43 protein-coding genes and 1 tRNA gene are annotated in these 57,550 nt (G+C 74.1%); 24 read left to right on the top strand and 20 right to left on the bottom strand.

Annotation, left to right across the window (positions count from 1 at the left end):
- Positions 1 to 337: 337 nt before the first annotated feature.
- From ACIRS1_RS30615 to ACIRS1_RS30595, 5 genes are read right to left on the bottom strand one after another with little or no spacing between them, the layout of a single operon-like run.
- Positions 338 to 466 (bottom strand): hypothetical protein, encoded by a 129-nt coding sequence (locus tag ACIRS1_RS30615; RefSeq protein ID WP_402845355.1) that lies wholly within the window; start codon positions 464 to 466, stop codon positions 338 to 340.
- A complete protein-coding gene (locus tag ACIRS1_RS30610) occupies positions 456 to 1,709 on the bottom strand; it encodes a TIGR02679 family protein (RefSeq protein ID WP_402845353.1) in 1,254 nt (417 codons plus the stop codon). Before ACIRS1_RS30610 ends, ACIRS1_RS30615 begins: the two co-directional genes overlap by 11 nt.
- Positions 1,710 to 1,720: 11 nt before the next feature.
- Positions 1,721 to 5,815 carry a TIGR02680 family protein gene (locus ACIRS1_RS30605; RefSeq protein WP_402845351.1) on the bottom strand — a complete coding sequence of 1,365 codons (4,095 nt, stop codon included), beginning with the start codon at positions 5,813 to 5,815 and terminating at the stop codon, positions 1,721 to 1,723.
- A complete protein-coding gene (locus ACIRS1_RS30600) occupies positions 5,812 to 6,987 on the bottom strand; it encodes a TIGR02678 family protein (protein WP_402845349.1) in 1,176 nt (391 codons plus the stop codon). Before ACIRS1_RS30600 ends, ACIRS1_RS30605 begins: the two co-directional genes overlap by 4 nt.
- Positions 6,984 to 8,573: a TIGR02677 family protein gene (locus tag ACIRS1_RS30595; protein WP_402845347.1), complete on the bottom strand. Its 1,590-nt coding sequence runs from the start codon at positions 8,571 to 8,573 to the stop codon at positions 6,984 to 6,986. Before ACIRS1_RS30595 ends, ACIRS1_RS30600 begins: the two co-directional genes overlap by 4 nt.
- A gap of 252 nt (positions 8,574 to 8,825) precedes the next feature.
- Between ACIRS1_RS30595 and ACIRS1_RS30590 the strand changes: the two genes are divergently transcribed.
- Positions 8,826 to 9,959: a Fic family protein gene (locus ACIRS1_RS30590; protein ID WP_402845346.1), complete on the top strand. Its 1,134-nt coding sequence runs from the start codon at positions 8,826 to 8,828 to the stop codon at positions 9,957 to 9,959.
- A 121-nt stretch (positions 9,960 to 10,080) separates the two neighbouring features.
- On the opposite strand, the gene ACIRS1_RS30585 is transcribed toward ACIRS1_RS30590, so the two are convergent.
- Complete coding sequence (locus ACIRS1_RS30585) at positions 10,081 to 12,021, bottom strand: hypothetical protein (protein ID WP_402845344.1); 1,941 nt, start codon at positions 12,019 to 12,021, stop codon at positions 10,081 to 10,083.
- Between the two features lie 307 nt (positions 12,022 to 12,328).
- On the opposite strand from ACIRS1_RS30585, the gene ACIRS1_RS30580 reads away from it, so the two are divergent.
- Both ACIRS1_RS30580 and ACIRS1_RS30575 read left to right on the top strand, forming a co-directional pair.
- Positions 12,329 to 13,786 (top strand): hypothetical protein, encoded by a 1,458-nt coding sequence (locus ACIRS1_RS30580; protein WP_402845343.1) that lies wholly within the window; start codon positions 12,329 to 12,331, stop codon positions 13,784 to 13,786.
- A 414-nt stretch (positions 13,787 to 14,200) separates the two neighbouring features.
- Positions 14,201 to 14,287 (top strand) — tRNA-Pro (locus ACIRS1_RS30575).
- Positions 14,288 to 14,372: 85 nt separating this feature from the next.
- On the opposite strand, the gene ACIRS1_RS30570 is transcribed toward ACIRS1_RS30575, so the two are convergent.
- Entirely contained in the window at positions 14,373 to 15,260 is an 888-nt protein-coding gene (locus ACIRS1_RS30570; protein ID WP_402845341.1) for an NAD(P)-dependent oxidoreductase, read from the bottom strand.
- A gap of 52 nt (positions 15,261 to 15,312) precedes the next feature.
- On the opposite strand from ACIRS1_RS30570, the gene ACIRS1_RS30565 reads away from it, so the two are divergent.
- Positions 15,313 to 15,708 (top strand): winged helix-turn-helix transcriptional regulator, encoded by a 396-nt coding sequence (locus tag ACIRS1_RS30565; protein ID WP_402845339.1) that lies wholly within the window; start codon positions 15,313 to 15,315, stop codon positions 15,706 to 15,708.
- Between the two features lie 373 nt (positions 15,709 to 16,081).
- Here the strand turns inward: ACIRS1_RS30565 and ACIRS1_RS30560 are convergent, their stop codons facing one another.
- Positions 16,082 to 17,323, bottom strand: coding sequence for an Ig-like domain-containing protein (locus ACIRS1_RS30560; RefSeq protein WP_402845337.1), 1,242 nt, complete (start codon positions 17,321 to 17,323; stop codon positions 16,082 to 16,084).
- Positions 17,324 to 17,765: 442 nt separating this feature from the next.
- Here ACIRS1_RS30560 and ACIRS1_RS30555 point away from each other — a divergent pair, with 442 nt between their 5' ends.
- Positions 17,766 to 18,584 (top strand): hypothetical protein, encoded by an 819-nt coding sequence (locus tag ACIRS1_RS30555; RefSeq protein ID WP_402845335.1) that lies wholly within the window; start codon positions 17,766 to 17,768, stop codon positions 18,582 to 18,584.
- A gap of 23 nt (positions 18,585 to 18,607) precedes the next feature.
- Here ACIRS1_RS30555 and ACIRS1_RS30550 read toward each other — a convergent pair whose 3' ends face one another.
- On the bottom strand, positions 18,608 to 19,099 hold the full coding sequence (locus tag ACIRS1_RS30550; protein ID WP_360209850.1) for a DUF1269 domain-containing protein: 492 nt from the start codon (positions 19,097 to 19,099) through the stop codon (positions 18,608 to 18,610).
- 244 nt (positions 19,100 to 19,343) lie between these two features.
- Between ACIRS1_RS30550 and ACIRS1_RS30545 the strand changes: the two genes are divergently transcribed.
- The 3 genes from ACIRS1_RS30545 (at position 19,344) to ACIRS1_RS30535 (ending at position 25,030) form a co-directional block, all read left to right on the top strand.
- On the top strand, positions 19,344 to 20,291 hold the full coding sequence (locus tag ACIRS1_RS30545) for a polyphosphate kinase 2 family protein (RefSeq protein WP_387906540.1): 948 nt from the start codon (positions 19,344 to 19,346) through the stop codon (positions 20,289 to 20,291).
- Positions 20,292 to 20,342: 51 nt separating this feature from the next.
- Positions 20,343 to 23,105: a cation-translocating P-type ATPase gene (locus ACIRS1_RS30540; protein ID WP_402845333.1), complete on the top strand. Its 2,763-nt coding sequence runs from the start codon at positions 20,343 to 20,345 to the stop codon at positions 23,103 to 23,105.
- 101 nt (positions 23,106 to 23,206) lie between these two features.
- The gene (locus ACIRS1_RS30535) at positions 23,207 to 25,030 is read left to right on the top strand and encodes a SulP family inorganic anion transporter (RefSeq protein ID WP_402845331.1); all 1,824 of its coding nucleotides are present in this window, start codon (positions 23,207 to 23,209) and stop codon (positions 25,028 to 25,030) included.
- A 7-nt stretch (positions 25,031 to 25,037) separates the two neighbouring features.
- Here the strand turns inward: ACIRS1_RS30535 and ACIRS1_RS30530 are convergent, their stop codons facing one another.
- On the bottom strand, positions 25,038 to 25,946 hold the full coding sequence (locus ACIRS1_RS30530) for an MBL fold metallo-hydrolase (protein ID WP_402845330.1): 909 nt from the start codon (positions 25,944 to 25,946) through the stop codon (positions 25,038 to 25,040).
- A 70-nt stretch (positions 25,947 to 26,016) separates the two neighbouring features.
- The gene (locus tag ACIRS1_RS30525; RefSeq protein ID WP_402845328.1) at positions 26,017 to 27,330 is read right to left on the bottom strand and encodes an MFS transporter; all 1,314 of its coding nucleotides are present in this window, start codon (positions 27,328 to 27,330) and stop codon (positions 26,017 to 26,019) included.
- A 220-nt stretch (positions 27,331 to 27,550) separates the two neighbouring features.
- Here ACIRS1_RS30525 and ACIRS1_RS30520 point away from each other — a divergent pair, with 220 nt between their 5' ends.
- The gene (locus ACIRS1_RS30520; protein WP_402845326.1) at positions 27,551 to 28,117 is read left to right on the top strand and encodes a TetR/AcrR family transcriptional regulator; all 567 of its coding nucleotides are present in this window, start codon (positions 27,551 to 27,553) and stop codon (positions 28,115 to 28,117) included.
- 419 nt (positions 28,118 to 28,536) lie between these two features.
- Here ACIRS1_RS30520 and ACIRS1_RS30515 read toward each other — a convergent pair whose 3' ends face one another.
- Complete coding sequence (locus ACIRS1_RS30515) at positions 28,537 to 29,715, bottom strand: agmatine/peptidylarginine deiminase (RefSeq protein WP_402845324.1); 1,179 nt, start codon at positions 29,713 to 29,715, stop codon at positions 28,537 to 28,539.
- Positions 29,716 to 29,954: 239 nt separating this feature from the next.
- Here ACIRS1_RS30515 and tatA point away from each other — a divergent pair, with 239 nt between their 5' ends.
- The gene (gene tatA, locus ACIRS1_RS30510; RefSeq protein WP_402845323.1) at positions 29,955 to 30,233 is read left to right on the top strand and encodes a Sec-independent protein translocase subunit TatA; all 279 of its coding nucleotides are present in this window, start codon (positions 29,955 to 29,957) and stop codon (positions 30,231 to 30,233) included.
- Positions 30,234 to 30,430: 197 nt separating this feature from the next.
- Here tatA and ACIRS1_RS30505 read toward each other — a convergent pair whose 3' ends face one another.
- Complete coding sequence (locus tag ACIRS1_RS30505) at positions 30,431 to 32,200, bottom strand: protein kinase (RefSeq protein WP_402845321.1); 1,770 nt, start codon at positions 32,198 to 32,200, stop codon at positions 30,431 to 30,433.
- 170 nt (positions 32,201 to 32,370) lie between these two features.
- Positions 32,371 to 32,943: a TetR/AcrR family transcriptional regulator gene (locus tag ACIRS1_RS30500; protein WP_402845320.1), complete on the bottom strand. Its 573-nt coding sequence runs from the start codon at positions 32,941 to 32,943 to the stop codon at positions 32,371 to 32,373.
- A gap of 261 nt (positions 32,944 to 33,204) precedes the next feature.
- Here ACIRS1_RS30500 and ACIRS1_RS30495 point away from each other — a divergent pair, with 261 nt between their 5' ends.
- The 8 genes from ACIRS1_RS30495 (at position 33,205) to ACIRS1_RS30460 (ending at position 42,336) form a co-directional block, all read left to right on the top strand.
- Positions 33,205 to 34,422: an agmatine deiminase family protein gene (locus ACIRS1_RS30495; protein WP_402845318.1), complete on the top strand. Its 1,218-nt coding sequence runs from the start codon at positions 33,205 to 33,207 to the stop codon at positions 34,420 to 34,422.
- Positions 34,423 to 34,626: 204 nt separating this feature from the next.
- Entirely contained in the window at positions 34,627 to 35,631 is a 1,005-nt protein-coding gene (locus ACIRS1_RS30490; RefSeq protein ID WP_402845316.1) for an agmatine/peptidylarginine deiminase, read from the top strand.
- 35 nt (positions 35,632 to 35,666) lie between these two features.
- Complete coding sequence (locus ACIRS1_RS30485) at positions 35,667 to 37,334, top strand: ABC transporter substrate-binding protein (RefSeq protein ID WP_402845314.1); 1,668 nt, start codon at positions 35,667 to 35,669, stop codon at positions 37,332 to 37,334.
- A complete protein-coding gene (locus ACIRS1_RS30480; protein ID WP_387906506.1) occupies positions 37,331 to 38,290 on the top strand; it encodes an ABC transporter permease in 960 nt (319 codons plus the stop codon). The genes ACIRS1_RS30485 and ACIRS1_RS30480 overlap by 4 nt, the downstream gene beginning before the upstream one ends.
- Positions 38,287 to 39,141, top strand: a complete 855-nt coding sequence (locus ACIRS1_RS30475) for an ABC transporter permease (RefSeq protein ID WP_402845312.1) — start codon at positions 38,287 to 38,289, stop codon at positions 39,139 to 39,141. The genes ACIRS1_RS30480 and ACIRS1_RS30475 overlap by 4 nt, the downstream gene beginning before the upstream one ends.
- Complete coding sequence (locus ACIRS1_RS30470) at positions 39,138 to 40,115, top strand: ABC transporter ATP-binding protein (RefSeq protein ID WP_402845310.1); 978 nt, start codon at positions 39,138 to 39,140, stop codon at positions 40,113 to 40,115. The genes ACIRS1_RS30475 and ACIRS1_RS30470 overlap by 4 nt, the downstream gene beginning before the upstream one ends.
- The gene (locus ACIRS1_RS30465; RefSeq protein WP_402845308.1) at positions 40,108 to 40,944 is read left to right on the top strand and encodes an ABC transporter ATP-binding protein; all 837 of its coding nucleotides are present in this window, start codon (positions 40,108 to 40,110) and stop codon (positions 40,942 to 40,944) included. Before ACIRS1_RS30470 ends, ACIRS1_RS30465 begins: the two co-directional genes overlap by 8 nt.
- A gap of 210 nt (positions 40,945 to 41,154) precedes the next feature.
- Positions 41,155 to 42,336, top strand: coding sequence for an agmatine deiminase family protein (locus tag ACIRS1_RS30460; RefSeq protein ID WP_402845306.1), 1,182 nt, complete (start codon positions 41,155 to 41,157; stop codon positions 42,334 to 42,336).
- A 36-nt stretch (positions 42,337 to 42,372) separates the two neighbouring features.
- On the opposite strand, the gene ACIRS1_RS30455 is transcribed toward ACIRS1_RS30460, so the two are convergent.
- Positions 42,373 to 43,011, bottom strand: a complete 639-nt coding sequence (locus ACIRS1_RS30455; RefSeq protein WP_360209808.1) for a TetR/AcrR family transcriptional regulator — start codon at positions 43,009 to 43,011, stop codon at positions 42,373 to 42,375.
- 240 nt (positions 43,012 to 43,251) lie between these two features.
- Between ACIRS1_RS30455 and ACIRS1_RS30450 the strand changes: the two genes are divergently transcribed.
- Positions 43,252 to 44,433, top strand: a complete 1,182-nt coding sequence (locus tag ACIRS1_RS30450; protein ID WP_360209806.1) for an agmatine deiminase family protein — start codon at positions 43,252 to 43,254, stop codon at positions 44,431 to 44,433.
- A gap of 85 nt (positions 44,434 to 44,518) precedes the next feature.
- Here ACIRS1_RS30450 and ACIRS1_RS30445 read toward each other — a convergent pair whose 3' ends face one another.
- From ACIRS1_RS30445 to ACIRS1_RS30435, 3 genes are all read right to left on the bottom strand, one after another.
- Positions 44,519 to 45,673, bottom strand: coding sequence for an agmatine/peptidylarginine deiminase (locus tag ACIRS1_RS30445; RefSeq protein ID WP_402845303.1), 1,155 nt, complete (start codon positions 45,671 to 45,673; stop codon positions 44,519 to 44,521).
- 146 nt (positions 45,674 to 45,819) lie between these two features.
- On the bottom strand, positions 45,820 to 46,857 hold the full coding sequence (locus ACIRS1_RS30440; RefSeq protein WP_402845301.1) for an agmatine/peptidylarginine deiminase: 1,038 nt from the start codon (positions 46,855 to 46,857) through the stop codon (positions 45,820 to 45,822).
- Between the two features lie 253 nt (positions 46,858 to 47,110).
- Positions 47,111 to 47,689: a TetR/AcrR family transcriptional regulator gene (locus ACIRS1_RS30435; RefSeq protein ID WP_396318125.1), complete on the bottom strand. Its 579-nt coding sequence runs from the start codon at positions 47,687 to 47,689 to the stop codon at positions 47,111 to 47,113.
- 340 nt (positions 47,690 to 48,029) lie between these two features.
- Here ACIRS1_RS30435 and cseB point away from each other — a divergent pair, with 340 nt between their 5' ends.
- From cseB to ACIRS1_RS30415, 4 genes are all read left to right on the top strand, one after another.
- On the top strand, positions 48,030 to 48,722 hold the full coding sequence (cseB, locus tag ACIRS1_RS30430) for a two-component system response regulator CseB (RefSeq protein WP_402845299.1): 693 nt from the start codon (positions 48,030 to 48,032) through the stop codon (positions 48,720 to 48,722).
- Between the two features lie 3 nt (positions 48,723 to 48,725).
- Entirely contained in the window at positions 48,726 to 50,069 is a 1,344-nt protein-coding gene (locus tag ACIRS1_RS30425) for a sensor histidine kinase (RefSeq protein ID WP_402845298.1), read from the top strand.
- A 217-nt stretch (positions 50,070 to 50,286) separates the two neighbouring features.
- A complete protein-coding gene (locus ACIRS1_RS30420; protein ID WP_387906610.1) occupies positions 50,287 to 51,039 on the top strand; it encodes an ABC transporter ATP-binding protein in 753 nt (250 codons plus the stop codon).
- A gap of 67 nt (positions 51,040 to 51,106) precedes the next feature.
- Positions 51,107 to 53,710 (top strand): FtsX-like permease family protein, encoded by a 2,604-nt coding sequence (locus ACIRS1_RS30415; protein WP_402845297.1) that lies wholly within the window; start codon positions 51,107 to 51,109, stop codon positions 53,708 to 53,710.
- Between the two features lie 201 nt (positions 53,711 to 53,911).
- Here the strand turns inward: ACIRS1_RS30415 and ACIRS1_RS30410 are convergent, their stop codons facing one another.
- Entirely contained in the window at positions 53,912 to 54,115 is a 204-nt protein-coding gene (locus ACIRS1_RS30410) for a hypothetical protein (RefSeq protein ID WP_402845295.1), read from the bottom strand.
- Positions 54,116 to 54,220: 105 nt separating this feature from the next.
- On the opposite strand from ACIRS1_RS30410, the gene ACIRS1_RS30405 reads away from it, so the two are divergent.
- Positions 54,221 to 54,763, top strand: a complete 543-nt coding sequence (locus ACIRS1_RS30405) for a TetR/AcrR family transcriptional regulator (RefSeq protein WP_402845293.1) — start codon at positions 54,221 to 54,223, stop codon at positions 54,761 to 54,763.
- 30 nt (positions 54,764 to 54,793) lie between these two features.
- On the opposite strand, the gene helR is transcribed toward ACIRS1_RS30405, so the two are convergent.
- Positions 54,794 to 56,959, bottom strand: a complete 2,166-nt coding sequence (gene helR / locus ACIRS1_RS30400) for an RNA polymerase recycling motor ATPase HelR (RefSeq protein ID WP_402845291.1) — start codon at positions 56,957 to 56,959, stop codon at positions 54,794 to 54,796.
- Positions 56,960 to 57,550: the final 591 nt, after the last annotated feature.

The raw sequence follows: 57,550 nt of genomic DNA, 5'->3' as shown, positions 1-57,550 counted from the left end.
TGCGGGAGCGTGCCGAGCTGCTGGTGGACCACGCGCTGCGCGGTCTGGAGGCGCGGTGAGCGCCACGTGTGTGGCCGCGCGGAGGCCGATGTCCACGTGCCAGGAAAGGGAGTGACGGTGGTGCGCCGTGAACTCCGATCGGACCCCCTGCGCGGAAACCCTGTGAGCCGCAAGTGCAGCCGGCAACGGTGTAACCCGCTGCTGGTGGCGAGAGTTCGAGGCTTCACCGCGGCTGCGGCGTGCTGTCCGGGCGGGCGAAGACGAGCCCTTCGAGGTGGTTGCCGGAGTGGGCATGGACGGCGCTCATCGCGGTGTCGACGTGGACCGGGACGGTCGGTCAGGCGGCAGTGCGGCCCGCAGCATCGTCGATCGCGTCGTAGAGGTGGGAGCCCTTGGCCCAGCTCATGAGGATCTGCCGGTTGACCAGGATGAGGTGGTGGCGGGCGGCGAAGCTGCTACCGACCACCGAGGTCGGTGAGGAGCAGGTCGATCAGGTGCTCTTCTTCGATGCGGACACCGTGGTGGGCGAGGGCATCGCTCAGAGCGGGGTCCCAGGGGGTGGGGGCCGGGGTGCCGGTGGTGAGGGGTGTGCCGAGGCCGCGTTCGACGGCGGCGAGGTAGGCGGGGGCGTCGTAGCGCCAGGGCGCGGCGCCGGGCAGGCGCAGGACGCCGGTGGCGATGCGGATGCCGCCCCAGTCGAAGTCGCCGTGGTAGGCGAGCGGGCTGCCCTGGTCGGCGAGCCGTGTGAGCAGGGCGCGGGCGGCGGCAGAGGGGTTGCCCTCGACGCAGACCAGCGGTGGGCAGGCGGGGCCGAGTTCGTCGGCTGCGGCGGCGAGGACGGCCGGGTTCTCGCAGGCCCGTACGGGAAGCCCGTTCACGCCCAGGTTGGGTTGCCGCGACAGTTGGCGGAGCGTCAGGACGCTGGGCTCTCCGCCTTCGTGCGCGGCGGCGAGGATGCGTCCGGTCGTGTCGCGGGTCGATCCGGGCAGGCCCAGGACCAGGACGCGGGAGGAGAGTTCGTCCAGCGCCACGCCGACCGCTGCCCAGGCGGCGCGGCGGCCTTCGGCGCCGGTGGCCGCCTCGGCTGGCAGCGCGGCGAGTGCGCGGACGGCGGACTGGACGAGTGCGGCCAGCGGTCGGCCCGCGTCCAGCGCGTGGGCGTCGCCGAGGGTGCGGGCGGCGAGGACGGGGAGGGTGAGGCCGTCTGCCGGGAGTGCGGAGAGGACCCGTACGGTGTCGGCGGCCAGTTGCCGAGCGGCGGTCGGCTCTCCGCCGGAGAGGCGTTTGAGCAGCCCGGTCGCGTCCAAGCCGGCGAGCCAGCCGATGAGTTCGGGCCGGTCGGTGAGGGACGGGTGGTCGAACTCGGCGCGTGCGCGCTGCCAAGCGGTCGCGAGGGTCGCTTCCTCGGCCCGCCGGTCGGTGACCGGGCCGGCGAGCGCGATCACCGCCGCCGCGAGACCGTCCGGGCAGGCCAGTGACTCGCGCAGCACGCGGTCGACCTCGGCCAGCGGCACGGTCAGGGAACTGCCGGAGCGCAGCCGGCGGCCGAGCAGCAGCTCGACCGCGCGGCGCTGTTCGGCGGTGGCGGCCTTGAGGGTGGCCGGGGTGTCCAGGGGACGCCCGTTGGCCAGCCGGTCGCGGGCGCGTTCCAGCAGCCAGGCGGTCCCGGGACCGCCGAGCAGGCGGCGAAGTCGCGGCAGGTCCGTCATCGGCCGCTCGCCTACTCCGCGTCGAGCAGGGACGGCTGGTCGGCGCTCGCCGCCTGGGCGGGGACGTGCGGGACGGGCCGCTGCTCGCGGCTGCGCGCGGTGCCGTCCCAGCGCCACGGGGTGACCAGGACGGCGTCGATGCCTTCGCGGCGGCTGAGCTGGGCGATGCCGATGCCGGGTACGGTGGGGTAGCAGGCCCATTCGCGTTCGCTGGTCATCACCACGTCCAGGTCGAACGAGGCGAGCAGGCCCAGGCACTTGGCCCGGGAGTCGTCGTCGACGCCGGCGAACGCCTCGTCCAGCGCGATCAGGCGCGGGGCGTGCGGGCTGCCGGAGGAGTAGTGCGAGGAGGCCGCGGCGAACAGCGGGACGGAGGCGGCGAGCACGCGTTCGCCGCCGGAGGCGGGGCCGGTGGCGGGCCGCCACTGTCCGTCCTGGCGGCGCTGGATGGTGAAGGCGTGCCAGGCGCGGTGGTCGAGGGCGCGGGTCAGCTGGTCGGCCCAGGAGTCGCCGGGGTTGTGCTCGCGGTCCTGGGCGATCCTGGCCTGGAGGAACTCGCCGACGGCGGCCCGGTCCGCGGGGGTCCAGGCGTCGGAGGACTGGCGCAGCAGGCGGGTGCGGACGGCCTCCAGCCCGGGCGGGGCGTCCTTGGCGGGCTGCCACTGCAGGCGCAGGGTCATGCCGGTGGAGGTGGGGCGGGCCGCCAGGTCCTCGTTCATCGCCTGCACCTGTTCCTCGGCGGCGGCGATCAGTTCTTGGAGGGCACCCGCGACCTCGCCGACGAGGTGGTTCTCCAGCAGCTCGCGCTCCTTGGCGGAGAGCAGCCGGGTGCGCTGCTCGACCTCCTCGCGCAGCGAGTCGGCAAGGGCGGGCACGTCGTGGGTGCGGCCCTGGAAGACCACGTCGACGATCATGATGCCGTCGTGCAGGGTCATGCCGACCGAGTGGCCGTGGCGGCCGAGGGCGTCGGTGAGCACCTTGTGCTCGGTGGAGATCCGCTGCTGGATCAGCTCCCAGCGGCGCTCGGAGTCGTCGGTGTCGTCGAGTTCCTGGTTGACCGTGCGGGCCAGGGCCACGGCCGGGGTGGGGGCCCAGGGCTCGTCGAGCGGCGGGACGGCGAGCTCGGGGAGCGCGGCGGTGAGCAGGCCGGTGGCGGCGAAGGAGCGCAGGGCGCTCACGGCGCGGTCGCGTTCGGCGGTGGCCTCCTCGATCCGGGTGCGGATCTCGCCGCACCGGCCCTCGGCGCGGGCGCGGGCGGTCATGGCCTCGTCCCGGGTGCGGCGGGTGGTCTTCTCCTCGGCGTCCCGCGCCGTGATCGCCGCGTCGGTCTCGGCCAGGCGGCGGAACAGCTCCTCGACGCCTGCTCCGACGGTCTCGGCGAGCACCCGGTGGTGTTCGGCGGCGGCTTCTGCGGTGCGGCGGGCTGCGGTTTCGGCCTCGGCGGCCTCGGCGAGCGCATCTGCTGCGGTCTCGGCCTCGGCGGCGGTCTCCGCGGCGAGGGCGGCCGAGCGGGCCCGGGCGGCGGCGGCCGGGAGGAGCGCGGCGAGGGCGGCGGCGTAGCCGGAGACGGCGTCGCGGACCTGGTCGAGTTCCTCGCGGGTGATGGGCAGGTTTGTGTCCTGGGCGTATTCGTGGACCTCCCGGTCGGCTCGCTCGGCGTCCTCCTGGCGGGTGGCGGCCTCCTGCTCGGCCTCCACGAGGCGGTCCGCCAGGCGGCGTACGTCCTCGGCCTCGTGGCCGGCGCGGGCGTGTGCCTCGCGCAGCGCGTGGTCGGAGGGCTGGGCCTGCTGCTCGGCGGACAGGGCGGCGGAGCGGGCCCGGACGTCGCCGCGCTGGACATCCAACTCGTCCAGTCGCACGGTGAGTTCACTGCGCCGGGCGGTCAGTTCGGCGAGCCGGGTGCGGCGGGCGGCCTCCCGGGCGCCCTCGCCGAGGTAGTGGGCGGTGGGCTTGGTCCAGCGGCCGGTCAGGACGCCGATGCGGTAGCGACCGTCGGCGGCCACCCAGGTGTGGTGCCCGGTGTCGTCGTCGAGGGCGATCGCGGCGAGGACGGCCCCGACCGCCTCGTCGGCGAGGGCGGCGGCCGGCGGGTCGGCGCGGTCCACGGCGGGGCGCAGCACGGAGGCGAGGGTGGCACCGGGAGCCCTGGCGCCGGCCAGCAGGGTGGCGTCGTCGGCGTCGAGCAGGGCGCCGTCCGGGGTCAGCCAGGCGTCCAGCAGTCCGGCGGCCTCCAGCGCGGCCTCGATCCCGGCGCGGTGCTCGGCCGGTACGTGGTCGGCGAAGTCGACGGCCCGCCACAGCGGCGCACCGGGCCGATCGGGGCGCGAGTGAGGGTCGCGGGTATGAGCCAGGGGCGGGGCGTCGTGGCCGCCGGACTCCAGACGGGCGGTCTCCTCGTCCACGGCGGCGAGTTCACGCCGGGCGGCGGCGTGCTCGGCGTCGAGTTCGGTCTCGCGGCGGGTGAGCGCGCCCACGGCCGTGCGGTACGCGGCGGTGGCGGCCTCGGCGGCGGGGTCGGGCCCGGCGAGCGTCTCGGTCCAGGCGTCGAGCTCCGCGAGGGCCCGGGCGGGGTCGGCCAGACGCAGCTCGACCGTGCCGGCGGCCCAGGTGCGCCAGGCGGTGACCAGGGCGGTGCCCTGCCCGGTGACGGCCTGCGCGGCCTCGGCGGACCGCTCGCGGGCGGCTTCCAGGTCGGCGGAGCGGCGGGCGGCCTCGGTCCGTGCCGTACGGGCTCGCCCCTGCGCCCGCTCGGCCTCGGTGAGCAGGGCCGCGAGGCCGGTCACGGCCTGGCGACGGCGTTCCACCGCCCGCTCGCCCGCCCGGCGGGTGTCCTGAAACGGCGCGCGGTCGAGCTCCAGCGCCCCGGCCACCGGGGCGTGGTCGATTCCGGCCGCTTCGGCGACCTCGCGTGAGGTGCCGTCGGCTTCGGCGACGGCGGCCCGGTCGGCCTCGTGCTGGGCATGCGCGGCGGCGGCACGGCGCTGCCAGTCGTCGGCCTGACGGCGCGCGGATCGGCGGGCACCGGTGCGGTCGTCGGCGACAGCGCGCAGGGCCTCGGCGGTCTTCGCGGCCCGGTCCAGCTCGCGGGCGGCGTCCATCTCGGGGCTGCGGGTGAGGGCGTCCCGGGCGGCGGCCAGGGTCTCCCGGGCGTCTTCCAGCTCCTCCAGGCGCGTCTCCGCCTGCCCCAACTGCTCCTCGGCGGCGGAGTGTTCGGCCTCGGCCTCGCCGAGGTCGCGGCCCAAGTGCTCGTACCGGCTGTGCGCGACGCGCAGCGTGCCGGCCTGGCGCTTGGCCGCGATCCGCGCGTAGCGGCGGTAGTGGGTGAGGAAGTCGGCAGCAGCGCCGGACGCCTCGGCGAGCGCTTCCAGCGCGTGCCGTTCCTCGTCCAGGCCGCGGAATGCCTCGGCGACCTCGCCGACCAGGGCGGGGTCGAGTGGCGGCAGCGCCTCGGTGAGCGCCCTGGACAGCAGCTTCTCGTCGGGCTTCTTGGACAGCTGCGGCTGGCGCAGCTGGATCAGCAGGTTGACCAGCGCCTCGTACCGGCCCGGGCCGAGGCCGAACAACTGCTCGTCCACCGCCCGGCGGTACTCGGCGGCCGTGTCGTGGACCAGCCCGTGGCCCTGGAGCGCCTCGCGCAGCCGTTCCCGGGTGTACGGGACGCGGGTGGCGGACAGCAGCGGCAGGTCGGGGCCGACGCGCAGTGTGGTGGTGAAGAACCAGTGCTTGGCGATGCCCTTGCCCTTGACGGCCTTCAGGCCGCAGCCGATCGTCCGGTACTGCGGCGTGCCGTCCTCGCCGATCCGTCCGAACTCCAGCCAGGTGTAGCCGGTGCGCTCGTCGTGCGGGTGCTTGCCACCGAGCAGCAGGTTCCACTCCATCCGCTTGGCGCGGTCGCCGTCCGGCTCGACCCGGTGCGCGGCGAGTTCGCCGTCCAGCAGGAAAGGCAGGGTGAGCGCGAGCACCTTGGACTTGCCGGTGCCGTTGTTGCCGCGCAGCAGCAGCCGCCCGTCGTGGAAGCGGAACTCCTCGGCGTCGTAGTAGAAGATGTCGACCAGCCCGGCGCGCAGCGGCTGCCAGCGGTTCTTGGTGGGCTGCGGCAGGGTCATGAGCGGGAGCGGGCCTTTCGGACGGTCGGGGCGGCCAACGCGTAGCGGACCAGGGCGGGCTTGGCGATGACGGTCGTGCCGTCGCGGGTGACCAGGTCGAGGGCGGCGAGGCGGTCCAGGGCCTGGGTAAGCAGGTCGGCCGCGGCGGCGGGCTCGGCGGCGCCCTTGCGCCAGTACGAGCGGTGTTGCACGGCCAGCTCCCGTACCAGCTCGACGAGTTGGGGTTCGGTGCGGGGGCCGTCGGCCGTTGCCAGGTGGGCGGCGACCAGCAGGGTGGCGTGGCCGTCCGTGCCCTGCTCGGGCATCCGCACGTCGGTCAGTTCGTCGTCCGGGTCGACCATGGCGATGCCCTCGGCGCGCAGCTCCGCCACCAGGCCGGTGAGTTCGGTGATCCGACGGGTGATCGCGTGGCGTTGGGAGACCAGGTAGGTCCGCTCGTCCTCCGGCAGCTCGGCGTAGTACACCACCGGGTCGTCCAGCAGTCTGCGGGTGAGCCGGTGGCGCAGCGCCCGCAGCCGCAACTCCTCGGTGTCGGGCGTCACTTCGGAGGTGAGCAGGGACAGGAGCTCGCCCGGGGCGGCGGTTTCGACGGTGGACGGGCCGCGCGTCGCGGACAGCAGCGCGGCCAGGACGCGGCGGCGCACGTCGTAGAGCACGTCGTTGGACGCCTCCGACAGGTATGCCTCCTCGTCTCCCGCGACGCGGTGGAGCACCCCCGAGTCCAGCAGCAGCCGTACGGCGGCCACCAGGTCGGTCCGCTCCTCGCGGCGGTCCAGCCCGAATTCGACGCCGGCCGCCGCCAGCGCCGGATCGGCGGCCGCCGTCAGCACGCCGTCGGCCAGCCGGCCGAGGGTGATCTGGGCGTCGGCCCGCTCCAGCACCGCCAGTGCCAGGCACAGCAGTACGTAGCGGCGGCGGGTGAACGCCACCTTCGTGCGCGGCGCCCGGGCGGGCCGGCTCGCGTCGTCCAGCCGGGCGGGCGTCTTGTACAGGCGCGCGGTCTCGGCGTCGATCGCCAGCCGCCAGCCGGTCTCCTGGGTGAACCAGGCCGCCAGCTCCCCCGCGTGCTTGCGCACCAGCCGGAACTCCGGGCGTTCGGTGGTCATCAGCGGCGAGGCGAGCAGCGCGCGGGCGGCCCGGCGCCGCTCGGCCTGGATCTCGGCGTCGGTCATGCCGCACTCCCGGCGGGCGCGAGGTCGATGATCTCGATGATGTGCTCCGGCCCGGAGAGCACGCCGTCCGCCGTCTGGATCTCCACCACCGTGTCCGGGTCGACCAGTTTCAGCCGGACCTCCATGGTGCCGTCGCCGGTGATCGCCGAGGACTCGCTCTCGCCGGGTGTCCGGGCCGAGAGCGCGTCGCCGAGCACCGTCAGGAACAGCCGGAAGGCGTGCGGGTCGAGCCCGTCCGGGCCGGCCAGCTCGGAGAGCAGGACCGGGCCGTCGGTGGCCAGCCGGGCCCGGGCGGCGGCGGTCTGGGCGGCCTCCAGCTCGACCTGCTCGGCCAGTACCTGCCGCGCCGCCGTGCGGTCGGTGACCCGGTTGGGCGCGCCGCGCCGCTCGTATGAACCGGTCTCACGAAGGCGCGGGCTGATCTCCAGCGCTGGGGCCTCGGCCCACGGGACGGCGGCTGGCAGGTCCGCGTCCTGCCAGGCCGCCTCGGTGGCGGCGTCCACCGTCAGGTGCCGGGCCGGGGTGAGTGCGAAGGCGGCCCGCCACAGCCGGTGCGCGGCGGCGTCGTCCGGGGCCTGGGCGAAGAGCCGGGCCAGCGCCCGGAAGTCGGCCGAGCGGTCCGAGCGGCCGCCGCGCCGCTCGTTCAGCGCCGCCACGGTGTTCACCAGGCCGGTGATCGCACTGACCGCAGCGCTGCGCAGCAGTTTCGCCTGGGAGGGCTGGCGGGCGGATCGGCTGAGGAACCAGTCGGCCAGGCCCCGCCAGCGGTTCTCCCACGCGGTCAGCGCCGCCCGCGTCGCCTCCGCGCGGGCCTGCTCCGCCTCCGGCTCGTCCGAGTCGGAGGCGGAGGGTACGGCGTCACCGGCCTCCCGCCGGGCGGCCGCCAGCAGCAGCCGCTCCATGTCGGCGGCGTTCAGCCGGGTGAGCAGGTCCGCGATCTGCGCTCCGCGGCCCGCAAGGTCGGCGATGAAGCGCTCGATGTACTCGACCAGCCGGTCCTTGTACGCGATGAACGCGTCCTCGTCGCCGTCCTGGAAGTCGATGGTGCGCCGCAGCGAAGCCATGAATGCCTGGGCGTTGTCGGCCAGGCTGCCGAACCGCTCGGCGATCTGGAGCAGCAGCAGGTGCGCCTTCGCCGGGTCGGAGTCCCGCGCCTGGGCGAGGACCAGCAGCGAGCCCAGCTGCTCGGCGATGTCCGCCAGGGCCACCGACTGCAACTGCCCGCGCTGGCCCAGCGCCTGCTCGTACAGGGCCACCGCGCGCAGCGCGGCCTGACCGTGGCGGGTGAGTTGGTACAGGTAGCGCGCCCGGTGGAAGTCCTCGACCGAGGTCACCCGGCCGGTGTCGGCGTCCGCCCGGAGGTTGCCCCACTCGACCAGCTTCTCCAGCGCCGCGCCGACCGCCTCGACCGACGTGGTTGATCGGTCATCGAAGCCCCGGCGCAGCTCGGCGGCCACGTCCTCCGGCCGCAGGTGGACGATGAACCGCTCCCGCGCCTGCGCGAACACGGCCAGGACCTGCCCGTACAGAACGGCGTTCGGGGCCTGGAGATGGGCGAACGGCTGAGGCGGCGGAGCAGTGGACACGCGCCCCAGTGTTACAGAACCAGCCACCCGCTCGGGCACGAACCGGAAACTCCGGACAGCGGGGCGATCTCGACCGCGGCACCCAGCGGTCGAGCGTGAAGGCCCGGGAGGGGGCACGGCCCCGGCCTGGGCGGAGCACGGTGCCCCACCGCCGCGTAGAGGACGCCGACCAGCCGGAGTGCCGGTGGCGCCTACTTGCGGTCGGCCGTTGCATTTCTTGACGTGATGATCCCATGATGGTGTCATTGACTCGTGCTGTATTCGCTGCCTGAACTCGAAGACGCCGACCGGACTGTCCTCGCGGAGATCGAGGGCATGCGGGATCGGCTGCGCCTGCATCTGCGCACGCCTCGACGATGGGAGGGGCAGCTGCAGCGCAACCTGACCGCGCGGGCGATCGCCGGGTCGAACACGATCGAGGGCTACGCCGCGAGCGTTTCGGACGTCGAGGACATCATGGTCGGCGAGGCGCCGATCGACGCGAACGACACCGTCGCGGTCGAGATCGAGGGCTATCGGCAGGCGATGACCTACATCCAGCGTCTTGCCGAGGCCGGTGAGGACTTCGCGTACAGCAAGGGGCTGCTCAACGCTCTGCACTTCATGATGCAGGGCCACCACCTGGTCAAGCGGCCCGGCTGGTGGCGCACCGGTCCGGTGTACGTCACGTCGGCTGAGGATCCCACCATCGCTGCCTACACCGCGCCGGACGCCGACCTGGTCCCGTTGCTCACCGGTGAGCTGGTGGAGTGGCTGAATGACGGTGACCTCGACGCGCCCGGACTGGTTCGGGCGTCGATGGCGCACCTGAACCTGGTCGCGATCCACCCGTGGTCGGACGGCAACGGGCGGATGTCCCGCGCTCTGCACACCCTGGTCCTCGCCCGCGAGGGGATCATGGCGCCGGAGTTCTCCAGCATCGAGGAGTGGCTCGGCCGGGCCCGCAACACCTACCGCTACTACGACGTCCTCGGTGAGGTCGGCGGCCCCGTCTGGACCCCCGGGCGGGACACCCTCCGGTGGGTCCGGTTCTGCCTGCGGGCCCACCACCAGCAGGCCCAGAGCGTCGAGCGGCAGGTGAAGACCACCCGCGAGGTCTGGACCGCCCTGGACGAAGCCGTCGAGCAGCGTGGCTGGCCCGACCGGATGCTCTACGCCCTCTATCCCGCGGCCATGGGCAACCGCCTGCGCCGCGCGACCTACCAGGCCGACGCCGAACTGAGTGAGCAGCAGGCCCAGCGCGACATCCGCGAACTCGTCCGCGCCGGCTGGCTCGCCGCGAAGGGCGAAGCCCAAGGCCGCTACTACCTCGCCGGCCCAGACCTTCCCGAAGAGATCACACGCGGGGTCCGTGAGCCCCGGCCGCTGCGTGACCCCTACGCGTGACCCGGCAAGGCGGAGGTGAAGCTGCCTCACCAGCCAGGCATTTCCCACACCCCTCGCCGCCAGCCATCACTGGCGCTCGGTTGCCATCTAGCCCGTGTGGCTCTGCGCAGCCCGGGCACTGTCACCGGGAACCGGGTGGCTTGGGCCACGCCGTTCCGTCTGCGGCGGCCGTGAGGATGTCTCCGAGGCGGAGCCAGGCGTTGGGGCCGGAGTTGCTGATCGGGCTGTCGGCGAATCGCTGCCAGGCATGGGGGTCGTCGCCGAGCGCTGCTTCCACCAGGGCGATCACGGTGGGATGCGTGCTGTTGTAGTGGTGTCCGCGTGCTTTGAGTGCCGTCCATGCGGGCAGGGCGAGGATGGTCTCGCTGGGGCAGTTGGGCAGGGCGAGGACCTGCCGGGCCCACGCTTCGCGGTTGCTGGGGCCGCCGCCGAGCCGACGGCGAAGCTCGCGGGTGAGGGTGTGGACGGCGTGGCGCGGATCGGAGTGGCGGGCGAGGAGTGGGGCGAACGCCGGTTCGCTGCGGTGGCCGTGCCAGGCGAAGGACAGCAGTGCCTTCTCCACGAGTGCGTCGTCACCGGTGTGCCGGTTCAGGTACGCGTCGAGCACCTCCGCGGTGACGGCAGACAGGCTCCGGACCGTCACTTCTTCGGGGTTGCCGAGGGCCGTGCGACGGGTCGCGGGCGGCTGCGGGGCGGGGTCGGCGACGATCCGCGTTATCGCGTCCAGGAGTTCGTCGAACTGCCTCCGGTCCTCCTGGGACTTGTAGTCGTACGACTGGGGACCGGACCGGCCGCGGCGGGCGTCGCGGATCACCAGTCGAACGGTCGCTTCGACGGCCGGTGTGAGTTCGGGCAGGTGGACCAGCATGTCGCGGATCCAGCGCAGGTCGGACGCTGTGCTGATTCCGTAGAGGTCCTTCGGCTTCCAGGTCCGGAGCGCCTGCGCGGCCGTTTGGGCGAAGTGCCGCCCCAGGTCGGCGAGTTCGTCCGGATGGCTTTGCCAGGTGTGGGGATCGCCGTAGGCGGGTTTGGCCTCGGTGGGGTTCAGGATGAGGCGCCACCGTCCGTCGGCGGCGCGCCTGACCCAGGAGACGGCGGAGTCAGTGCCCCAGCGGGCCTCGAAGCCGTCGCGCAGGTACAGGAACTCGATGTCCCGACGTTCGGTCTCCTCCAGGGCGGCGAGCTCGGCCGCGAAGTGTTGGCGGGCCTGCTCTTTCGAGGACCCGTCCTGGAGAAATGTGCAGATCCGGACAGTGAGCATGGCGGCATCGAACCGGGCGAGGTCGTCCAATGCGAGCTGGCGGAGGAGAGCCGGCTCGACCGTCCACGGAACGCTGCCGAGCAGCTGGTCGCGGACGAGTCGGCTCGCCGAGGTGCCGGTGGTCATGGCGAGGAGCTGGGGGTGCCGGTCGGGGTGCCGTTCGAGGACGGCCGACCACATGTGGCCCCAGGCGTCGAACGCCTTCCTGATCCGCTTGGACCAGGCGATGGAGTCCTCGTCCTCCAGCTGCGCGTGGTCGAGGTCGTCGGGCAGGAGCGAGACGGCGGCTTCGAACACGGCGTCGTGGAGGCGCCCCGTGCGGAGGACTACCTGTGCGGGCGTCGGTTCCTTGAGGAGTTCGGGCGTCATGTGCGGTGGTTTCGGCACCCGCCTGTGCAGCTCGTTGGCGACGGCGGTGCAGAGGTCGGCCGGGTGATGGGCGGCGCCGAGGGAGCCGAGCCGGCGGTCTGAGCAGCGGCGCAACGCGTCGGCCCGCAGAGCCGGATCGCAGTCGGGGTGGACGAGCGCGAGGACTACCAGCGAGGTCGAACCTGTCAGGTGGTCGTACTCGTTCTCGCGCTGCCGGAGCCCGTTCGCCACCGCGGCCTCCAGCAGCCAGGTAGGCGCCGACTCCCGGTACGGCTTGGCGAGCAGCGCGGCGAGGAGCGGTCCGCCCTGCTGGCTGTCGGCGACGCCACGGGCCTGTTCGGCCGCCATCCGGGCGGCAGCGGAACCGGGTTCGGCACCGGCCGCGAGCGTGGCCAGGAACTCCACGGGCAGATGGGTCTTGTCGGTGGCCAATTCGTTGCTTCCCTCTCCCCGGTGGCTCATCAGGTCCCATCCTGCTCCATCGGTCGGACAATCCGGGAGCGAACGACCGGACGGGGGGACTGTCACGGCTTCACCGGGGACAACTCCTCGGCGACTCGGGTACGGTGTCGGACAGGACCAGGTCCGGACCACTGACAGCATCGGCGGTACCAGCCTCGGGCCGATCGTTTTCTCCACCGTCCGGAGGCGCGTCAGCAACGTGCCCACCAGCGGAACTCCACCTCCTTCCGCGCAGCCCGTACCGGGACGCGCCGTCCACTGCACCGGAGTTCCCCGCATGCCCGAGCATCACCTCACCGCCGTACCCCGCGACTTCCACTGCGAACACACCCCCAGCAAGAGCCGCGTCCTCGCACTCCTCTCCCACGAGGGCGGCTCCGACTCACTCCAGGCCATCCTCACCTGCCGCGACCCTGAACTCGCTCACCGCGCAGCCGAATTGTTGCGCCGCATCCTGCGAGGGCCGGCCGCCACGCAGGCGGCGGAGCTGGTGGACGGGCTCTGCCGGCAACTCCCGGACGCCCCGGCGTCCTCGCTGCGGCAGGCCGCCGCCTATGCGGGCTCCGGGACCTGGCCGGCCACCGTCGGAACGCACATCACCTGGCCCGAAGAGGCCGCGGTCGAGGCCCCGGGCCGGGACGAAGGCACCGACAACGAAGACGACGGCGACGGCGACGAAGCCCCGGACCCCGACGGCCCCGCACCGAGCGAGGTGCGGCTGCGTGACCTGTCGGGCCACGTCGTGCGGATCACCACGCTCCGCGAGTTCCACGTCCGCGACCGGCAGGCCCTGCTCAACGCGGCGGGCGAGCAGGGCTGGGAACCGATGCCCGCCGACCAGCTCGACGACGGCGACCCGCACGACGTGGTCGGCGCGGTCATGTGGCTCGCCGAACCGCCCGTCCACGTCGACGGGACGGACAGCCTCACCGACCACAGCCAGGGCTCGCTGCTCCAGCGGAGCAACGGCGACGAGGTCGCGGCGTGGAGCACGGAACCCGTCGTGGCGGACTTCGGCCCCGGCCGACAAGACGCCAAGGCCGAGCAGCCCTCCGAAAGCGGCCCCGGCGAGGACCTCCCCGACTTCGCAGCGCTGTTCCCCGCTCAGGCTCCGCACTGCGAGGATCCGGAGTGCGAAGACGAACGCTGCCTGTGGCAGCTGACTCCCCGCACAGCCGACCTCCTCTACACCGCGCTGTCGCTGCTGGCCGACGAGGCGTACGACGACGCCGAGGAACTCGGCGACGGACGCCTTGTGCCGGACGGGCACGAAGGCAACTGGGGGGTGTTCCCGCGGCTGCCGAAGCTGACCTTCGCGGCCGACCTGCAGTGGCGGCGCCGCTTCGCCCGCGCTGCCGACGACCTCGCGGACGATCTCGAACGTGGCCACTGGCCGCAGCCGACCTGCACCGCCGAGGAACTCGCCCTGCACCTCGCCATTGCCGACGCCGCCGACAGCGCCGACGAGCTCGGGGACGACCCCGGCGACACCGAAGACGCCACGCACAGCACACTGCCGGTCCACCGCGACGACTACGACTTCGACGCCTGCACCGACATGTTCTTCCAAGACACCGACGTCCTCATGCTCTACAGCTCCCGCTTCGATGGGATCGAGGACCCCGACGGCGACGCCAACAGCCAGCTCGGCGTGGGCGACCTGCGCGCGCAAGCGTGGTTCGAACCGTTCGGGAACGTCAAGGTACGTGACCCCCACCGCGGTTTCCGCCGCTGATGCTCCCGGGCACGCAACGGACGGTGGGCGCGCAGGCACTTTGCTCACCGTCCGCAGCGGCCGGAAGCCTTTCTGGGTCACCATCCGTAGCCGGTGGGTAGGGGACCGTGGTCCACCTGCAGGAGCCGGCCTCGCGAGCCGGCCAGCGCCGTCGACGCAGCGGCTGTCGGGCGCGCGCGAAAGTGGTTGCTGAAGGGCCGACAGATCTCGTTCACCGGCAGTAGCTACGGCCGGGTCGCTGGCCCTGGGACCACTTTGGGACCACATCCGATGAGCGTCCGTGAACGCTGATGGGCGAAAACGGACACTTGTGCATGAAGTAAACACTGGGCCACTGTCAGCAGTCTGTGGCACCGCTCCTGCGGGGAGTGTCCAACCCGCGTGCACCTCATGGCAGTTGAGCAACAATAAGGCCGGGACCTTGGGGTCCCGGCTGTCGACAATAGTTGAACCCCTTGACTGGGGGTCAAGGGGTCGCAGGTTCAAATCCTGTCGTCCCGACAGTATGTCGGAAGGCCGTTGGCTGGGAGGAATCCCAGGTCAACGGCCTTTTTGTTGATGGTCCGGCAGGGGGTCGGTGCCGGGTTCAGTGGCGGCTGAGGACCTCGGCGAGGCGGCTTACTCCGTCCTCGCCGTGGCCGAGGGCGATGGTCCGGCGGAGCAGGCCTTCGGCTGCGCGCATCACGCCGGACTCGATGCCGTGCGACTCGGCGGTGTGCACGACGTGGGCCATGGTGGAGACTCCGGAGGTGAGCGGGTTGATCGCGCCCGAGTAGCTGCCGCTGTCGAAGTCCTCGGCGAACTCGGCGAAGAGCGGGGGCAGGATCGCGCCGATCCCCTGGGCGAACGGAGCCAGCTCGCGGCCGCTGATCCTCTCCGCCTTGGCCAGCGCCAGCGCGTGCACGTACCCGGCCATCGCCGTCCAGAAGACGTCCAGCAGCGCGATGTCGAAGCCGGCCGCCCGGCCGATCTCCTCGCCGAGGTGGGTGCGGGTGCCGCCGAGTGCCGCCAGCACCGGCGCGTGCCGCTCGTAGAGGTCGGCCGGCCCGCTGAGGATGATGACCGCCTCCGGAGTACCGATGCTCGGGGCCGGGGTCATGACGGCGCCGTCCAGGTACTCGACGCCGTGCTCCGCGGCCCAGGCGGCCGTGGACCGGGCCCGGTCCGGCGCGTCGGCGGTCAGGTTGACGAGCGCCCGGCCCTTGAGCGCGGCCTCGACCTCGTCGCGGTGCAGCACGGCGTCCGAGGCGTCGTAGTTCACCACGCAGATGACGGTCAGCTCGCTCGCGGCCACGGCCTCCTCCGCCGTGGCCGCGCTCACCGCGCCCCGGGCGACCAGTGCGGTGTCCCGGCCCGGGGTGCGGTTCCAGACCGTGGTTCGGACGCCGGCGTCCACGAAGGCACCGGCCAGGGCGCGTCCCATCGGCCCGAGGCCGAGCACGGTGACGGTGGGCCGGGTGTGGTTGGTAGGCATGATTCGTCTCCTGTAGACATGGTGGTGGACAACGACCACCCGGGGGTGAGGGATGACGCGCAGTCAGGCCGTGGACCCGAACGTGTGCGGGGTGACCGCCGTGATCGCCGTGATCGACGGCAAGTGGAAGACGTCCCTGCTCTGGCTGCTGGAGGCCGGCCCGTGGCGCCCCGCCGAACTCCGCCGGCGGCTGCCGGGTCTCAGCGAGAAGGTCCTGACCCAGGCGCTGCGTGAGATGGAGTCCGACGGCCTGGTGCACCGCGAGGTGTACGACGTCCTTCCACTGAAGACGGTCTATTCCCTGACCGACTTCGGCCGCCGCCTCTCCGTCGCCCTCGGTCCGGTCTCCGACCTCGGGCACGAGCGCCTCGACCGCATGGCGGCCGAGCGGGCCGGACGGGTCGAGCAAGCCGGACAGGCCGGACGGGTCGAGCGGTCGATCTCCTGACCTGGTGTCATCTCCCCTCGTTCTTCCGGGCACCAGTCTCGTCGCGCCGCACGTCGGTGCCCAGTACGCACAAAAAAGTGGCCACTCGGTGCGAACCGTCGGTCGCCGAGGGACGGGCCGAGGTGGCGACAGGAAGGCCGTCCGGCCGGACGTGCCGGTGCAGAACGCCCGCGGCGGAGCCCGTCTCGGTGGTGACCGCGCGGTTGGTCAGGGCGCTGGGCCCGTCCTGGAGCAGGATCCGCTCGGCGGCTTCACGACGAACTGCGCCGCCGTGGAGGTCACGGCGGCGCGGGCCGGTGGCGGACCGTCGGTCCGTCCCGCGGATGGGACGGGCCGACGGTCGGCTGCCGGGCGGCGGGGCGGGCGTCGGGGGTTACCAGGTGGTCCAGGGGAGGTTCCAGCCGCCCAGGCCGTTGTCGGGGGCGACGGGCTTCTCCTTGGTGTTCACGATCTTGACGACGTCGCCGATCAGGGAGTCGTTGAAGAGCGCCCCCGCGGGGGAGGTGTCGCTGCCGCCCTCGGTGTCCTTGAGGGCGATGCAGCCGTGGCTGGTGTTGGCCTTGCCGAACGGGTCGCCCTTGTACCAGTAGTTGCCGTGGAGGTAGGTGCCGCTCCTGGTCAGGCGCATCGCGTGCGGGACGGCGGGGATGTCGTACTCGCTGCCGAGGCCGACGGTCTGGGAGTTCATGTGGGTGACCTTCTCCTTCGACATGATCACCATGGTGCCGCCCCAGGACGGGTGCTTGTCGTCGCCGAGGGTGGCGGGCACGGTGGTGGTCTTGCCGTCCCGGACGATCGTCAGCTGGTGCGTGCTGGCGTCGGCGGTGGAGACCTGGGAGCGGCCGATGGTGAACGGCTCGTCCTTGTCCACGTCGCCGTAGACGCCGGGGGAGACCTCGACGCTCTTCAGCCGGTAGTGGATGGTGACCTTGGTGCCGGGCTTCCAGTAGTCGGCCGGGCGGAAGTCCAGCCGGTCGTCGCCGAACCAGTGGCCCTTCACCTCGGTGCCGTTGTCGGTCTCGAAGGTGATGCCCTTGGCGACGGCCTCCTTGTTGACGATCTTCGAGCTGAAGTCGACCTTGACGATCATGCCGACGCCGTAGGTGGAGCCGTCGGCGATGTTGTCGTTGGTGGAGACCTTCTTGCCGGGCGTCAGCGTGGTGAAGGCGGTGGTGGTGGCGGCCACCAGACCGTCGGCGTCCTTGGCCTGGGCGTTCACCGTGTAGGCCGTGCCGGGTGCGAGTGCGGCGGCGGGCTTCCAGCCGCTGCCGTCCGGGGCGATCGCGCCCTGGACGGGCTTGCCGTCCTTGTCGGTCACGTCGACGGTGGTGAGCTTGCCGTTCGAGACGGACACCTGGAGCGCGTTCGGGGCGGCGCCCTGGGTGCCGTCCTTCGGCTCGACCGCCAGCACCGCGGCCGACGTCTTCGGCGCGGCTGCGGCCGCGGAGGCGGACGCGGCGGTGGGAGCCGGGTCGGCCGCCGTGCCGCTCTTGCCCTGGTCGTCCCCGCAGGCCGCGGTCATCAGCAGGACCCCGCCCATCGTCAGCGCCACCGCGCCGCGGTGGAGACGGTCGGTGGTGCGTATGGCGGCCCGGGCCGCCCGAACAGTGCTCACAGTTGCTCCCTCTCGGTGTTCGTCGCCAGCTTGTCCGCCGCTCCGTCCCGGCCACAACGGCCGACGGTCGATCAGGGACGCTGGGACGCCCGTACCTGCTGTGACCTGGGAAGACGTAGACCTCCGGGGACGCGTCAGCGGGACGGCGGAACCGCGGGACGGCGTCCCGCGTGCTGTCAGCGGAAGCTCACGCCGAGAACTCCCGGCCGTCGGGGGCGGGGCGGGGCAGCCGTGGGACGGCGCCGAGCCTGCCGGCCGACGGCGGCCGGGTGCGGGGCGCGGTCACCGCGGGCGTCACCAGCGAACACGGCCGAGGGGAAGCGGGACGTTGAGGGAGCCGGCAGAGTCCCCGGCGCCGGCGGAGGCAGCGGCCCCGGAGCCCGCGGCCCCCGCGGTGCCGCCGGCCCGGCGGCGCGCCCGCCGGCGGGGCGTCCTCGCTGTGGTGACGGTCATCGCGGTGCTGCTCGCCGTGGGGGCCGTCGCCATCGGTCTGCGGAGCCGTCCGGACGGCAGCACCGACCCCGCTCGCGCCGCCGACGTGAGGCCGCTCGCGGGGCCCCCGTCGGTGGCAGCGTCCACCGCGCCGCCGTTGTCCGTCGCCAGGGCGGGGGCCGGGGCGGGGCCGTCAGGCGCGACCGGGGGGACGGCCCCGAGCACCAGCGCCCCGATCACCGTCGCCGTCCACCCCTCCGGCTGGAACACCGGGTGCGACCAGTACGTGGTCGACCGCCCGCCGTCCGAGGTCCCGCGGCCGCCCGAGGTTGCCGACGTGCCGGGCTGGGTCTCCCGGGTCGGCGCGGTGCCGGGCCACTCCCAGTCGGTCAAGCTCACCATCCGGGGCACGAGCCTGGACACCGTACTGCTGACGGGCCTCAACGTCCGGGTCACCCGTGTCGCTGCGCCCCTCGCCTGGAACGCCTACTCCATGGGCGAGGGCTGTCCCAGTGGAGTGGGCGCCGACTCCTACGCCGTCGATCTGGACGCGGCGCGCCCCGTACCGGTGGTGGCCAAGGGCAGCGGCGGGCTGCCGGCCAGGGTGACCGAGAGCGACCCGGTGGTCATCGAGGTCACCGCCGAGACCACCGTCCACGACGTCAGCTGGTACCTGGAGCTGGAGTGGGCCAGTGCCAGCCGGAAGGGGATGGTGCCTGTGGACCTCGGCCAGGGCACCCCGTTCCGCACCAGCCCGGTGAAGGGCCGGCCGCTGTACGTCTACCCGGCCGACGGGCACGCCCGGGAGCCGGCACCGCCCCCGCGGTGAGGGCGGGGGCGGGGGTGCGGGGGCTATTCGCCCTCGGTGAAGGCCTCGCGGAGGCGGGCCTCCTGCTCGGCGGAGAGGTTGGTCTGCAGGAGGACGGCGTGCTGGCCGGCGAAGGCGGAGTGGACGCGGTCGAGGACGGCGTCGGAGGTGAGGGCGAAGAGGGCGGAGCTGCCGGGGGTCACCTCGTCGCGGAGCTTCTTGATGAAGTCCTCGTCGATGCCGAGGTGGGCGAGGTGGCCGCCGAGGGCTCCGCCAGCGGCGCCGACGGCCGCGCCTAGGAGGGGGACGAAGAAGATCATTCCCAGGAGGAAGCCCCAGAAGGCGCCGCCCACGGCGCCCATTCCGGTCATGTCGCTGAGGTGGCGGGTGCGGGGCTTGCGGGCTCCGACGGGCCAGCTGACCACGGCTCCGTCCTGGACCTTGATGAGCTCCTGGCGCTGCAGGTCCTTCAGGGTGTTGAGGGCTTCGTCGGCTCCGGTGGCGGTGGGGAACCGCCAGACCGTCAGGGTCGCCATGGTGGTCTCCGATCGGTGGGGGAGAGGGAGGGGAGAGGGCGGGGAGGGGGAGGGTAGGGGGAGAGGAGGACAGGCCCATCGTCGGGGCCGGGCCCGGGGGCCGCCACGCGCGGGGCCCGGACGGGGGACGGCCGCGCCCCGGACGGGCGGCTCCGGATTGACGGGCGGGCCGGGGGAGCACAGCGTGGCAGGTGCTGGCGTGCCGGCGTGCCGGAGCGGTGGAGCGGAGAGGACGGTGCCGGTGATGTCGGACGGTCGGACGGCCAAACGCATCGCGAAGTTCGTCGAGCCGCTGCGGGTGGAGCCCGGGTCACGGGTGGACCTCGCGGAGGACTTCGACCCCCGGTTCAAGGCGGGCCTGAAGAAGCGCGACGGCGCGGAGCTGCTGCGCACCGGGGTGTCGCTGCTGTCGGAGTACCAGGCGCGGCTGGCGGCCCAGGACACCTACGGGGTGCTGTTCTGCCTGCAGGCGATCGACGCCGGGGGGAAGGACGGGACGATCCGGCACGTGATGAGCGGGGTGAACCCGCAGGGCGTCCGGGTGAGCAGCTTCAAGGTGCCGTCCGCGGAGGAGCTCGACCACGACTACCTGTGGCGGTACGCGCGGCGGCTGCCCTCGCGCGGGGAGATCGGGATCTTCAACCGGTCGCACTACGAGGAGGTCCTCGTGGTGCGGGTCCATCCGGAGAACCTCGACCGGCAGAAGCTCCCGGAGGAGGCGAAGGGCCGGAAGGTCTGGCACCGCCGCTACCGGGAGATCAACGACTGGGAGCGCTACCTGACCGACAACGGGATCAGGGTGGTGAAGGTCTTCCTGAACCTGTCCGAGGAGGAGCAGCGCACCCGCTTCCTGAAGCGGATCGACCTCCCGGAGAAGAACTGGAAGTTCTCCGCGGCCGACATCCGCGAGCGCGAGCGGTGGGACGACTACCAGGAGGCGTTCTCCGACATGCTCTCGGCCACGAGCACGCCGTGGGCGCCGTGGTACGTCGTGCCGGCGGACCGCAAGTGGTTCGCGCGGATCTGTGCGGCGGCCGTGCTCGCCCACACCCTGATCGGGATCGATCCGCAGTACCCCACGGTCGACGCGCAGGCCAGGAAGGAGCTCCTGGCGGCCAGGCGGCAGCTGGAGCGGGAGGCTCCCCGGGGTGCCGCGCGCGATCCGTACGCGGCGGAGCACCGGAAGGGCTGACCCCGCCGGGGGCGTCCGCCCGCGCGGGCGCCCGGACCCTGAGGAGTGGAGATGGCGGAGCAGGCTGACCCGTCCGGAGCGCCGGTGGGTGCGGGGGCGTCCCCGACGCCCTGGTACGCGCGCCCGCCGGCGGAGGTCGCCGCCGCGCTGGGGGTGGACCCGGCGACCGGGCTCACCGCGGCGCGGGCGGCCGAACTGCTCGCCGCGCACGGGCCGAACGCCCTGCCGGAGGAGAAGGCGCGGCCGGGCTGGCTGCGCTTCCTCGACCAGTACCGCAGCTACATGCAGATCATCCTGGTGGCGGCGGCGGTGGTGTCGATGGCGATCGGGGAGTGGGCCACCGCGATCCTGCTGGTCGTGCTGACCCTGTTCAACGCGGTGGTCGGGCTGCGGCAGGAGGGCAAGGCCGAGAGCGCGATGAACGCGCTGAAGTCGATGATGCGGGCGACCGCGCGGGTGCGGCGGGACGGGACGGAGGCGGAGGTCCCGGCCGAACGGCTGGTCGTGGGCGACGTGGTGCTCGTCTCGGCGGGCGACGAGGTCCCGGCGGACGGGCGGATCGTCGAGGCCAGCGCGCTGCAGATCGACGAGTCGGCGCTGACCGGCGAGAGCGTCCCCGCGGTGAAGGACGCCGGCACGCTGGCGGCGGGCCCGCTCGGCCCGGGCGACCGGACCAACACGGCGTTCATGAACACCCCGGTCACGCACGGCAGCGGACTGCTCGTCATCACCGGGACCGGCGTGGACACCGAGCTGGGCAAGATCTCCGGGATGCTGTCGGCCACCGAGAAGGAGCAGTCGCCGCTGACCCGGGAGCTCAACACCCTGACGCTCTGGATCGCGGCGGCGGCCGGCCTGACCATGATCGTGATGTTCGCCCTCGGCCGCAGCCGCGACCAGGCCTGGGACGCGCTCTTCGTCAGCGCGGTCTCGCTGGCCATCGCGGCCATCCCGGAGGCGCTGCCCACCGTCAGCCAGGTGATCCTCTCCGTGGGCAGCCTCAACCTGGCCAAGCGGCACGCGATCGTGAAGGAGCTGCCGTCCGTCGAGACCCTCGGCTTCACGTCGGCGATCAACTCCGACAAGACCGGCACCCTGACGATGAACCAGATGACGGTCGTCGAGGTGCTCAGCCCCACCGACCGCTACACCGTCTCCGGGACGGGCTACCGCCTCGACGGGAGGGTCCACCACGCCGCCGGGTCCGCGGCGGGCATCGAGGACGCCATCCTGCCCTACCTGGTCGCCAACGACGCCAAGCTGGTGGGCGGCGAGGTCGTCGGGGACCCGACCGAGGGCGCCCTGCTCGTCCTCGCGCACAAGGCCGGGCTGGACATCGAGGCCAGCCGGGAGCGCTTCCCCCGGCTCGCCACCCTGCCGTTCGACCCCGGCTACAAGCTGATGGCCACCTTCAACGAGGCGAAGGACGCGGACGGCCGCCCGGTGGTGCGGTGCTTCGTCAAGGGCGCTGCGCCCGCGGTGACGGCCCGGGCCGTCACCGCCCTCGCGGACGGCCGGGTCGTGCCCTGGGACGGCGACCTCGGCGCCCGCGCCCTGGCGCAGACCGAGCGGATGGGCGGCGAGGGGCTGCGGGTGATGGCCGGGGCCGTCCGGGACCTGGACCCGGCGGACTTCGACCCGGACGGCGACCTGCTGGCGCTCGTCGTCGACCTGCGGATGACCAGTCTGGTGGGCATGGTCGACCCGCCGCGCGAGGAGTCGCGGGCCGCGGTCGCCGACGCGCAGGCCGCCCACATCCGGGTCCGGATGGTCACGGGTGACGACGTCACCACCGGGGCGGCCATCGCCCGCCAGCTCGGCATCGAGGGCGAGGCCGTGCTCGGCGCCGACTTCGCCGCGCTGCCGGAGCACGAGCGGCTGGCGCGGATCGACGGCATCGGGGTGGTCGGCCGGGTCGCGCCGGAGCACAAGGTGCTGCTCGCGGCCACGCTCAAGAAGAAGGGCGACGTGGTCGCGATGACGGGCGACGGCGTCAACGACGCGCCCGCCATCAAGGCCGCCGACATCGGCATCGCCATGGGCAGCGGCACCGACGTGGCGAAGAACGCGAGCCGCATGGTCCTCGCCGACGACAACTTCGCCACCATCGTCTACGCGGTGGGGGAGGGGCGGAAGCTCTACGACAACCTCACCAAGTACATCCGGTTCGTCCTGGTGCTGCTGGTGACGTTCGTGCTGACCTTCCTCGGCGCGGCGGTCCTGAACATCGCGGCGGGCGAGCCGTTCACCCCGGCGCAGGTGCTGTGGGTGCACTTCGTGGTCAACGCCCCGTTCGGCTTCGCGCTGGGCTTCGACCGGGAGAGCCCCGGACTGATGCGGCGCACCCCGCGTCCGCGCGGCGAGTCGGTGCTGACCGGGCCCGTCGTGGTCACCGTCGGTCTCGCCGGGCTGGCCGTCACCGTCGCCCTGCTGCTGCTGATCAAGCTGGGCGAGGCGCACTACGGCAGCGTCGCGGTCGGCAACTCGATCGCGTTCACCGCCTTCGCGCTCTGCCTGATCGTCGCGGCCTACGAGTGCCGCAGTGAGCGCGGTTCGGTGCTGACGGTCGCCACCTTCGACAGCCGGCAGATGAACCTGGCGGCCCTGGCGGAGTTCGTGCTGGCGGTGCTGGTCACCCAGATGGACGCGTTCCGCCGGCTCCTCGGGACCACCGACATCGACGTCCGGCAGTTCGGGTGGGCGCTGCTGGCCGCGGTCGCGCTCCTGCTGCTGTGGGAGCTGGGCAAGCTGCCGGCCCGCCGACGGGCTCCCACCGGGGCCGGGGCCGGGGTGGGGGCCGAGCCCGGTCCGTGAGCGGTGGTGGCCGGTGGGCGGGCGGTGGTGGCGGGTCCGCGGGTAGCGGCGGTCCGGGACCGCAGGGTGGTGCTCGGGGGCCTGGTGACGGAAGGAGAGCGATGGCTGCGGGCGGTCCCGGCGGAGGGTGGCGCCGGGTGCTGCCGGCCCTGCCGGGGCTCGCGGTGCTCCGCCGCTACCGGCGGGACTGGCTGCGGGGCGACCTGCTGGCCGGCGTCACGGTGGTCGCCTACCTGGTGCCGCAGGTCATGGCGTACGCGAGCGTCGCGGGCCTGCCGCCCGTCACCGGGCTGTGGGCCATCCTGCCGGCGATCGTGCTCTACGCGCTGGTCGGGTCGTCCCGGCTGTTGTCGGTCGGGCCGGAGTCGACCACGGCGCTGATGACCGCGACCGTGGTCGGGCCGCTGGCCGGCGGGGACCCGGCCCGCTACGCCGTCCTGGCGGCGGGTCTCGCCGTGGTGGTCGGCGTGCTGTGCGTGCTGGCGTGGCTGGCCAGGCTCGGCTTCGTCGCCGACCTGCTCTCGCGGCCGGTGCTGATCGGCTACCTCACGGGCGTGGCGCTGATCATGATCGTGGACCAGCTGTCCAAGCTGACCGGCGTCGACGTGCGCGGCGAGGGGTTCTTCCCGCAGCTGGCGTCGTTCCTGGGCGACCTCACCGAGGCCAACCTGCCGACCGTCGCCTTCAGCGCCGCCACCCTGCTCTTCCTCCTCCTGGTGGCCCGCCTCCGCCCCGGGCTGCCCGGCCCGCTGCTGGCGGTCGTGCTCGGCACGGCGGTCTCCGCGGCGTTCTCGCTCGAGGAGTACGGCCTCGCGGTGATCGGCGGCATCCCGGCGGGGCTGCCCGCCCCCCGGCTGCCGGACCTGGGCGACCTGTCCCGGCTCGCCCTGCCCGCGCTGGGCATCCTGCTGGTCGGCTACACCGACTTCATCCTGACCGCGCGCGCCTTCGACGGGCCCGACGGGGAGCGGCGCCTGGACGCCGACCAGGAACTGCTGGGCCTCGGCGCGGCCAACCTCGGCGCCGGCTTCTTCCAGGGCTTCCCGGTGAGCAGCAGCGCCAGCCGCACCGCGCTGGCCCAGTCGGCGGGAGCGCGGAGCCAGCTGTACGCGCTGGCGGCCGGTGTCGGGGTGGTCGCCGTCCTGCTGTTCCTCGGCCCGCTGCTGCACGACACCCCGGACGCCGTGCTGGGCGCCCTGGTGGTCTTCGCCGCGCTCCGGATGATCGACGTCGCGGGGTTCCGGAGGCTGGCCTCCTTCCGGCGCCGCGAACTGCTGCTGGCCGTCGGCTGCACGGTGGGCGTGCTGACCCTGGACATCCTCTACGGCGTGCTGGTGGCGGTGGGGCTGTCGGTGGTCGAGCTGCTCAGCAGGGTCGCCCGGCCGCACGACGCCGTGCTCGGCCTGGTGCCGGGCGTGGCCGGGATGCACGACGTCGACGACTACCCCGCGGCGCGGACCCTCCCCGGGCTGGTGGTGTACCGCTACGACTCCCCGCTGTTCTTCGCCAACGCGGAGGACTTCCGGCGCCGCGCGCTGGCGGCCCTGGCCGAACAGCCGGGGCCGGTGCGGTGGTTCGTGCTCAACACCGAGGCGAACGTCGAGGTGGACATCACCGGACTGGACTCGGTGGACGCCCTGCGGGTCGAACTGGCCTCCCGCGGGGTGGTGTTCGCCCTGGCCCGGGTGAAGCAGGACCTGCGGGACGAGCTCGACGCGTACGGGCTGAGCGCGTCCGTCGGCGCCGACCGGATCTTCCCCACGCTGCCGACGGCGGTGGCCGCCTACCGCTCCTGGGCGCGGGGTGCCGGGACGGACGGTGCTCCGGACGGTGACGGGCCGGGCGATGAGGCGGGCGGTGCGTGGGGTGACGGGCCGGGCGACGGGCCGGGCGAGGGGGCGCCGGGTGGGCCGGCGCCCTCGTGACCGGAGGTCAGGCCGTGCGGGCGGGGACCGCGTCGAGGCGGTAGCCGTCGGCGTGGGGGACGACGTGGCCGGCGGTCGGCGGGGCGAAGTGGGTGCCGAGGACGAGGGCGTCGGTGCCGGCGAGGGAGGCCAGGAGGGCGCGGCGGGTGGCCTCGGACTGCCGGGGGTCGATGTCGACGCAGGCGCCGACGGCGGGGTGGGCGAACTGGACGGGGTGGTGGACGCAGTCCCCGGTGATCAGCGCCGTCGCGCCGCGGCTGGTCAGTTCGACCGCGACGTGGCCCGGGGTGTGGCCCGGCGTGGGGAGCAGGCGCAGGCCGGGGAGGACCTCGGTGCCGCCCTCGGCGACGTCGACCGGGTCGAGCAGTCCGGCCCGCTCGACCGGGAGCACGGAGTCCTCGAACATCTGCCGGCGGGCCTCCTCCATGGGGTGGGCGGCCCAGAACTCGCGTTCGGTGCGGCTGGTGACGTAGCGGGCGTGGGGGAAGGTGGGGACCCACTGGCCGTCGACCAGGCGGGTGTTCCAGCCGACGTGGTCGGCGTGCAGGTGGGTGAGGATCACCAGGTCGACGGTGTCGGGGGCGAAGCCGGCGGCGGTGAGGCGCTCGAGGAAGTCGGTCCGCAGGTCGTGCCAGGCCGGGTTGGCGCGCTCCTTGCCGTTGCCGATGCCGGTGTCGACGAGGACGCGCAGCCCGTCGACGACGAAGGCGAAGGTGTGGCTGTCGATGTGCAGGGTGCCGTCGGCGCCGGCGAAGTGGGGGTGCAGCCAGTCCTGGGCGGTCACCAGCGCGGGGGTGGCGTCGGGCAGCAGCCACTGCCCGGTGGCGGGCGGCAGGGGGATCTCGTCGACGCGGTGGACGGTGAGGTCGCCGACGGTCCAGGTGGGGGCGGTGGTGGTGGCGGGCGTGGTCGGCATGGTTCGTCGGTCCTTCGGTTGCTCGGGCGGTTCGGCCGGTCGGGGTTCGGTTCGGCTGGTTCGGGTCGCTTCAGCGGAGGCGGTCGGGGGCCGGTGCGGCGGCGGGGTGGGCCGGGGCGGCCCGGCGCCGGGACACGGCGAGTGCGGCGAGTGCGGCGAGGGCGAGCAGGGCGGCGGCGATGCCGTAGGCGTGCGCGGTGGCCCCGAGCCCGTACGACCGGGTGGCGGCGCCCGCGGCGATGGCGGGCAGGCTCATGGCGAGGTAGCTGAGGACGTAGTAGGCGGCCAGGGTCGCGGCGCGGTCCGGCACGTCGAGGGAGCCGAGGAGGAGGCGCAGCGCCCCCTGGGAGACGGCGCCGAAGGCCGCGCCGGCGAGGGCCGCGCCGGCGTGGACGGCGGGGAGCCCGGCGCCGTGCATCCCGAGCAGGGTCAGGGCGGTGGCGGGCGGGACGGCCAGGCAGCCGCCGACCGTGGCGGTGAGGGGCGAACTGCGGCGCAGCGCCCACACGGTGAGCGCGGCGGTGGCGCTGACGGTGAAGAAGACCAGGCCGCGGGCCGACTGCGGGGCGTCGGGGGCGACCAGCCGGACGAGCGCCGGGCCGAGCGAGGAGTAGAAGCCTCCCAGGGCCCACACCGCGGCGACTCCGGTGCCGACGGCCAGCAGCGTGCGGCGGGCGGTGGGCGGGAGGGCGAGCCGTGGGCTCAGGGAGCGCAGGGCGCCCGGGCGGCGGCGCGCCGTCTCGGTGGTGAAGGCGACCGCGACGGCCTGGGCGGTGAACACGGCCGCGAGCAGGGCGTAGACGGTGACGGTGGGGGCGGGCGCGAACCGGACGAGCAGGGTGGCGGCGAGGACGCCGGCGGCCATGCCGGCGACCGGGGCGATGCTGTTGGTCAGCGCGGAGCGGCCCGGGTGCCGGGGGTGTTCCAGGTCGAGGAGGGCCGCCCCCGCGGCGCCGGTGGCCGTGCCGGTGGCCAGCCCCTGGAGGACCCGGGCGGCGAGCAGGGTGCCCGCGCCGTCCGCGGAGGCCAGCAGCAGCATGGCGGCGGCCTCGACGACCAGGGCGGCCGCCAGGACGGGGCGCCGTCCGAGGTGGTCGGAGAGCGCCCCGGTGGTGAGCAGTGCTGCCAGCAGGGCCAGTGCGTAGGCGCTGAAGACCGCGGTGACGGCGAGCGGGGAGAGGCCCCACTGCTCCTGGTAGAGGGGGTAGAGCGGGGTCGGGGCGCTGGAGGCGGCCAGCAGGGTGGCCAGTGCCGAGGCGTCGAGGGCGAAGGACGCTGCACGCCGGCCGGGGCGGGTGTGGTCGGGTCGGGCACGGTCGGGGCGGCGGGGGCAGCCGGCCCGGAGGGACGGGAGTGCGGGGGCGTGGGGCGTCGCGCTGGGCATGGGGGCTCCTTCCCGCTAAAGCGACTCGTTTGCGTTAAGGACACCGTAGGGGCGGGTGGACGGTTAACGCAATCCCTTAGCTTTTGTGGTCCCAGCGCGCGTCGAGGCCGCGGCGAGGGCGTGGTGAGTCCGCGTCGAGGCCCTGGTGAGGGTGGTCCGGTGCGGCCAGGGGTGGCCCGAGTGCCCGCTAAACGCAAGGAATGTGCTTTAAGCTGGTGGCATGAGTCCTCGGCAGATGGTGCGCCCGGGCGGGCGCAGCGCCCGGGTCCAGGCAGCGGTGCACGAGGCCGTGCGCGACCTCCTCGCGGAGGTGGACCGGGACGCCCTGACCGTGCCGCTGGTCGCCCAGCGCGCCGGAGTCACCCCGTCGACGATCTACCGCCGCTGGGGCGACCTGCAGGAGCTGCTGTCGGACGTCGCGGTGGAACGGCTGCGGCCCGACACGGCGCCGGACGACCACGGCGACCTGCGCACCGACCTCACCGCCTGGGCCGAGCAGTTCCTCGACGAGATGTCGTCCCCCTCCGGCCGCGCCTACATCCGCGACGCCCTGCTCGGCGACCCGGACGGCAGCAACGCCGGCCAGTGCTCGGCCTACGCGGCCGAGCACATCGGCGTCGTCCTCGCCCGGGCGGGGGCCCGCGGTGAGGACGTCCCCGACGTGGAGACCGCCATGGACCGCGTCGTCGCCCCGATGATGTACCGCATCCTGTTCCGGCCGACCGGGCTCGATGCGGCGTACGCGCGGCGGCTGGTGGCCGAACTCCTCGGCGGGGCCACGCCCTAGGACGCACCGCGGGGAAGCCGGCCGCGAACACCACGTGCCGCGGGCCGTCGGCGCCGAAGATCCGCCCCTGCTCGCGGGCCAGCCGCACTCGGAACGCCGGCGACATCAGGGTCTTGGCCTGCGCGCCGTCCGGTGCCGACTCCTCCCAGAGCACCACCCGCCCCGCCCGTGCGGACTCCCGGACGACGTCCTGTCCCATCGTGCCCCCCCATCGTGCCGGTCGGTAGGGCGGCGGACGCGTCGGGCCTCCACCCGTGGCGGGCCGACCGGCTCCGGACTCTAGGCGGCACCCGGGTGCGCGCGGCGGAGAGCCGGCGGATTCGGCCCCGGGAGCGACGGAAACCGCCGTTCCCCTTGTCAGGCGGGGTGTTGCGGTGGCATGGGCCGGCGCCCCACCCCGCAGCGGTGGCGGTGCCCGGTCAGCCGGCGGGCTGGTCGTGGGTGGAGCAGTGGATGCCGCCGCCGCCCGAGGCGATGGCGTCGATCTGGAGCGGCACGATCTCGCGGCCGGGGAAGTGGTCGCGGAAGACCTCCTGGGCGTGGTCGTCGGCCCGGGGGTCGCCGAACAGGGGCAGGTAGACGCCCTTGTTGCCGATGTAGAAGTTCATGTACGAGGAGACGAAGGCGTCGCCGCGGCCGGTGATCTTGTCCGGGTCGGGCTGGCCGATCTCGATGACCTTCAGCTTCTTGCCGGTGGCGTCGGTCGCCTCGGACAGGACGGACCTGGCCTGGTCGGCGGAGCGGGACCAGACGTCGGCGGGGGTGCCGGGGAAGGCCCGGTCGAGGAAGACGACCCCGGGTGCGGCGAAGCGGGCCAGGCAGTCGACGTGGGCGTCGGTGATGTCCTTGCCCTTGACGCCGGCGAGCCAGATCACCTTGGTGGCGCCCAGCGCCTGCTTGAGCTCGGCCTCGACCTGGTCGCGGCTCATGCCCGGGTTGCGGTTGTCGTTGACGACGGAGCTCTCGGTGACCATCAGGGTGCCCAGGCCGTCGGTCTCGAAGGAGCCGCCCTCGGCGACCAGCCTGGTGTCGACGCGCTCGATCCCGTAGGCGTCGAGCACCGCCCGGGCGAGGCGGCCGTCGTTGGTGTGCTCCTGCTTGCCGCCCCAGCCGCTGAAGTTGAAGTCGACGCCCTTGACCTTGCCGCCCTCCTCCACGAAGACCGGCACGGTGTCCCGGGCCCACAGGTCGTCGACCGGGGTGGCGTGCAGTTCGACGCCGGTTCCGCAGGCGTTGCGGGCCGAGGCCTCCTGGCCGGGGCGGACGAGCAGGATCAGCGGTTCGCGTTCGGCGACGGCCCGGGCCACCTCGGCGATGTCCTTGCGGACGGACGCCAGCTGGTCGCCCCAGACGTTCCCGGAGGCGGGCCAGGCCATGAACGTCCGTTCGTGCTTCTCCCACTCACCGCCGAGCCGGCGCCCGCGCGCCGGGGCGGGTGCCGGGGGTTCGGCCGACGGGGTGTCGGCGGTGCCGGAGGACGGTGCGGCCGGATCGGCCGGCTCGTCGAGGGCTGCGCAGGCGGTCGCGCCGAGGGCGAGCGCGCCGGCTCCGGCGAGGGAGCGCAGCACCGTGCGGCGGGCGAGCGGGGAGAGGGACACGCTGTCCTCCGGTGGGGCTGGGGGGTGGTTCGGGTGCGGTGCGGTGCGCGGGCCGGGGTGGTGGCCCGGGCGGCGCCCGGCGGTGCCGGACACGGGTGGTCGGCGGCACCGGACTGAACTGTCGCATTGACTGAAAAATCAGTCAAGCTTACGGTGGGCGTCACCCCAACCACCCCGAGACGACCGGCCGCCGAGCGGGCGGCCCGGTCGCGGACGACGAAAGGCCGGGTGAGGCAGCCGTGCTTCGCAATGCTCTGGAGCCCTGGCACCTCCTGGTGCTGGTGGCGGTCGTGGTGCTGCTCTTCGGCTCCCGCAAGCTGCCCGACATGGCCCGCGGACTGGGCAAGTCGATGCGCATCCTGAAGGCCGAGACGGCGGCGATGCGGGAGGAGGAGAAGCACGCCGCCGATGCGGCGGCAGCCGGCGCCGCCCCGGCCGCTGCAGCCCCGGTCGCCGGTGCGGCGGCCGGCGGTCCGGTGGCCGGCGGTCCGGGCGAGCCGGTGCGGCGGCAGCCCTGACCGGTGCCCCCGCAGGGGGGGGCGACCGTGCGCGGTGGCGGCGCCCCGGGGAGAGCCGTCGTCCGCCACCCCCGGGTGGCGGGCGGCGGCTCTCGGCCGTCGCGGCCCAGGCCACCGCGGTTCGGCCACGGCGGTTCGGCCGACCGCGGGTTACGGCCGACCGCGGGTTCGGCCACCGCGCCTCGCCCGTGGCGGGCTCAGCCGTTGCGGCGGTAGCGGTCCAGGGAGACCCGGACCGGCCCGTCCGCGCCCGCGGTGGACAGCACCCGGACGATGGCGAGGTCCCGGCCGTCGGCCGAGCGGAGGCAGAAGGCCCCGCGCGGCCCGACCGCGCTGAACGGCAGCCGTGCGGACGGATGGCTGCCGAGCCCCTTGAGGCAGTCGGCCACGGTGAGTCCGGCGTCCCGGCCGATGAAGGAGTCGGCGTTCTCCGGGTAGAGGAACTCGCTCTCGTTGCGGCTGACGTACCAGGTGGCGCTGTCGGCCGGGACCACGGTGCCGGTGGAGAGGTCGAACTCGTAGCCGGAGTCCGTCGAGGCGAGTTCGACCGCGCGGTAGACGGGGGCGAAGTCCGCGGTGGGCACCGCCGAGGGGGAGGCGGTCGGCGGGGCGGAGGCCGTGCGGGAGGGCGTCGCGGGCGCGCTGGGCGTGGTGGGTGAGGTCGACGCCGCGCCCGGCGCCCGGCCGCCCGGGGTGGCGGTGTCGGCCACCGGGTTCTCGGCGGGCGCCGCCTCCACCGGGTCCGGGTCGTCGAGCAGGAACACCGTGGCCGCGGCGCCGACGAGCAGGGCGACGGCGGCGGTGAGGGCCGTCCGGCCGAGGGCCCGGCTCCGGTCGTCCTTCCCGCGGGAGCCCCGGTGCGGTGCGGGCGCGGGCGCCGCGGCACCGGCGGCGGGGGAGAGTGCTGCGGGGGCGGCGGCGAGCACGGTGGGCGTCGGGACCGGGGTGCCGCCGCCGTCCGGGGCGGTGGGGGCGAGCTGCGTCGCGGCCGTGGCCCACTCGGGCCGGGCCACCACGGCGGTGCGGGCCTCGGCGGGCACCTGCGGCAGGTCGGCGTGCCGGGTGAGCTGGCCGGCCAGCGGGTGCGGCAGCCAGTCCTCGCCGAACCTCAGGTGCCCGCCCACGGCCGGGTGGCCCTGGGCGGCGGCGATCACCTCGGCGGTGCTGGGGCGGTCCTCGGGCTGCTTGGCGAGGCAGCGCCGGAGGAGTTCGTGCAGGTCGGCGGGGACCCGGCTGAGGTCGGGGTCCTCGTGGACGGCCCGGTAGAGCGTCGCCGGGTCCGGTCCGTCGCCGAAGGGCGGGGTGCCGCCGGCGACGTGGACGGCCAGGGCGCCGAGGGCGTAGACGTCGGTCGCGGGGGTGGCGGGCCGGCCGGTGGCCTGCTCGGGGGCCATGTAGGCGGGCGAGCCGATGCGCAGTCCGGTGCCGGTGAGGGCGGCGGCGTCGGCCGCGCGGGCGATCCCGAAGTCGATCACCCGGGGGCCGTCGGAGGCGATCAGCACGTTGCCGGGCTTGAGGTCGCGGTGCACCACGCCGGTGGCGTGGATGGCCTGCAGGGCCTCGGCGATGCCGGCCATCAGCAGCAGGACGGTCCGTTCCGGGAGGGGGCCGAAGCGCTGGACGACCTGCTGGAGCGAGGGGCCGGGCACGTAGGTGGTGGCCAGCCAGGGCGTGGCGGCCTCCACGCCGGCGTCGACGACCTGCGCGGTGAACAGTCCGTGGATGAGCCGGGCGCTGGCCACCTCCTGGGCGAACCGGGCCCGGAACTCCGGGTCCTCGGCCAGCTCGGGGCGCACCACCTTGAGCGCCACCGGCCGCCCGCCCGGGGTGTAGGAGAGGTAGACCCGGCCCATGCCGCCGGCGCCGAGCCGGGCGTACAGCCGGTAGCCGCCGACCTCGCGCGGGTCGTCGACGGTCAGCTCCTGGAAGGCCGGCGGCAGGGCGAAGGGGGGTCGGTCAGCGGACATGCGGGCTGCCTCTCTCGGCGGACAGGGACGGGACGCCGGGCCGGGACGGGGCCCGGGGCGGCCACACCGCGGTTCGGCACAGACGGCACGGCGAAGTTTAGAGGTAGCGTCAGTCTGGCTCGTCGCAGCCCCCTCCGGAACGGTTCCGGCAGTGATCCACGAGACGCGCCCTAGCAGCGCGCCAGCTCCGCGTCGATGGCGTCGCGCAGGAGCAGCCGGGCGTGGTCGAGGGGCAGCGAGCCGCTGAGCCAGCGCACGCTGAGGCCCTCGATGAGGGCCGTGAGCCGTTCCGCGGCGGCCGCGTGGGCGGGGGCGGTGCCGGTGGGGTTGGCGCGGGCGAGGAGTTCGGCGATGTCGTGGACCCAGGTGTGGGTGGTCCTCGCCAGGTCGTCGCGCAGCTCCGTCTCGAAGACGGCGGTGGCCCGCAGTTCGCCCCAGGCGGTGCTGTTCTCCCTGACCTCGGCGGTGTCCTGGAGTTCCAGGAGCAGGACCCGTTCCAGGTCGGCGCGCGGGGTCGAGGCCTGCTCGGAGGGGTCCGGCTCGGCGGTGTAGTGGTCGGCGCGGTCGCTGATGAACTCCAGCGTCTCGCGCAGGATGCCCGCCCGGTCGGTGAAGTGGTAGTAGATCAGCGAGGTGGACACCCCGGCCTCGGTCGCCAGCTCGCCCATGCGCAGCCCGCGTACGCCACGGCGGGCGATCACCCGGGTGGCGGCTTTGAGTATCCCTGTCCGACGGTCCGACATGGGCGCACACTCTACCCGGCTCGGGGTCGGTTTGCCGAGGTCTCCTGATGGTAATTTCAGGATCGATCGCCGGCGACGCGTGCGAAGAGTCGCCAGGTGGTGGCGGTGGGGAGGCCCTCCGGGGCGGTGTCGCGGGGTGATCGATTCCGGGGTGACGGGAGGGGATGCCGGGTTTCTGTGGCCCAAAGGGTTGACTGAATTTTCAGTGCGGTGAAGGATGCGGGGCAACCCCCACCTCCCACCACCTCCAGGGAGCGCTCCTTGCACACCCCCACACCCTCCCGCCGCAGCCTGCTCCGCATCGGCGCGACCGCGCTGCCGCTGCTCGCCCTCGGCACGGTCGCCCCGGCCGTGGCCCGGGCCGCCACCGCCTCGCCGGCCGACCCGGCGGGCCCGGCCGCCGCCCCCGGCGCCGCGCCCGCGGCCGGGCCCGGGACGCTCAGGCTGCGGATGCCGGCCGAGAGCGACCGCCACGACCGCACGTTCATGGCCTGGCCGGCCCTGTCGTCGATCTGGGGCCGCCAGCTCTCCGCGGTGCGCGACGACATCGCCCGGGTCGCCTACGAGATCTCCCGCTACGAGCCGGTCGTCGTGGTCGCCCGCCCCGGCCAGGCCGCCGACGCGCGGTACCGGTGCGGCGGCGGCGCGTACTACCGCATCACCGTCGTCGAGATCCCCAACGACGACCTGTGGATCCGCGACTTCGGCCCGACCTTCCTCGTCGCCCCGGGCGCGATCGCCGGGCTGGACACCAACTTCAACGGCTGGGGCAAGGCCGGCACGCCGTACTACCAGCCCTTCGCCGAGGACGCCGCCGTGGCGGCGAGCCTGCTCGGCCAGTGCGGCGTCGACCGCGTCCAGGCCCCCTTCGTCGGCGAGGGCGGTGCCCTGGAGACCGACGGCCAGGGCACCCTGCTGGCCACCGTCAGCTCGCTGGTGAACCCCAACCGCAACCCCGGCATGTCCCAGGCCCAGGTCGAACAGGCCCTGAAGAGCTCGCTCGGGATGGACAAGGTCATCTGGCTCGCCGGTCTGGCCGGCCAGGACATCACCGACGACCACATCGACTGCCTGGCCCGCTTCACCTCGCCCGGCCGGGTCGTCCTCGACAAGCCCGGCCCTGGCACCTCCCAGGTCTGGATCGACGTCTACGAGCAGGCCCGCCAGGCGCTGCGCGGCGCCACCGACGCCCAGGGCCGCGCCCTGACCGTCGTCGAGCTCCCCGGGCCTGACCGCGCCCTGATCCGCGGGCGCGGCAAGGACTTCCTGTCCAGCTACACCAACTTCTACGTCGCCAACGGGGCCGTGTTCGTCCCGCAGTTCGGCGACACCGCCGCCGACGGCACGGCCTACGCCGTGCTGCAGGCCGAGTTCCCCGACCGCGACGTCGTCCAGGTCAACATCGACACCATCGCGTCCGGCGGCGGCGGCATCCACTGCGCCACCCAGTCCCAGCCCGCGGTACCGCCGGCCCGCTGACCACCCCGGCGGCCCGCCCCACCCCCCACGGAGGCGCGCCGCCGGGGCCCGGTCCGCGCGGGCCGCCCCCGTCCGGGCGCCCGCCCGGCCGCACCACCCGCCGGCCGCACCACCCGCCGGCCGCACCACCCGCCGCCCGGCTGCCCGACCGCCCGGCCGCACGACCGACCGCACCAGTGCCCGACCGACCAGAAGAGGTTCCCCATGACGTTCCGAATGCCCGCCGAGTGGACCGAGCACGAGGGCTGCCTGATGGCCTGGCCCGTCCGGCAGGACCTCTGGGGCGACACCCTCGACGAGGTGAAGCAGGAGTACGCGGCCGTCGCCCGCGCCATCGCCGAGTTCGAGCCGGTCACCATGGCGGCGCCGCCCGGCCACGGCGACGAGGCGCGCTCGCTGTGCGGCGAGGGCGTCACCGTGGTGGAACTGCCGATGGACGACTCGTGGTTCCGCGACTCCGCGCCGATCTTCGTCCTGGACCCCGAGGGCCGCCGGGCCGGCGTGGACTTCCGCTTCAACGCCTGGGGCCGCAAGCACCACCCGTGGGACGCCGACGACCGGATCAGCGCCCTGCTGCTGGACCACCTCGGCGTCCCGGCGATCCGCTCGGAGATGATCCTCGAGGGCGGTGCGATCACCGTCGACGGCGAGGGCACGCTGATCACCACCGAGCAGTGCCTGCTCCACCCCAACCGCAACCCGGACATGAGCCGGGAGGAGATCGAGGCCGAGCTGAAGGCCCGCCTCGGCGTCACCAAGGTGGTCTGGCTGCCGTACGGCGGCCTGCTGGACACCGAGACCGACGGCCACGTCGACGGGGTGTGCGCCTTCGTCGCCCCCGGCAAGGTGATCGTGCAGCTCCCGGCCGACCCGGCGCACCCGGACCACGCGCGGATGCGGGCCAACCGCGCCGTGCTGGAGCACTCCACCGACGCCCAGGGCCGGCCCTTCGAGATCGTCGACGTGCCGCAGGCCGCCTTCGTCGAGGTCGACGGGCAGCGCGTCGAGGTCGGCTACCTGAACTTCTACCTGGCCAACGGCGGTGTGGTCGTGCCGGTCGCCGGCCACCCCGAGGACGACGGCGCCCTGGCGGTGCTCGCGGCCGCGTACCCCGACCGCAAGGTCGTCGGCGTGCGCGCCCGGGTGATCGCCTACGGCGGCGGGGGCGTCCACTGCATCACCCAGCAGATCCCGGCCGCCCGGGCCTGACACCCGCCCCCCGCACGGAACGGAACACCACCCTCATGACACCCGTACCCGCGAGCCCGGCCGGCGCGCCCGTGAGACGCCCGGCCGCCCGCCGGCGCCGCACCGTCGCCACGGTCGCCCTGTCCTCCCTCGCCCTGGTCGCGGCCTGCTCGGGCCCGCCGCGCGGCGGCTCGGACCAGTCCGCCGTCCAGCTCTCCACCGCGGCCCCGGAGGCGAAGGGCGAACTCGAGTCCTTCACCTGGGCCACTTACGCCGAGCCGCCCACGCTCGACTACCTCCAGGCCTTCGACTACCCGCAGAACACCATCCTCTCCAACGTCTGCGAGAGCCTGATGCGCTGGACGCCCCAGCTCACCACGGCCCCCGGCCTGGCGGAGAAGGCGTCCAACCCCGACCCCACCACCTGGGTCTACGACCTGCGCCCCGGGGTGCACTTCCACGACGGCACGGTGATGACCGCCGACGACGTCGTGTACAGCCTCGGCCGGCAGATCAACCCGGACAACGCGGCGGCCTGGGCCTCGGTGTTCCAGAACGTGGACTCCCTCACCAAGACCGGGCCGCTGCAGGTCACCGTCAAGCTCAAGCAGCCCGACTCCCAGTTCCCGCAGTACATGGCGACGGCCGCCGGCGTGGTCGCGTCCAAGGCCGGGATCGAGGCCGCGGGCAAGGACTACGGCACCGCGGGCGGCCTGGACTGCACCGGCCCGTTCAAGCTCGGCACCTGGAACAAGGGCCAGTCGATCGAGCTGCAGCGCTTCGACGACTACTGGGGCACCAAGGCCAAGTCCAAGAAGGCCGTGTTCAGCTTCCTCACCGACCCGTCGGCCCGCACCAACGCGATGCTCACCGGCGACGTCGACGGCGGCTACCTGATCCCCACCGAGAGCTACGACCGGCTCAAGAAGAGCGGCGCGGGGACGCTCTACTTCGGCGAGGGCCTGAGCACCGTCAACCTCAACGTCACCAGCATGGCCGGCCCGCTCGGCGACGTCCGGGTGCGCCGGGCGCTCTCCCTCGCCCTCGACCGCTCCGGATTCGTCCGGACCGGCCTGGCCGGCGCGGGCACCGTCACCGGCTCCCTCACCACCCGGGCGGCCTGGGCCGGCGCCCCGGAGGACGTGCGCCGGAGCGCCTTCGAGAACCTGACGCCCACCGCGCAGGACATCGACAAGGCCAAGGCGCTCGTCCAGGAGGCCGGCGCCAAGGGCAGGACGCTGACCGTCGCGACCAGCAGCATCGGCCAGGACGTCTCGCTGCTCGCCACCGCCGTCCAGGCCGCGGGCGCGAAGATCGGCCTCGACGTCCAGCTGAAGACGATCGCGCCGAACGCCTTCACCTCGCTGTTCACCGACCCCAAGGCGCGCGAGGGCCTGGACATGTTCCCGGAGACGTACTACGAGTCCGTCACCGACCCGCTCGACCTGCTCACCAACTTCAAGACCGGCGCCTACCAGAACTACTCCGGGTTCAGCGACAAGGCCTACGACGACCTCGTCGACCAGGCCTCCGCGGAGTACGACCCGGCCAAGCGCGCCGCCATCGAGGCCAAGCTCCAGCAGACGGCCTCCGAGCAGCTGCTGTGGATCCCGGTCGCCGAGTGGCCGACCACCGTCTTCATGAACAAGCGGATCACCGGCGCCCCGACCACCATCTCGTACATGTACTACCCGTGGGCGGCCGACGTGGGGGCCGCACGGTGAACTTCCTGAGATTCGCCGTCCGGCGGCTGGTCGAGATGGCCGTCACCCTGCTCGGCGCCTCGTTCGTGGTCTTCGGAGCGATGTACCTGGCGCCGGGCAGTCCGGCGAGTTTCCTCCTGTCGGGTCGGTCGGCCTCGCCGGCCGCCCTGCAGGCGCTCAACGCCCAGTACCACCTCGACGACCCCTTCCTGGTCCGCTACCTGCGCTGGCTCGGGCAGATCGTGCAGGGCGACTTCGGACGCTCCATCACCTACCGCACCGACGTCTCCGCGCTGCTCGCCGACCGGCTGCCCGCGACCCTGCTGCTGGTGGCCATGGCGCTGGTGGTGGTCCTGCTCATCGGCCTGGCGCTCGGCTGGATCGGCGCCGTCCGCGGCGGCCGGACCGACGCCACGATCCTGGTCACCACCACCCTCGCGGTGGGCACCCCGTCCTTCGTCGCGGCCGTCCTGCTGCAGGGCCTGTTCGCGGTGAAGTTGGGCTGGTTCCCGACCAGCGGTGCGGGTGACGGCCTCGGCGACATGCTCTGGCACCTCACGCTGCCCGCCGTCGCCCTGGCCCTCTACCTGATCGGCATGCTCGCCCGGGTCACCCGCTCGGCGATGCTGGACGCGCTGGAGGGCGAGCACGTCACGGTGGCCCGCAGCCGCGGCGTGCCGGAGCGCGAGGTGATCCGCCGGCACGTGTTCCGCAACTCGCTGGGCACCGTGCTCACCACCGGCGGCCTGATCGTCTCCACCCTGCTGGTCTGCACCATCCTGGTGGAGTCCGCGTTCAGCATCGGCGGCATCGGCCAGCTCCTCGAACTGTCCACCAGCACCAAGGACTTCCCGACCGTCCAGGCCATCTCCCTGATCATCGTCGCCCTGTTCATGGTCGTGAACCTGGTCGTCGACCTGCTCCACCCGCTGGTCGATCCCCGGGTCACCCTCGGTTCGAGGAGGTCCGACGCATGAGTGTCGTGCTCACCCGCCGGCCCGGCCTCGCCCGCGTCAAGGCCGCCCGCGCCCCGCTCTACCTGTTCTGCCTCGGCTTCGTCGTGCTGGTGGTGGCGTCGGCCCTGCTCGCGTCCTGGCTGTCGCCGTACGACCCGAACGAGGTCGACCTGTCCGGTGCCCTCGCCGGGCCCTCCGCCGACCACCTGCTCGGCGTCGACGCCGCCGGCCGCGACACCCTCTCGCGGCTGCTGCTCGGCGCCCGGACCTCACTGCTCGGCCCGCTCGGCGTGGTCGTGTTCTCGACCGTCGCCGGCATCGTGGTCGGCCTGGCCGCAGGCTGGCGGGGCGGCTGGCTCGACTCGGTGCTGTCCCGCAGCACCGAGCTGGTCTTCGCCTTCCCCGGCATGCTGCTCGCCATCCTGATCGTCTCGGTCTACGGGGAGGGCCTGCTCGCGCCGGTCACCGCCCTCGCGATCGCCTACCTGCCCTACGTCTCCCGCCTCACCCGCTCGTTGGTGCTGGCCGAGCGGACGCGCCCCTACGTCGCCGCGTACCAGGTCCAGGGGCACTCCGCCCTGCAGATCTGCCTGCGGCACGTCCTGCCGAACATCGCGCCGACCGTCCTCGCCCAGTCCACCATCAACTTCGGATACGCCCTCATGGATCTGGCCGGCCTCTCCTTCCTCGGACTCGGCGTCCCCGCACTCACCCCCGACTGGGGCCGCATGGTCTTCGACGGCCAGACCGCCATCCAGCACGGCTACCCGCTCTCCGCGGTCCTGCCCTGCGCCGTCATCGTGCTGACCGTCGTCGCCTTCAACGTCGTCGGCGAGCGCTGGGCCGACCAGGTCGCCCGGAGGACCGCGTGAACGCACTCGACATCCAGGGGCTGCGGCTGCGGCTGCCCGGCACCGCCCGCCCCGTCCTCGACGGCGTCGACCTCACCGTCGCCCCCGGCGAGACCGTCGCGCTCGTCGGGGAGTCCGGCTCCGGCAAGACCCTCACCTCGCGCGGCGCCCTCGGCCTGCTGCCGCCCGGGGCGGACCCGGAGGGCCGGATCCTCGTCGACGGCGAGGACGTCCTCACCATGGACGCCGACCGGCTGCGCACCCTGCGCACCGGCAAGGCCGCCATGGTCTTCCAGGACCCGCGCGCGGCGGTCAACCCGCTGCGGCGCATCGGGGACTTCCTCACCGAGAGCGTCACCCTCACCGGGGTGCTGAGCAGGGCGGACGCCGACCGGCGCGCCGTCGAGCTGCTCGACGCCGTCGGCCTCGGGCCGGACCTGCTGCGCCGCTACCCCGGCCAGCTGTCCGGCGGCATGCTGCAGCGCGTCATGATCGCCGCCGCGCTGATGGGCGACCCGGTCCTGCTGCTCGCCGACGAGCCCACCACCGCGCTCGACGTCACCAGCCAGGCCGAGGTCATCGCGCTCCTGGACGGGCTGCGCGAACGCTTCGGCACCGGCCTGCTGTTCGTCACCCACGACCTCGGCCTCGCCGCCGCGATCAGCGACCGGGTCTACGTGATGTACGCCGGCCGGATCGTCGAGACCGGCCCGGCCGAGCGCCTGTTCGACCACCCCCGCCACCCCTACACGGCCGCCCTGCTGGCCTCCACCCCCCGGCTGGACAACCCCTCCGGCCGGCTCACCGCGATCGACGGTCAACCACCGGACCTGCGGCAGGAGTTGACCGGCTGCCCGTTCGCCGCCCGCTGCCCGCTCGCCACCGACCTGTGCCGCGAGCAGGCCCCGCCGGCGCGGCCCGTCCCGGGGGAGCCCGGGCACCTGGCCGCCTGCCACCACAGCGACCTCCTCGAAGGGAGCGCCAGCCGTGCCTGAGCCCGGAACCACCCCCCACGACCCGGACCGGACGCCCCCGCCCGCGCTGGAGGTCACCGGGCTGCGCCGCACCTTCGGCACCGTACGGGCCGTCGACGACGTGTCCTTCACCCTCGCGGCCGGCGGATCGCTCGGCATCGTCGGCGAGTCCGGCTCCGGCAAGACCACCACCGCCCGCATCGTCGTCGGCCTCGAACAGGCCGACGAGGGGCGGGTCGCGGTCCGCGGCCGGGCCCGGACCGGCCCGGTCCGGGGCCGGGCGGCGAGGCTGGCCCGCGCCCGCGAGGTCCAGATGGTCTTCCAGGACCCGTACCTCTCCCTGGACCCGCGCACCAGCGTCGAGGCCGTGCTGCGGGAGACCCTGCGCCTGCACTTCCCCGGCACCGACCACGGGGCCCGGATCACCGAGCTCCTCGACCAGGTCGGCCTCGGCACCCGCGCGGCGGACGCGCTGCCGCGCCAGCTCTCCGGCGGGCAGCGCCAACGCGTCGCCATCGCCCGGGCGCTGGCCGTCCAGCCGGCCGTCATGGTCCTGGACGAGGCGGTCGCCGCGCTCGACGTCTCCGTCCAGGCCCAGGTCCTCAACCTGCTCGCCGACATCCGCGAACAGACCGGCATCGGCTACCTGTTCATCACCCACGACCTCGGGGTCGTCCGCTGCGTCACGGACGAGGTGATCGTGATGCGGCACGGGCGGATCGTCGAGGCCGGGCACACCGCGGAGGTCCTCGACGACCCGCAGCACGGCTACACCCGGCTGCTGCTGGAGTCCGTGCCCCGGCCCGGCTGGGATCCCGACCGGATCGCCGCCGCGCGCCGGGCGCTGTAGGCCGCCGCGGTCCGGCAGGTGGTGGGGCCTGCCGGACCGCGGTACCGGTGGTGCGGGCCGGTGCGGGCCGGTGCGGGCCGTTGGGAGCCGGGCCGGCACCCGTCCGGCCGGATTCACCCCGATGGCGGATGCCTGTCGGGCCGGGGCCGGGCCGCCCGTTCCGTAGCGTGCGGGTCCGGACCCCAGGCACCTACCGGAACGAGGCCCCCCATGGCTCACCCCCGGCCGTCCCGCCGCACGCTGCTGCGCTCCGGGGCCGCGCTCGCCGCGCTGGCCCTGACCGACGGCTGCTCCTCCGGCGGCGTCGACGAACCGTCCGCCCCGAGCGGCACCGCCACGGCCCCGGCCCCGGCGGGCACCCCGTCCGCCGCGGCCCGGGCGATGCCCGCCGAATCGGCCCCGCACACCCGGACCTTCATGGCCTGGCCGGCCCTGGAGGAGGTGTGGGGCGACCAGCTCCCCGGCGTCCGCGAGGACATCGCCGGGCTGGCCCGGACCATCGCGGGCTTCGAGCCCGTCGTGCTGCTGGCCCGGCCCGACCAGGCGGACCAGGCCCGGCAGGCCTGCGGCTCCAGCGTCGAGGTGCTCGAGCTGATGGTCGACGACCTCTGGGCCCGGGACACCGGCCCGACCTTCGTCACCGGCCCGCAGGGGCTCGCCGGGGTCGACTTCAACTTCAACGGCTGGGGGAACAAGCAGACCCACGCCGACGACAGCCAGGTCGCCCGCAACCTGCTGGAGCACTACGGCGTGACCCGCGTCCAGGCGCCCGTCACCGGCGAGGGCGGCGGCATCGAGGTGGACGGCGACGGCACGCTGATGGCCACCGAGAGCTCCTGGGTCAACGACAACCGCAACCCCGGCAAGTCCCGCGACCAGATCGAGGCGGCCTTCAAGGACCTGCTCGGGGTCCGGAAGGTGCTGTGGTTCAAGGGGGTCGCCGGCCAGGACATCACCGACTGCCACGTCGACGCGCTCGCCCGCTTCGCCGAACCCGGCACCGTCGTCCTCCACCGCCCGGCCGCGAACACCCCGCCGGACATCTGGAGCATGGCCTCCGACCAGGCGCTCCAGGTCCTGAAGTCCGCCACCGACGCCGGCGGGCGCACGCTCAGGGTGGTCGAGATCCCGGAGCCCGACTTCGACCTGATCCAGGGGTCGGGCAAGAACTTCCTCGCCACCTACATCAACTACTACGTCTGCAACGGGGGCGTCATCGTGCCGCGCTTCGGGGACCAGGCGGCCGACGACCGGGCGGCGGGCATCATCGGCGACCTCCACCCGGGGCGGAAGGTCACCCCCGTCACCATCGACCACATCGCCGGTGGCGGGGGCGGCATCCACTGCGCCACCCAGCAGCAGCCCGCCGTCCCCGGGGCGAGCCCGTCCTAGGGGTCTGTCTGTCGGCCTGTCCGACGAGGGGCCCGGTCAGACGGTGGCGGACAGCGAGGCCATCAGGGTGCGCAGCACCTGAGCGGCGTCCACGGTGCCGTCGAGCGAGCCGATGGCGGCGATCCCGTCCACGGCCGCGGCGAAGGCCTCGCCGAGCGGGACGGGGTCGGCGGCGGAGCCGCGCTCGTCGACCAGCACCCCGAAGAGGCGGACGAAGCAGGACCGCCACCGCGCGTACTCGGCCTCCAGGCTGACCCTGACCCGTTCGTCGTTCAGGGCGAGCCAGTGCAGGGCGGCGTGCAGCCGCGCGAGGTCCGGGCTCTCCGGCCGCGTCAGCAGGGTCAGCACCCGCTCCGCCCGCTCGGCGTAGCCGCCCGGGCCGTCCACGGCCCGTTCGAGGGGGGCGATCCACTCGGGCCGGATGTCCGCGACCACCGCGACGATCAGGTCGGTGCGGTCCGCGAAGTGGTAGTGGCACATCCCGTGCGAGACCTCGCACAGCGCGGCCACGTTGCGGGTGGTGAAGCGGCCGGCGCCGGCGCCGGCGAGGAGGGTCCGGGCCGCCGCGATCAGCCGGGCCCGGGTCTGCTCGCCCTTGGCGGAGGAGCGCGTCCGGCCGCCGCCGGCCGGTGTCGCGGAGGGAGCCGGGGCCGTGCCTGTCGCCTGCGTCGCCATGGCGGCAACTGTAGCCAGGACCGGGGCGCGGCGGCAGGGAGACGGCCGTGGTCGTGGGGCCGCCGGGGCGGTCCGGACGGTCCGCGGGCGTTCCCCTGGCGGCTTCCGGGCGGCCCGGGGCGGGCGCGGTCGGGGGACGTCGGGGCGGATGCCTGCGCAAACTATTGACCGAGCGCTTGGTCAGTTCTACCTTTCCGGTCAACTGCGGTGCATGCAGCCGGCATTGACATGGAGGCAGAAATGAACGACCAGCTCAGATCCGAGCAGGCGGCCACGGCGGGCGTCGGCCGACGCGGATTCCTCGCGGCCGCGGGACTGGCCGCGGCCGGGGCCGCGCTCACCGTCGCCACCGGCGGCCCGGCCTCGGCCGGGCAGCGGCGCGGCACGGCGACCGACGGGCGGACGCTCACCGCCACCGGCCTCGTCGTGCCGATCGACACCGCTCGGCACGCCCGCACCTGGATGGCCTGGCCGGACAGCAGCACCATCTGGCGCAGCAAGCTCGCCGGCGTGCAGTCGAACATCGCGCTCATCGCGAAGACCATCGCGAAGTACGAGCCGGTCACCATGCTCGCCAACCCCGCCAGCGTCTCCAAGGCGCGCTCGATGTGCGGCACGGCCGTCACGGTCATCGGCGACATCCCGGTCGACGACTGCTGGATGCGCGACACCGGCCCGGTCTTCCGCACCGACGGCGCGGGCGGGTTCGACGCGGTCGGCTTCAACTTCAACGGCTGGGGCAACCGGCAGACGCACGCCAACGACGCACTGGTCGCCCGCCGCGTCGCCGCCTACCTCGGCGTCCCGTTCACCGCGGCCGGGCTCGTCACCGAGGGCGGCGCCGTCGAGACCGACGCGGCCGGCACCCTGATGGCGACCAGGAGCAGCATCCTCAACGGCAACCGCAACCCCGGCATGTCGCAGGCCCAGGTCGAGGCGGCCCTGTGCACCGCCTACGGGGCCACCAAGGTGATCTGGTTCCCCGGCATCGCCGGCCAGGACATCACCGACGACCACGTGGACGCCACCTCCCGGTTCGTCGGCGGCGGCACGGCCGTGGTGCAGGCGCCGCTGGCCGGTGACACCGACGTCTGGTCCAACGACGAGCGCCAGCAGTACCAGATCCTGTCCGCCGCCACCGGCGGGCAGGGCACCCCGGTCTCCGTCAGCCGGATCCAGGGCCCCGACTACAACCTGATCCGCTCGACCAACCCGTCCTTCGTCGGCTCCTACGCCAACTACTACCTCTGCAACGGCGCGGTCATCTCCGCCCAGTTCGGCGACACCAAGGCCGACGCGGCCGCCCGGACCACGCTCGCCCGGCTCTTCCCCGGCCGGACGGTCGAACAGCTCAACATCGACAACCTCGGCGCCGGGGGCGGCGGCATCCACTGCGTCACCCAGCAGCAGCCCGTCCCGTAGCGGGTGCCGTGCGGCGGGGCGGGCACCGGCCCGCCCCGCCGAACCGGGCCCGGCCGGTGCGGGCGGCCGGGCGGTCCGTGGTGGGTCAGCCGAGGGCGGGGATGTCGTGGGTCGCGCAGTGGATGCCGCCACCGCCGGCGGCTATCGCGTCGATCTTCACGGGGACGATCTCGCGGGTGGGGAAGTACTGCTTGAGGATCTGCTGGGCGCGGTCGTCGGCCCGGGCGTCGCCGAACTTCGGCAGGTAGACGCCCTTGTCGCCGATGTAGAAGTTCATGTACGAGGAGACGAAGGCGTCGCCGCGGCCGGTGATCTTGTCCGGGTCGGGCTGCTGGAGCTCGACGACCTCCAGCTTCCGGCCGCGCGCGTCGGTGGCGGTCTTGAACACCGAGCGCGCCTGGTCGGCGGAGCGGGACCAGACGTCGGCCGGGGTCCCGGGGAAGGCCTGGTCGAGCAGGACGACGCCGGGTGCGGCGAAGCGGGTCAGGCAGTCGACGTGGGCGTCGGTGATGTCCTTGCCCTTGACGCCGGCGAGCCAGATCACCTTGGTGACGCCGAGGACCCGCTTGAGTTCGGCCTCGACCTGGTCGCGGCTCATGCCGGGGTTGCGGTTGTCGTTGACGACGGAGCTCTCGGTGACCATCAGGGTGCCCAGGCCGTCGGTCTCGAAGGAGCCGCCCTCGGCGACCAGCCTGGTCTCGATGCGCTCCACGCCGTACTTCGCCAGCACCGTCCGGGCGACCTTGGCGTCGTTGCCGCGCTGCTGCTTGCCGCCCCAGCCGTTGAAGTTGAAGTCGACGCCCTTGACCTTGCCGCCCTCCTCGACGAACACCGGCAGGGTGTCCCGGGCCCACAGGTCGTCCACCGCGATCGGCACCACCTCGACGGCCGAGCCGCACGCCTTCTGCGCGGCGTCCTTCTGCTCGGGGCGGGCCATCATGACCACGGGCTCGCGGGCCGAGATGGCCTGGGCCAGCCCGGCGACGTCCCGTCGCACGTCCGGGAGCTGGTCGCCCCAGACGGTCTCGGAGGCCGGCCAGGACATCACCGTGCGCAGGTGCTTGTCCCACTCGGCGCCGAAGCGTCGGGGGCCGGAGCCGGTGCCGCCGGACTGCGTCGGCAGCGCGGTCGCCTCCGGGTCGAGGCCGTCGAGGTCGTTGCAGGCGGTGAGGCCGAAGGCGAGGACACCGGCGCCGGCGAGGGAGCGCACCAGGGTGCGGCGGGACATGTCGGTGGGCATGCGGGATCTCCAGACGGGGTCGTGAGGGTTTCGGGAGAGGTGCCACGGGCGGGGCGCCCGGCGGTGCGGTTCCGTGCGGTGCGGTTCCGCGCGATTCCGAGCCGCGCGGTCCCGCGTGGTGCGGTGCAGTGCGGGCCGGACGGGCCCTACGGCAGCGGCTCGTGCATGGTCGAGCAGTGGATGCCGCCGCCGCCGGCCATCAGGCGGTCCACGTCGAGCTGGACGACGTGACGGCCGGGGAAGGCCGCGGCGAGCGCCTCCTTCGCGGCCGCGTCCTTGTACGCGTCGCCGAACTGGGCGGTGATGACACCGCCGTTGACGACGTGGAAGTTGAGGTAGGAGTCGACGAACTTGGAACTGCGGGAGCGCACGGTGTCCGGGCCGTGCACGGGGATGACCTGCAGCCGGCGGCCGCGGGCGTCGGTGGCGGCGGACAGGATCGCGAACTGCTCGCGGGCGTCCCGCGCCCAGGCGTCGTTGCGGTCCGCCGGCGGCAGCTGGACCATCACGACGCCGGGCCGGATGAACCGCGAGGTGACGTCGACGTGGTCGTCGGTGATGTCCTGGCCCTTGATCCCGGGCAGCCAGATCATCTCGTCCGCGCCGTAGGCGTCCAGGACGGCGTCCTCGATCTCGTCCCGGCTCATGCCGCGGTTGCGGTTCTTGTTGACCAGGCTGCTCTCGGTGGCCATGACGGTGCCGTCGCCGTCGGTCTCGATCGCCCCGCCCTCGCCGACGAAGTCCGCGTAGGAGTGGCGCAGGCCGCGGCGGGCGGCCAGGCGCTCGGCGACCAGGGCGTCGTCGTCGTGGACCTGCTTGTTCCCCCAGCCGTTGAAGTTGAGGACCACCGCGTCCAGCCCGCCGCGGCCGTCCCGGCGGAACACCGGGGCGATGTCGCGCATCCACAGGTCGTCGGTGGGGATGGCGGTCGTCACCTCGACCGACGGTCCGCACCAGGAGCGGGCCTTGTCCGCGGTGTAGTCGTCGGGGGCGCACATGACCACCGGCTCGAACCGGGCGATCGTCCGGGCGATCAGGGCGATGTCCTCCTGGATCCGGCCCAGGCGCAGCCCCCACACGCCCCTGCGGGAGGGCCAGGACATCCAGGTCCGCGCGTGCGGGACGTCGTCCGCGGGCACCCAGGAGTAGGTTCCGGTGGAGCGGTCATCGCGGTGGTGGGTCATGAGGGTCTCCAGATCGTGCAACGGTGCCGGGAGGGGGCGGGCCACCAGGTCCACTCTTCGCGCCGCGACGCACCGGCGCACCAGGTGGCACGGTCCGGTGGCTGCACCCCGCCCGCGGTCCCACACTCGCATTGACTGAAAAGTCAGTCAAACTTATCGGCACACCTTGACCCGATCGGCAGTGACAGGCCACGGAGCGTGACGAATCGGACGGAGGCGGACGGCCCGGAGCGGGCCCGCCCGCCCCACCCGGTCAGGAGCCGAGACCCGCCAGCTCGGTCTCGACGGCCTCGGACATCAGCGTGCGGGCGTGCGCCAGCGGCAGGCTGCCGCTGAGCCAGCGCATGCTCACGCCCTCCAGCAGCGCGGTCAGCCGCTCGGCCGCACCGGCCAGCGCGACCGCCGAGGACATCGGCCGCACCTCGCCGATCAGCTCGGCGATCTCCTGCACCCAGACCCGGGTGGCCCGCGCCAGATCCTCGCGCAGCGTCTCGTCGAACACCGCACTGGCCCTCAGTTCGCCCCAGGCGGTGCTGTTCTCCCGCACCTCGGCGCTGTCCTGGAGCTCCAGCAGCAGCGTCTGGTCCAGCTCCTCGCGCGGCGTCAGCGGGGGCGCGTCCGCGGGCCGGTCGGTGGTGTACCGCTCCGCCCGGTCGTTGATGAACTCCAGGGTCTGCCGGAGGATCCCCGTGCGGTCCTTGAAGTGGTAGTAGATCAGCGCGGTGGAAACCCCCGCCTCGGCGGCGAGCTCCTCGACCCGCAGGCCGCGCACCCCGCGTCGCGCGATCACCCGCGCCGCTGCTTCCAAGATCGACGTTTTACGACTGGCCACGGCCGCCACCTTACCGGGACGCCCCCGCCGGCCTCCGGGCACCGCCTGACCCGTCCGTCAGCCACCGGCCGGACGCGCGGGCGCGTTTGTATCCGTCGGGTATCGGCGGGGGCTCGGCCGGCCGTCGGTCCGCCGCCGCCCCGGGGGGCTCGGCCGGCGCGACGGAGGCCGCGAGAGGTGGCCCGACCTGGGAGTTCGCGGCGGCGGGGTGGGCCGGGCGGCCCCTTCGGCCCCGGCGGCGGGGGGCCGGGAGCTGTCGTAGGGTTTCCGGACGGGCGCCCGGTGACGCCGCCGGACCCGTCCCGCACCCCACTCCACCCGCCCCGAGGAGCCGCCCGCCGTGTCCCCGCCCCCCGTCCGCGTGCTGCTGGTGGAGGACGACGAGCTGATGCGGAGGTCGTTCACCGTCGCGCTGGAACGCTACGGGTACCGGATGCGGGCCGCGGCCGACGGGCTGACCGGCCTGGAGCTCTTCCGGGAGCAGGAGTTCGACCTGCTCGTCCTCGACGTGATGCTGCCCGGGCTGGACGGGATCGGGCTCTGCCGCCGGATCCGGGAGACCAGCCTGGTGCCCGTGCTGATGATGTCCGCGCGCGGGGACGGACTCGACGTCGTCGCCGGCCTGGAGGCGGGCGCGGACGACTACGTGGTCAAGCCCGTCGACACCTACGTCCTGGTGGCCCGGATCCGCTCGCTGCTCCGGCGGGCGACGTACGCGCCGCTCCCGGGGCCCGGTCCCGACACCGGGGACGTGCTGGTGTTCGGCGACCTCACCGTCGACACCGCCGGCATGGTCGTCACCGTCGCGGGCAGCCCCGTCGCGCTGACCCCGACCGAGCTCAAACTGCTGCTGGAGTTCGCCGCCCACCCCGGCGTCGTGCTGGAACGGCACACCCTGCTGCGCGAGGTCTGGGAGTACGGCTGGGACGGCGACAGCCGCGTGGTGGACCTCTGCGTGCAGAGGCTGCGCCGGAAGCTGGGCCGGGACCGGATCGAGACGGTCCGCGGGTTCGGCTACAAGCTCCGGCGCTGAGCGGTGCGCCCGTTCTCCCGGCTGCGGCCGGCCCGCACGTCGCTGCGCTGGAAGATCGCCGCCCTGGCCGCGGCCACGGCCTGCCTGGTCGTCGCGGCCGTGGGCGTGCTGGTGCACCTGTGGACGGCGCACGACGTCCGCGACCGGGCCGGGGCACAGGCCTTCAACGCCGTGTACTCGGCCGTCGACGTCTACCGGCGCACCGGCACCCTCGCGGACGGCGCCGAACTCGACCCCGACGCACTGCCCGCCGCCCTGCGCCACCCCGCCGACGACGCCCGGCACACCGCCTACGACGGGCGCGTCGAGGGCAACCTGGGGCCGAGCGTCTGGGCCGCCCAGCGGACCGCGGGGCCCGGCAGCCCGGTGCTGGCCGTCCGGGTCAACCTGAGCCCGGAGCTGCACGACCTGCGCCGGCTCGACGTGACGATGGCCCTCGCCTCGTTGCTCGCCCTCGCGGCGGCCGCGCCACTGGCCGTCTACGGGGCCGGCCTGGTCGCCCGCCGGCTGCAGCGGGTCTCCGAGACGGCCGGCCGGATCTCCGCCGGGGACCTCGACGCCCGGACCGGACCCACCGCGGGTCGGGACGAGGTGGCCGAGATCGCCGCCACCGTCGACCGGATGGCCGACGACCTCGGCCGGCGGCTGCGCACCGAACGACGGTTCACCGCCGACGTGGCGCACGAACTGCGCACCCCGGTCGGCGGTCTGCTGGCCGCCGTCGACCTGCTGCCGCCCGGCGAGACCGAGGACCTGCTCCGGGCCCGGGTCCGCGACCTGCGCGCCCTGGTCGAGGACCTCCTGGAGATCTCCCGCCTGGACGCCGGTGCGGAGCGGCCCGTCCGGGCCCGGGTGCCGCTCGGGGCGGTCGTCACCGAGGCCGTGCAGCGCACCGGGCTCGGGGGCACCGAGGTCGTCGTCCCCGGCGCTTCGCCGCGCGCGGGGGCGGGGCAGATGGACGCAGAGGCCGTGGCGGCCCCGGACACCGCGGGCACCGCGGACGACGTGGACGACGCGGAGACCGCGGGCACCGTGGAGACCGATCCGCGCCGGCTGGAGCGGATCGTCGGCAACCTGGTGGTCAACGCCCACCGGCACGGGGCCGGCCCGGTGCGGGTCACCGTCGAGGGCCGGACGGTCGTCGTGCGCGACCACGGCCCCGGCTTCCCGCCCGACCTGTTGCGGCACGGCCCCCGCCGCTTCCACACCGGCTCCGCCGAGCGCGGCCCGGGCCACGGCCTGGGACTGACCATCGCCCTCGGGCAGGCCCGGCTGCTCGGGGCCGACCTGCGGCTGGACAACGCCCCGGACGGCGGCGCCGTCGCCACCCTGCGGCTGCCCGGCTGACCCCGGAAGCGCACCGTCGGCCGCGGTGACCGAGGCGCACTGCCGGGCCCGGTGACCGCACCCGCGGGCAGCCGGGCGACGGAACCGATACGGAGTGGAGCGCGCGGTGATACACCGCGGCCGGGGCCCCGATACACGCCCCGGACACCCTCGACGTGCACCCTTCCGCACCGACGAGGAGCCCGCCGTGACCGCCGACCCCCTTGCCCGCCACGCCCTGCTCACCACACCCGGGATCGCGGCCGCCACCACCGACCTGACCAGGGTCTACGGCGCCGGCGACACCCGGGTCACCGCCCTGGACCGGGTCAGCGTGGCCTTCCGGGAGGCCGAGTTCACCGCGATCATGGGACCCTCCGGCTGCGGCAAGTCGACCCTGATGCACTGCGCCGCCGGCCTGGACACCCCCAGCTCCGGTTCCGTGCGGATCGGCACCACCGAGCTGGGCACGCTGGGCGACCAGCAGCTGACCCGGCTGCGCCGGGACCGGATCGGCTTCGTCTTCCAGGCGTTCAACCTGCTGCCGACACTCACCGCGCTGGAGAACATCACGCTGCCGCTGACCATCGCCGGGCGCCGGCCGGACCGGCAGTGGCTGGACCGCGTGGTCGCCATGGTCGGGCTCGCCGGCCGCCTCCACCACCGGCCCGCGCAGCTGTCCGGCGGCCAGCAGCAGCGCGTCGCGGTCGCCCGGGCGCTGACCTCCCGGCCTGCGATCGTCTTCGCCGACGAGCCCACCGGCAACCTCGACTCGCACGCCGGCGCCGAGGTGCTCGGCTTCCTGCACGCCTCGGTGCGCGAGCTGGGACAGACGGTGGTCATGGTCACCCACGACCCGGTCGCCGCCGGCTACGCGGACCGCGTGGTGTTCCTCTCCGACGGCCGCCTGGTCGACGAGATGACGCGGCCCACCCCGGAGCGGGTCCTCGGGGTCATGAAGGGCTTCGACGCCCGCTCCCGCACCAGCTGACGCGTCGCCGGCCGACGCCCGCGCCCACCCACCCCCGCCCGTCCTCCACTCCTCCCGGAAGTCGCCCATGCTGAGAACAGCCCTGCGCAACGTCCTGGCGCACAAGGCCCGTCTGGCCATGACCGTCCTCGCGGTCTGCCTCGGCGTCGCCTTCGTCTGCGGCACCCTCGTCTTCGCGGACTCGACCGCCGCCGCCCACCGCGCCGCCGCCTCCAGGAACTTCGCGGACACCGCCGTCGCCGTCACCGCGCGGGCGGACCCCACCGCGGGACCGGCGGACCGGCGCGAGGACGTGCTCACCGACGCGCTCGCGCGGACCCTGGCCCAGCTTCCCGGCGTCGCCGCCGTCCGGCCCTCCGTCGACGGCGCCGCCGTGCTGAACGCCGCGGACGGCAGCCCGCTGAGGGTCCGGCCCGGGGCGAACCTGGCCGCCGCCTACGTCCCCGCCACGGGTGGGAAGGACGGCGGGACGGCCGGCCGGGACGCCCGCTACCCCCTGGTCGAGGGCCGCGCCCCCGCGGGCGGTGACGAGATCGCCGTGGACGTCGGCACCGCCGCCGCCGGCCGGCTGCACCTGGGCGACCGGGTCACGCTGGCCACCGACGGGCCGGCCATGACCAAGCGGCTCGTCGGCCTCGTCACCACCGCCGACACCCGGGTCACCGCCCGCGGCACCCTCGTCCTGTTCGACCGGGCGACCGCCCAGGACCTGTTCGCCGCCCCGGGCCACTACACCGCGATCGACCTGTCCGCCGTGCCCGGCACCGCCCAGCCCGAACTCGCCCGGCGGGTCGCCGAGGTGCTCCCCGCGGAGCGGGCCGAGGCCGTCACCGGCGCGGCCCTGGCCGTTCAGCAGGCCGCCTACGTGGGCGTGCTGACCCGCGGGTACGAGAAGACGCCGATGGTCTTCGCCGGGGTCGCGCTGTTCATCGGTTCGTTCCTGGTCGTCAACACCTTCACCATGCTCGTCACCCGGCGCAGCCGTGAGATCGCGCTGCTGCGGGCGATCGGCGCCTCCCGCCGCCAGGTCGTCCGGACCGTCCTGACGGAGGCACTGCTGGTCGGCCTCGCCGCCTCGGCGGCCGGGTTCGCGCTGGGCCTCGGCGTCGCCACCGTGCTGCCCGCGGTCCTGGGCGGTGGGGACACGCTGCCGCACGGCCCGCTGGTGATCGGGCCGCGCCCCGTCGCGGCGGCGCTCGGCGTGGGGGTGGGCGTGACGGTGCTCGCCGCGTGGCTGCCCTCGCGCAGGGCCGCGCGGGTCGCGCCGGTCGAGGCGCTGCGCACCGTCCAGCAGCCGCCCGCCGGCCGGGCCGGCCTCCGGGCCGGGGCGGGCCTGGCCCTGCTGCTCGCCGGGGCCGGCCTGCTGGTCGCGCTCGCGGCCACCGCCGAGGACGCCTCCGAGGCGAACCTGCGCAACGCCCTGCTGGGCAGCGGCCTGCTCGTCGTCGCACTGGTCGTGCTGGCACCGCTGCTGGTGGCCCCGGCGGTGTGCGCCATCGGCCGGCCGACCGATGCGCTCGGCCGGCGGCTGACCGGCGGTACCGGGATCACCGGTCACCTCGCCCGGCAGAACGCGCTGCGCGACCCGCGGCGCACCGCGGCGACCGCCGCCACCCTGCTGGTCAGCACCGCACTGGTCACCGGCCTCGCCGTCGTGGGCCACTCCACCGGGCAGGCCCTCGACCGTCGGGCCGCGGCCGGGCTCGGCGCCGACTACGTGATCGGCACCGGCAGCACCACGGCCGGCATCGACCCGGACGCCGTCCGGCGGGTGGCCGGGGCGGGCGGTGTGCGGACCGCGAGCGCCGTCACCGACTCCACCCTGTTCCTCGGCGGCGGCGTCCGGGAGGTCTCCGGGGTGGACCCGGCCACGGTCGGCGAGGTGATGCGGCTGCACTTCCTCGGCGGCTCCGTGCAGGACCTCGGGCCGGGCCGCATCGCCCTCTCCGAGACCGTCGCCCGGGAGAACGGTCTGCGCACCGGCAGCCGGGTCGAGGCCCGGATCGGCCCGGGCGGGGAACCCGCCCCCTACACCGTCGTGGGCGTCTACCAGGACAATCCCACCGCCCGCGACGCGCTCGGCGCCGGAGACGAGGTACGGCGACACGCCTTCCGGCCGGGCTCCGTCCAGCGGATCCTGGTGCGGACGGAGGGCGGCGAGGTCTCCGCGGCGGTGGAGGGCCGGCTGCGGGCCGCGGTGGGCGGCAACCCGCTGCTGACGGTGCGGGACCGCGCCGCGGTCGTCCGGGCCGCCGCGGGCACCGTGGGCGACCTGCTGACCCTGGTGAACGGGCTGCTCGTGATCGGGGTGGTGATCGCCGTGCTCGGCGTCGCGAACACGCTGGCGGTGTCCGTGGCCGAGCGCACCCGGGAGATCGGTGCGCTGCGCGCCCTGGGCATGGACCGGGCGGGTGTCCGGCGGATGATCCGGCTGGAGGCGGTGACCGTCGCGGCGTTCGGCACCGGGCTGGGCCTGGCCGGAGGGCTGTTCTGCGCCTGGGCGGTCGGGGCGCTGGCCAACGGCGCGATGGCCGGGTACGCGTTGGAGCTGCCCTGGGGCCGGCTGGCCCTGACCTGCCTGCTCGCCCTGCTGGTCGGTGCCCTCGCCGCCGCCGTTCCGGCCCACCGGGCGGCCGCGCTGAGCCCGCTGGAGGCCGTGGCCGAGGTGTGAGGCCGGGGCGCACGGCCGTGGTGTGAGGCCGCACCCGGGCAGCCCGGCGGGACCGCGGAGGTCCCGGCCGGGCTGCCCGGAACCGGGCGGCCGCGACTGGTCGGCGTCCCGGCCCGGGCGGCGGTGCAACGGTGGTTGCGGTGCGTCCCGGGTCGGGCGGCCTGGCAGCCGCAGATCTGGGTGTGGGTGTGGCGCGCCGGTTCAGGCGGCGTGCAGCGTGATCAGGCGGACGGCCGGGGCGGAGACCACCTGGACCGTGTCGACGCCCGGCAGGCGCAGCTTGGCGAAGCCGCCCTGGAAGGACACCAGTGCGTGCGGGACGGACGCGGTCGGCGTGCCGTCCGCCGTGAGCACGGCGTAGCCGGCGTTGAGTTCGACCGCTGCCTCGGCCCACTCCTGGTCCATGACGCCCCCGGTGTTCGGTGCCCCCGAAACGGTACCGATCGGTACCGACGGCAAGGACGGTACCGACCGGTGCCGTTTGGCGTCAAGGGTGGTTAGATCGGGGCCATGGCCGTAAACGCACGGGCGCGCCTGCTGAGCACCGCCGAGTCCCTCTTCTACGCCAACGGCATCCGCGCGGTCGGCGTGGAGCGGATCCTCTCCGAGTCCGGGGTGGGCCGGGCCTCCTTCTACCGGCACTTCTCCGGCAAGGAGGCCCTGGTGGTCGCCGTCCTGGAGGGGCGGGACGAGCGGTGGCGCGCCTGGCTCAGCGAGCGGGTCGCGGCCCACGGCGGCCACCCGCTCAACATCTTCGACGCGCTCGCCGAACGCTTCGCCGCGCAGGACTTCCGGGGCTGCGTCGCGATCAACACCATGACCGAGTTCGCGGACGCCTCCAGCCCGGCCCGCCGGATGGCCGCCCTGCACAAGACCCGGGTCATCGACCTGGTCGAGCAGCTGATGCGGGACGCGGACATCCCCGACCCCCTGGCCCGCGCCAAGCAGTTCGCGCTGCTGATGGACGGGGCCATCGTCACCGCCCTGCGCGAGGGGGCCCCGGACGCGGCCGAACGGGCCCGCGGCATCGCGCAGGCGCTGCTCGCCGCCTGACCGCGCGCCGGCCGCGCCCCCCCCGTGCCGCTACCGCGGAGTGGTCAGGACGACGAGCTCCCTGGTCGCCCTGGTCATCGCGACGTAGCGGTCGACGGCCCCCTCGACACCCCCGCCGAACGCCTCCGGGTCGACCAGGACCACCAGGTCGAACTCCAGGCCCTTGGACAGCTCCGGGGTCAGCGAGCGGACCCGCGGCGTCGCCCGGAAGGCCGGGTCCCCGATGACGCAGGCGGTGCCCTCCGCGTGCTCGGCGAGCCAGGCGTCGAGCACCGACTCCAGCTCCGCCGTCGACCCGTGGCGGACCGGGACGCCGTTGCTGCGGATGGACGTCGGCACGTTGGCGTCCGGCAGCGCGGCCCGGATGACCGGCTCGGCCTCCGCCATGATCTCCTCCGGCGTCCGGTAGTTCACGCTCAGCGAGGCCACCGTGACCCGCTCCAGCCCGGCCCGTTCGAGCCGTTCCCGCCAGGACCCGGTGAACCCGTGCCTGGCCTGGGCGCGGTCCCCGACGATGGTGAAGCTGCGGGAGGGGCAGCGCAGCAGCAGCATCTGCCACTGCGCGTCGGTGAGCTCCTGGGCCTCGTCCACGACGATGTGCGCGAACGGGCCGGCGAGCGGCTCCGGGTCGCCGGCGGGCACGGCGTCCTCGTCGACCAGGCTGTCCCGCAGGTCCTGCCCGCGCAGCATCGCCACCGCTCCCTCCCCGTCCTCGTCGGCCGCGAGGATGTGGTCGATGACCTGAGCCATGCGTTCGCGCTCGGCGGCGACGGCGGCCCGCCGCCGGCTCTGCCGGCGGGCGGCCTCCGGGTCGCCGAGACGCTGACGGGCCGCGTCCAGCAGGGGCAGGTCGGCGACCGTCCAGGCCTGGGCGTCCGGGCGCTGCAGCGCCCGGACCTCGTCGGCGGTGAGCCAGGGGGCGCACAGCCGCAGGTAGGCGGGGACCGTCCAGAGGTCGCCGACCAGGTCGGCCGCCTCCAACAGCGGCCACGCCCGGTTGAGGGTGGTGACCAGGTCGCGGTCGCGCAGCAGCGACTTGTGGAACAGCTCCGGCGGGACGTCCTCCTCCTCGCCCCCCTCGGCGTGCTTGTCCAGCAGGATCGTCACCAGCTCCGCCCAGATCTGCTCGCGGGCCTCGTTGTGCGGGGTGCCCGGCTCCACGGCGTCGAACGCCTCGGCCCAGTCCCCGGCACTCAGCCACAGGTCGGACCAGTCGGTGCTGACCGTCATCCCCTCGGCGGGCGGCTCCTCGTAGACGGCGACGGCCTTCTCGACCGCCTCGACCAGGGCGGCGGACGCCTTCAGCCGGGCCACCTCCGGGTCGCTCTCCTCCGCCGCCCGGGCGCCCTCGGCGACCAGGTCGCGCAGGGTGCAGGTCCGCACGCCCTCCTCGCCGAGGCTGGGGAGGACGTCGGCGACGTAGGAGAGGTAGGGCTGGTGGGGGCCGACGAAGAGCACGCCGCCGCGGCGGTGGCCGAGGCGCGGGTCCGAGTACAGCAGATAGGCGGAACGGTGCAGGGCGACGACGGTCTTGCCGGTGCCCGGACCGCCGTCCACGACGAGGGCCCCGCGCGACCCCGCCCGGATCACGGCGTCCTGGTCGGCCTGGATGGTGGCGAGCACGTCCCGCATCCGGGGCGAGCGGGAGCTGCCGAGGCCGGCGATGAAGGCGGACTGGTCGTCCAGGGCGGCGTGGCCCTCCAGCCCGTCGGCCGTGAACACCTCGTCCCAGTAGTCGCTGATCCGGCCGCGGGTCCAGCGGTAGCGGCGCCGGCTCGCCAGGCCCGCCGGGTTGGCGTGGGTGGCGGCGAAGAACGGCTCGGCCGCGGGGGAGCGCCAGTCGATCAGCAGACGGCGCCCCGCACTGTCGGTGAGGCCCAGCCGGCCGATGTACACCGGCTCGGGGTCGTCCGCACCGACCACGCGGCCGAGGCACAGGTCCAGGCCGAAGCGGCGCAGGGCGCGCAGCCGGGCGGTCAGCCGGTGGACCTCCGCGTCCCGGTCCATCGCGGCCCGGCCGATGCCGCCGGGCGCCTTCCGTGCGGCGTCGAGCTGCTCGGACAGCTCGGCGACGGTCTGTTCCAGGCTCTCCGTGACGGCGGCGAAGTGTCGTTCGTCGGCGGCGATCAGTGCCGGGTCGGCCTTGGCGGTGAGGTGCTCGGGCAGGTCGAAGGCGCTGGCGGTCAGAGGGTGCATGGCATCGGCTCCGTTCCGGGGTTCCGAGGTCGATCCTGGGAGACCCGGCGGTGCCGCCGGCTCCGGTCTCGGCCTGCGATTGTGCGGCAGCACGGGGGCCTTGCGGCAAGACCCCCGGTGCGCTATAGGTTGAGAGTGGCAAGGGATGGGTTCACTCCCTCGCCGTCGCGCCGGTTCTCGCGCTCCCCGCCGCCGTACGCCGGGCGGGCTTCGGGATTTGCCTCCGGCCCGCTGCGGGCCTAGTGTTCTCTAGTCGCTCGACAGGGAGCACCGGACACGCATCGGCGCGGACGGTCCCGGGGCGGCCAATCCCCTGAAACACCACTTCCCGGCTCGGGCCGGGTCGCGTCCTGTCGCGGCTCGGTGCGTATTCGGCATGTGCGTTTATCGGATTGCGGCCGGATTCGCTTTTCGGAGCGGAGGTCGGCTAGAGTTTGAAACGTCGGACGGGGCGCAAAACCCCGGAAGACACCGGCGAATTGGATGACGAAGCCCCGGAAAACGGAGCGGAAAACATCTGATAAGCTGGAAACACGAAAGAACGAAGCGCCCGGAGGGCCTGCTGGAAGGCAGACCGAAGGAAGTGTCCGT

Origin of the sequence: Kitasatospora sp. NPDC101176, assembly GCF_044768035.1 — a bacterium.
Taxonomy (GTDB): Bacteria; Actinomycetota; Actinomycetes; order Streptomycetales; family Streptomycetaceae; genus Kitasatospora.
This window is presented reverse-complemented; position numbering and strand designations above follow the sequence as displayed.

Excerpts from the sequence above, each read along its gene's own strand:
- ACIRS1_RS30460 (WP_402845306.1), top strand. The coding sequence starts at position 41,155 with ATGGCTCACCCCCGGCCGTCCCGCCGCACGCTGCTGCGCTCCGGGGCC.
- ACIRS1_RS30475 (WP_402845312.1), top strand. The coding sequence starts at position 38,287 with ATGAGTGTCGTGCTCACCCGCCGGCCCGGCCTCGCCCGCGTCAAGGCC.
- ACIRS1_RS30405 (WP_402845293.1), top strand. The coding sequence starts at position 54,221 with ATGGCCGTAAACGCACGGGCGCGCCTGCTGAGCACCGCCGAGTCCCTC.
- ACIRS1_RS30605 (WP_402845351.1), bottom strand. The coding sequence starts at position 5,815 with ATGACCCTGCCGCAGCCCACCAAGAACCGCTGGCAGCCGCTGCGCGCC.
- ACIRS1_RS30610 (WP_402845353.1), bottom strand. The coding sequence starts at position 1,709 with ATGACGGACCTGCCGCGACTTCGCCGCCTGCTCGGCGGTCCCGGGACC.
- ACIRS1_RS30485 (WP_402845314.1), top strand. The coding sequence starts at position 35,667 with ATGACACCCGTACCCGCGAGCCCGGCCGGCGCGCCCGTGAGACGCCCG.
- ACIRS1_RS30505 (WP_402845321.1), bottom strand. The coding sequence starts at position 32,200 with ATGTCCGCTGACCGACCCCCCTTCGCCCTGCCGCCGGCCTTCCAGGAG.
- ACIRS1_RS30490 (WP_402845316.1), top strand. The coding sequence starts at position 34,627 with ATGACGTTCCGAATGCCCGCCGAGTGGACCGAGCACGAGGGCTGCCTG.
- ACIRS1_RS30525 (WP_402845328.1), bottom strand. The coding sequence starts at position 27,330 with ATGCCCAGCGCGACGCCCCACGCCCCCGCACTCCCGTCCCTCCGGGCC.
- ACIRS1_RS30535 (WP_402845331.1), top strand. The coding sequence starts at position 23,207 with ATGGCTGCGGGCGGTCCCGGCGGAGGGTGGCGCCGGGTGCTGCCGGCC.
- ACIRS1_RS30440 (WP_402845301.1), bottom strand. The coding sequence starts at position 46,857 with ATGACCCACCACCGCGATGACCGCTCCACCGGAACCTACTCCTGGGTG.
- ACIRS1_RS30415 (WP_402845297.1), top strand. The coding sequence starts at position 51,107 with ATGCTGAGAACAGCCCTGCGCAACGTCCTGGCGCACAAGGCCCGTCTG.
- ACIRS1_RS30570 (WP_402845341.1), bottom strand. The coding sequence starts at position 15,260 with ATGCCTACCAACCACACCCGGCCCACCGTCACCGTGCTCGGCCTCGGG.
- ACIRS1_RS30600 (WP_402845349.1), bottom strand. The coding sequence starts at position 6,987 with ATGACCGACGCCGAGATCCAGGCCGAGCGGCGCCGGGCCGCCCGCGCG.
- ACIRS1_RS30445 (WP_402845303.1), bottom strand. The coding sequence starts at position 45,673 with ATGCCCACCGACATGTCCCGCCGCACCCTGGTGCGCTCCCTCGCCGGC.
- ACIRS1_RS30500 (WP_402845320.1), bottom strand. The coding sequence starts at position 32,943 with ATGTCGGACCGTCGGACAGGGATACTCAAAGCCGCCACCCGGGTGATC.
- ACIRS1_RS30565 (WP_402845339.1), top strand. The coding sequence starts at position 15,313 with ATGACGCGCAGTCAGGCCGTGGACCCGAACGTGTGCGGGGTGACCGCC.
- helR (WP_402845291.1), bottom strand. The coding sequence starts at position 56,959 with ATGCACCCTCTGACCGCCAGCGCCTTCGACCTGCCCGAGCACCTCACC.
- ACIRS1_RS30545 (WP_387906540.1), top strand. The coding sequence starts at position 19,344 with ATGTCGGACGGTCGGACGGCCAAACGCATCGCGAAGTTCGTCGAGCCG.
- ACIRS1_RS30450 (WP_360209806.1), top strand. The coding sequence starts at position 43,252 with ATGAACGACCAGCTCAGATCCGAGCAGGCGGCCACGGCGGGCGTCGGC.
- ACIRS1_RS30520 (WP_402845326.1), top strand. The coding sequence starts at position 27,551 with ATGAGTCCTCGGCAGATGGTGCGCCCGGGCGGGCGCAGCGCCCGGGTC.
- ACIRS1_RS30540 (WP_402845333.1), top strand. The coding sequence starts at position 20,343 with ATGGCGGAGCAGGCTGACCCGTCCGGAGCGCCGGTGGGTGCGGGGGCG.
- ACIRS1_RS30455 (WP_360209808.1), bottom strand. The coding sequence starts at position 43,011 with ATGGCGACGCAGGCGACAGGCACGGCCCCGGCTCCCTCCGCGACACCG.
- ACIRS1_RS30550 (WP_360209850.1), bottom strand. The coding sequence starts at position 19,099 with ATGGCGACCCTGACGGTCTGGCGGTTCCCCACCGCCACCGGAGCCGAC.
- ACIRS1_RS30580 (WP_402845343.1), top strand. The coding sequence starts at position 12,329 with ATGCCCGAGCATCACCTCACCGCCGTACCCCGCGACTTCCACTGCGAA.
- ACIRS1_RS30410 (WP_402845295.1), bottom strand. The coding sequence starts at position 54,115 with ATGGACCAGGAGTGGGCCGAGGCAGCGGTCGAACTCAACGCCGGCTAC.
- ACIRS1_RS30530 (WP_402845330.1), bottom strand. The coding sequence starts at position 25,946 with ATGCCGACCACGCCCGCCACCACCACCGCCCCCACCTGGACCGTCGGC.